The following is a 40,600-nucleotide window of genomic DNA, read 5'->3' on the forward strand; positions in this document are numbered from 1 at the left end:
AACACCTCTGGGAACCTGAGCACTACCAAACGCAACAAACAGAGCAACACCGGGGGGGGGGGGCCCCCCCCCCCCCCCCGCGCGGCCCCCCCACCCCTCACCTTCCTCGGGCCGTCAGCCCTTCTTGAAGACCGCGACCGTGCGGCCCGGGACCGTGAACGTGCCGTCCCGGTACGAGGCCGCCCTGACCACCGCGTCCGCGCCGCCGGCCTGCACCGGGTGCAGGGCGTACGCCCGGCCGGCCAGGTCGGCCACGTGCTGGCGCTGTTCGCCCGGAGTGGCGTTGAAGACCACGACCAGGTCGCCCAGGGACATCGTGATCACGCCCGGGGTCTCGCCCGCGCCGGAGAGCGGGAAGGACAGGGCGGACTGCACCTCGGCGGTCGTGGCCAGGGCGAAGGCCGGCTCCGTGGTGCGGATGCGGAGCAGGTCCCCGTACGCCGCCGCGGCGCCGTCGATCTCGGCGCAGCCGGGCGCCTTCAGCCCGCTCAGCAGGGGCTTGGCGTACGCCCACTTGGCCCGGTTGTCGGCGGCCGGGGGCAGGCCGCGGCCGAAGCCGTTGCCGTCGCGGCAGTCCCAGTGGATCGCGTTGAACCAGTCGCCGCTGTCGAAGGAGTTGCGGTCCAGCGACTTGGAGCGCAGCAGGTCGGTGCCGGCCTGGGAGAGCGCCGGGCCCTGGGAGAGGGCGGCGGTGGCCATGGCCAGGACCTGCATGCGGGCCCGGTCCGGGGCCGCGGTGCCGCCCGGGAGCTTGTAGGCGAGGGCGTCGTACAGCGACTCGTTGTCGTGCGCGTCGACGTACGCGAGGGCGTCGCCGGGGGCGGCGGCGTAGCCGGCCGGGGCGCCGTTGTAGTCCACCTCGGAGCCCTTGACCGCGCGGCCGGTCGAGTCGGTGAAGGCGTACCCGGCCAGGTTGCCGGTGAGGCCGACCTTGATGAGGTCCTGGTCGTGCAGGAGGCGGGCCTTCTGCTGCTCGGGGGTGCCGTTGCCGGGGGCGCCGTTGGGGTCGGTGTACAGGCCGGAGGCGAAGCCCTGGAGGCGCGGGTCCTCGTCGAACGGGCCGCCGCCGCGGACGGCGTCGCGGGCCCGGTCGGAGAAGGTGGCGATGCCGGTGCCGGCCATGTTCTTCTGCGTGGCCTGGACGAAGCGGGCGTCGTCGGCGACCTCACCGAAGTTCCAGCCCTCGCCGTAGAGGATCACCTTCCTGCCGTCGACGCCGTCCTTCGCGACGGTCAGCGCGTCGAGGGCCTTGCGCACCGCCAGGATGTTGGCCTTGGGGTGGTGGCCCATGAGGTCGAAGCGGAAGCCGTCGACCTTGTACTCCTTGGCCCAGGTGACGACCGAGTCGACGACGAGCTTGCCCATCATGGCGTTCTCGGGCGCGGTGTTGGCGCAGCAGGTGGAGGTGGCCACGCTGCCGTCGGCCAGCAGCCGCTGGTAGTAGCCGGGCACGATGCGGTCGAGCACGGACTTGTCGGACTGGCCGGCGGCGACGGTGTGGTTGTAGACCACGTCCATGACCGTGCGCAGCCCGGCCCCGTTCAGGCCCTGCACCATGCGCCGGAACTCGACCGTGCGGGCCGTGCCCTCGGGGTCGCTGGCGTACGAGCCCTCGGGGACGGTGTAGTGCAGCGGGTCGTAGCCCCAGTTGTACGCGTCCTTGGCCGCGGCCCGGGTCGTGCAGGCCTGCTGTTCCTCGGAGTCGGGCGCGTAGACGGACAGGTCGCAGGCGGGCTCGGTGCGGTCGGCCGGCTTCTCGGGGATGGTGCCGATGTCGAAGGCGGGCAGCAGGTGCACGTACGAGGTGCCGTGGGCGGCGAGGTCGCGCAGGTGCTTCATGCCGGCGGAGCCGGTGTCGGTGAAGGCCAGGTACTGGCCGGGGTGGGCGGAGGTGCGGTCGGCGACGGAGAAGTCGCGGACGTGCAGCTCCTCGATCCGGGCGTTCCTGAAGGGCACGGCGGCCGGCTTCTTCAGGGTGGCCCAGCCGGCCGGCTCGAGGGCCGGGGCGGTGAGGTCCGCGGCCAGGCTGCGGGCCGAGTCGGTGGTCAAGGCGGTGGAATAGGGGTCGGTGACGAGGTTGGTGACGACCTGCTGGACGGTGGGGGCCCAGACGGTGACGGCGTACCGGTAGGGCGTGCCCTTCCAGTCGGCCGGGCCGGTGGCGGTCCACGTGCCGGAGGTGTCGTTCCGCTTCATCGGGACGGTGCGGCCGTCCAGTTCGAGGGCCACCGACTGCGCGGTGGGGGCCCACACGGACAGGCGGACGGAGCCGTCGCGGCCGAAGACCGGGCCGAGGGCGGCGCTGCCCGCGGAGGGGGCGTACAGGTCGTCGAGGACGCCGGCGAGCTGCACGCCGGTGGCGGCCAGGACCGCGCCGTTCGCGGCCCGGGCGGCGGCGACGAGCTGGCCGCGCAGGGCGGCGGGTACCCGGTCGCGGTCGCGGGGGTCGACGGAGTAGGCGGCGTAGGAGGCCAGGTGCGGGAAGCGGGCCTTCTGGGCGTCGGTCAGCGTCGTGCGGTTCAGGCGCAGCCACCGGGCGGTGCCGGTGAGGGTTCCGTCCGTCGCCTTGACCGAGCCGTCGCGGGAGGCGAGCAGCTGGGCGGAGGCGGCGGCCTCGGGGGCGTTCCAGGCGAGGGTGTCGCGGTCGATCCAGACGGCCTGGGCCTTGGTGAGGTCCAGGGCGGCGGCGGAGCCGGCGGCCTGCGGCAGCAGGTGCTTCTCCTGGCCGGCGAGGAGCCAGGCCTCGCCGCCGGTGGCCTTGAGGTCGAGGGACTGGTCGGCGGGGAGGTCCTTCTGGTCGCCGTTGTGGAGGATGTAGCTGAGCGAGGTCGCGCCGGGGGCCAGCGGTACCTCGTAGACCGCGCCGTACGCGTCGAAGCGGGCGGGCATCAGGGGCTTGGACCAGTCGGTGGGCTGGGCCGCGCCGGTCCAGGTGTGCAGGCCCCAGCCGTCGTACCGGCCGTCGGCGCGCCGGAGGTGCAGGACGGCCTTGCCGGTGTCGGGGGCCGGGTAGGGCGGCCGGTCGGTGCGGGCGGCGTCCTTGCCCTGCTCCAGCCAGATCTCGCCGGTCCTGGTGACGTCGATGGTGCGGTCGGCGGCGACGTCCTTGGTGCCGTCCTCGTCGATGACGAGGTAGCCGACGGAGGTGGCGCCGGGCTTCAGGCGGACCCAGGCGAAGGCGCCGTAGGCGTCGCGGCCGGTGAAGGCGTGCCCGGCGGGCCACTGGGTGCCCTCGCCGTCGGCGATGTCGCCCCAGGCGTACAGGCGCCAGTCGGTGTAGTCGCCGTCCGGGCGCTTGTAGTGGACGACCGCGTAGTCGCGCTGGGTGGCGGTGGGGACGTCCTTCGGGGGGACCCGGCCGGCGACGGAGTCGGCGAGCGCGCTCGCGGTGCGGCCGTCCGCGGAGACGACCACGGCCTTGTAGCGCAGGGCGGTGCCCTCGGGGGCGGTGACGTACTGGGTGACCTTGTACGGGGCGTGGTCGGCGGAGCCGAGCACCTGCCAGGGGCCGGTGCCGACCTGGGCGGCGAACACGACCCGGTTGCGGCCGCCGCCGGTGACGTCGGCGGAGAGCTCGACGGTGCCGGTGGCGCCGGCCGCGGGGGCCTTGAGGGTGACGGCGGGTGCGGTGGCGGGCGCCGGCAGCGGGGTGTCGGCCTTCAGCACGACGGAGCCGAGGGCGGGGACGGTGACGGTGACCTTGCCGCCGTCGCCGGTGCGGGCCGCGTCCTCGGTGCCGTACAGCGGGGCGAAGTCGGTGCCGGCGGCGCTGTCCACGGGGACCTGGACGGTCCTGGGCGCGGTGGCGTTGTTGGTGGCGACCAGGTACTCGGTGCCCGCGTAGGCGTCGGTGCGGGTGAAGGCGTAGACGGAGTCCTGGGAGAGGCGCTCGGTCTGGGTGCCGCCGGCGAGGCCGGGGTCGGTCCGGCGCAGCTTCGCGAGGGCGGCGATCTCCTTGTACAGCGGGTGCTGCGGGTCGTAGGCGTCGCTCGCGTGGGTGCGGTCGGTGCCGAGCTCGTCGTCGTCGAGGTAGTCGGCGGTCTTCGAGGCGAACATCGACTGGCGGGCGTCCTTGTCGCCGCCGGCGCCGGTGAAGCCCTGCTCGTCGCCGTAGTAGACGACGGGGTTGCCGCGGGAGAGGAACATCAGCTCGTTGGCGAGCCGGTAGCGGTCCAGCAGCTCGCCCTCGGCCTTGCCGGGGTTGTCCTGCTTCAGGAAGGTGCCGAAGCGGCCCATGTCGTGGTTGCCGAGGAAGGTCACCTGCTCGTAGGCGTTGGCCTTGCCGCTGGTGTACCGGTAGTCGTCGGCGAGGACGGAGCCGAGGCGGGCGGCCGGGCCGCCCTGGGAGGCGTACGCGCGGATCGCGTCCTGGAGCGGGAAGTCGAGGGTGGCGTCGAGCCGGCCGCGGGTGACGTACGGGGACGTGATCGCGGTGTCGGCGGAGTAGACCTCGCCGAACATGAAGAAGTCCGGGCGGCCGCGCTGGGCGGCGTACGTGTCGAGGGCGGTGGCCCACCGGGTCCAGAACTCGGTGTTGACGTGCTTGACCGTGTCGATGCGGAAGCCGTCGACGGCGAAGTCGCGGACCCACTTCTCGTAGATCTTCTCCATGCCGGTGACGACCTCGGGGCGCTCGGTCCACAGGTCGTCGAGGCCGGCGAAGTCGCCCTGGTCGGAGGACTCGCCGGCGAAGGTGGAGTCGCCCCGGTTGTGGTACATCGTCGGGTCGTTGAGCCAGGCCGGGACCTTGAGGTCCTTCTTGGCGGCGGGGACGACCGGCGTGCGCGGGAAGGAGTTCGGGCCCACCTTCGGGAAGGGGCGCGTGCCGTCGGCGTAGTCGGAGTCGTCGAAGGGCACGCCGTCCTTGGTGAGGTAGGGGAAGGCGCCCTTGGAGAGGTAGGCGGCGGAGTCCGGCTCGTACTGGACGACGTCGGCGGTGTGGTTGGCGATGACGTCGAAGAAGACCTTCATGCCCTTGCGGTGGGCGCCGTCGATCAGCTTGGCGAGGTCGGCGTTGGTGCCGAAGTGCGGGTCGACCTGGGTGAAGTCGGTGATCCAGTAGCCGTGGTAGCCGGCCGAGGCGTCCTTGCCGGTGCCTTGGACGGGCTGGTTCTTGAAGATCGGCGCCAGCCAGATGGCGGTGGTGCCCAGGCCCTTGATGTAGTCGAGCCGCTCGGTCAGGCCCTTGAGGTCGCCGCCCTGGTAGAAGCCCTTGTCGGTGGGGTCGAGGCCGGTCTCCAGGCGGGTGCCGGTGAGCCCCCCGCGGTCGTTGGCCGGGTCGCCGTTGGCGAACCGGTCGGGCAGCACGAAGTAGAACTGCTCGCGGGTGAGGTCGTGCCGGGCGGGCTCCTTGGCGAGCCGCGCGTCCGAGGGCGGGGCGGGCGGAGCGGCCGCGGCCGCGGGGACGGCGGGCGCGAGCGTCGCCGCCAGGGCGGCGGCGAGGCTGCCGGCCGCCGCGCGCAGGGCTGGGCGTATCAAGGGAGGGTCTCCTTGAGGTGGTGGTGAGGGCCGCCCGGCGGTGGCGGGGATCCTTACGGGTGCCGGGCGGCCCTGGCTCGGGGGGCGCGGGGTCAGTTGCGCCAGGTGTCGTTGAGCGTGACCTTGCCGTTCGCGGGGACGGTGGCGGTGCGGTTGGCGCCGCTCTCCCAGGTGACGTTGCCGGCGGCGTCCTTGCGGACGTACTTGTAGGCGAAGACGGTGCCGGCGGGGAGCGCGAGGTCGAGCTTCCACACGGGGTAGGCCGCCGGGTCGAGCTTGCGGGCGTTCGCCGGGTTCCAGCTGCCCAGCGCGCTCTGGTCGCCGGTCACGTAGACGTCCTGGCCCCAGCTGGTGGTGGCGTTGACCGCGAACGAGGCTCCCGTGTCCGTGACGGGCGGCGGGGTGGTGCAGGTGCGGGCCCCGGTGTGCAGGGCGAGGGCGGTGTCGGCGCCGAGGGTGGCCGTGAACTGGCCGGACCCGTTGACGGTGACGGTCCGGCCGCTCTGCACGTCGCAGTAGTCGCCGGCGGGGAGGGAGGTCTGGAAGGTGCGGGTGAGGGCGGAGGCCTCGTGGTTGATGGCGACGTACGCCTTGTCGCCGCGACCGAACGCGATCTGGTTGCCGCCGTTGTCCCACCAGTTCACGACACCCTGACCGTGGGCCGTGTTCCGGAAGGCGACCATGGAGGCGATCTCGCGCCAGGCGTGCTGGCACTTCCAGCCGTCGGTGTAGCAGGCGTTCACCGTGCCGCCGTTCGGCGGGCCGGCGTCCTTGTCGGTCCACTCGTAGCCGGAGTGGACGTCCGGGGAGCCGTACGGCCAGGCCAGCATGAAGACGGACGCGAGGGTGTAGCGGGCGCCGTCCTTGTAGTTGAGGGTGTCGCCGCCGCGCTCGGTGTCGTGGTTGTCGACGAACACCCCGGCCTGGGCGCTGGGCATGTAGCCCCAGGCCTCGCCGTAGTTCTTCAGGTACGCGAGCTTCTCGGAGCCGAAGACGCGCTTGAGGTCGCGGGCGTAGCGGAACTCCTGGACGTCGCCGGTGCCGAGGTACTCGGACGGCGAGACCGCCTCGCCGGCGCCGTAGATGGCCTCCTGCTTCCAGTAGGCGTTCGGGTTCGTCAGCCGCGACTTGATGTTGGCGAGGTCGGCGGCCGGCATGTGCTTGGCCGCGTCGATGCGCAGGCCGTCGACGCCGAGGGAGAGCAGGTCGTTGAGGTAACCGGCGATCCGGCCGCGGACGTACTCCTCGCCGGTGTCGAGGTCGGCGAGCTGGACGAGCTCGCAGTTCTGGACGTTGGCCTTGTCCTGGTAGTTGGAGATGGTGGCCCGGCAGTCGTCCATGTCGGCGCCCGAGTACAGGCCCGGGTAGTTGTACTTGGAGTACGCCGAGCCGCCGGTGCCGACGCCGGAGCCGTCCTGGCCGGCCATGTGGTTGATGACGGAGTCGGCGACGACCTTGACGCCGGCGGCGTGGCAGGTGTCGACCATCGCCTTGAACGCGGTGCGGTCGCCGAGGCGGCCGGCGATCTTGTAGCTGACGGGCTGGTACGAGGTCCACCACTGGGAGCCCTGGACGTGTTCCTGGGGCGGGGAGACCTGGACGTAGCCGTAGCCGGCGGGGCCGAGGCTGTCGGTGCACGCCTTGGCGACGTCGGCGAAGCGCCACTCGAAGAGGACGGCGGTCACGTCCTTGGCGCCGGGCGGGGTCGCGCCGGCCGGGGCGGCGGCCGGGCCCACGAGGGTGGTGGCCGCGGCCGCGGCGAGCGCGGCGGCGGCCGCCGTTCTCCTGACGCCCTTTCCGGTGGGGCGCCTCGGGGTGCGGTGCATGGGGGTCCTCCTGGCGGGAGAGGCGGGGATTGCCTGGACCGTAGGGGGGCCCCGGGATCATTGCAAGAGTTTGCGCAAGAGATTGCAGAAAAGTTTCGCGCAGGTGTCCCGGCGGGGCGGGAGGCGCATGGAAAACCCCGCCGCGGCCGGGGCGGCAGGCTCCGGCCGGGCGGGGTGGCGTTGACCCCGCGTGGTGTGCGGGTCAGGGCCCGGCCGTCACCACCGGCGCCGGGGCGGTGGAGCCCCGGACCACCAGCTCCGGCTGGAAGACGAACTCCGTGTGCGCGACCGGGTTCCCGCCCACCGCCTCCAGGAGCGCGCCGACCGCCGCGGTCGCCATGGCGCGGACCGGCTGGCGGACCGTGGTCAACGGCGGGTCGGTGAAGGGGATCAGCGGCGAGTCGTCGAAGCCGATGACCGAGACGTCCTCGGGGACGCGCAGCCCCCGCTGCCGCGCGGCCCGGATGGCGCCCAGCGCCATCGGGTCGCTGCCGCACACGATGCCCGTGCAGCCGCGGTCCAGCAGCGCCTGGGCGGCCGCGGCGCCGCCCTCCACCGTGAACAGCGTGCGCTGGATGTACGGTTCGGCGTCCTCGACCCCCAGCACGTCCGCCAGCGCCGCCGTGAAGCCCTCCGCCTTGCGGCGCGAGGGCACGTACCGGGTCGGTCCGACGGCCAGGCCCACCCGGCGGTGGCCCAGCTCGGCGAGGTGGCGCACCGCCATCGTCGCGGCCGCCCGGTCGTCCGGGGACACGAACGGCGCGTTGATGTCCTCGTTGTAGCCGTTGATGAGGACGAACGGCACGCCGCGCGCCGCCAGCCCCTGGTAGCGGGCCGGGTCGGCCGAGGCGTCGGCGTGCAGGCCGGACAGGAAGACGATGCCGGTGACGCCCCGCGCCTCCAGCTGCTCGACCAGTTCGTCCTCGGTGGCCCCGCCCGGGGTCTGCGTGCACAGCACCGGGGTGTACCCGTGCCCGGCCAGGGCCTGCTCGATGACCTGCGCGAAGGCCGGGAAGATGGGGTTGGTCAGCTCCGGGATGAGCAGCCCGACCAGGCCGTTGCTCTTGCGCCGCAGCCGCTGCGGACGCTCGTAGCCGAGGACGTCGAGGGCGGCCAGCACCTTGTGCCGGGTGGCGGCCGCGACGCCCGCGCGGCCGTTGAGCACGCGGCTGACGGTGGCCTCGCTGACGCCCGCCTGGGCGGCGATGTCGGCGAGGCGCAGGGTGCCGGCGGGGCCGGCCGGGCCGCCGTCAGGAGCGGCTCCGGCCGGCCCGCCGAGCGTGTCGGCGTCCCGCGGGACGGGAACGGTCACACCTGCCACCACACCGCGGTGTCGGCCGGCAGCTCGCCGGCCCCCGCGAGCGGGCCGCTGGCCAGCAACGGGGTGCCCGCGACCGGGTACGACACGGCCTCGCCCGTGGTGTTGACGGTGCACACCAGCGAGCCGCGGCGCAGGGCCAGGACGCCCTCGGGCGCCTCCAGCCACTCGACCTCTTCGCCGGCGCCCAGGTCGGGGTGGGAGCGGCGCAGCTTCAGCGCGGCCCGGTACAGCTCCAGGGTGGACTCGGGGTCGCCGGTCTGGGCCTCGACGCTGAGCCCGGCCCAGGAGTCGGGCTGCGGCAGCCAGCTCGGGCCGCCGGCGACCGGGCCGAAGCCGTACGGGGCCTCGGTGCCGGACCACGGGATCGGCACCCGGCAGCCGTCGCGGAAGCCGTCCTGGCCGGCGGCGCGGAAGAACGACGGGTCCTGGCGCACCTCGTCCGGCAGGTCGGTGACGTCGGGCAGGCCGAGCTCCTCGCCCTGGTAGACGTACGCGGAGCCGGGCAGCGACAGCATCAGCAGGGTGGCCGCGCGGGCCCGCCGCAGGCCGAGCTCGCGGTCGCCCTGCTCGCGCAGCTGGGTGCCCAGGCCCGCGGGGTTGGCGAAGCGGGTGGCGTGCCGGGTGACGTCGTGGTTGGACAGCACCCAGGTGGTGGGGGCGCCGACCGGGCGCATCGCGGCCAGCGAGCCGTCGATGACCTCGCGCAGCGCGGCGGCGTCCCAGTCGGTGGTGAGGTACTGGAAGTTGAAGGCCTGGTGCATCTCGTCGGGGCGGACGTACCGGGCGGTGCGCTCGACGGTGGGGGTCCAGGCCTCGGCGACCAGGACGCGGTCGCCCTCGTACTCGTCGAGGATCCGGCGCCAGGAGCGGTAGATCTCGTGGACGCCGTCCTGGTCGAAGAACGGCATGACGTCGTTGCCGAGCAGCTTGAGCTGGTCCTTGCCGCCGATGTCGGGCAGGCCGGGGGCCTTGACCAGGCCGTGCGCGACGTCGACGCGGAAGCCGTCGGCGCCCAGGTCCAGCCAGAAGCGCAGGATGGAGCGGAACTCGTCCTGGACGGCCGGGTGCTCCCAGTTGAAATCGGGCTGCTCGGGCGCGAAGAGGTGCAGGTACCACTCCCCGTCCGCGACGCGGGTCCAGGCCGGGCCGCCGAAGATGGACTCCCAGTCGTTGGGCGGCAGTTCGCCGTTCTCGCCCTTGCCGGGGCGGAAGTGGAAGCGCTCGCGCAGGCGGGAGCCGGGGCCCTCGCGCAGCGCCTGCTTGAACCACTCGTGCTGGTCGGAGCAGTGGTTGGGCACGAGGTCGACGATGATGCGCAGGCCGAGGGCGTGGGCCTCGCGGATCAGGGCGTCGGCGTCGTGCAGGGTGCCGAACATCGGGTCGATGGCCCGGTAGTCGGCGACGTCGTAGCCCGCGTCGGCCTGCGGGGAGGCGTAGAACGGGCTGAGCCAGACGGCGTCGACCCCGAGTTCCTTGAGGTAGGGGAGCCTGGTGCGCACGCCCTCGAGGTCGCCCATGCCGTCGCCGTTGCTGTCGGCGAAGCTGCGCGGGTAGACCTGGTAGATCACCGCGTCTCTCCACCATCCCGTGTGCGTGCCGGTGGTCGGTGCGGCGGGGGCAGCGAGGTGCTGGGTCATGTCATCCCTGAGGTTTCGGGGTGGGGCGGCGCCGCCGTGGTCGGCGGCGGCGCGGCGCTGGAACAGGTGCGTGGGTCGGGGGGTGGGCCGACGGGCCCGGGCCCTGTGCGGGGGCCCGGGCCTTCGGGGTCAGCCCTTGGTGGCGCCGGCGGTCATGCCGGCGACCAGGTGCCGCTGGGCGAAGACGAAGAAGATCGCCGCGGGGACCGCGATGAGGACCGAGGCCGCGGTCATCGGGCCCCAGTTGGCCGTGTACTGGGTGACGAAGGTCTGCAGGCCGCCGGCGAGGGTCAGGTTCTCGTCGCCGACCATGAACGCGGAGGCGTACGCGACCTCGCCCCAGGCGGTGATGAAGGAGTAGAAGGCGGTGACCGCCAGGCCCGGCTTGGCCAGCGGCAGGATGAGCCGCCAAAAGGTGCCGAACGGGTTCAGGCCGTCGACCCGGCCGGACTCGTCGATCTCCACCGGGATGGTGTCGAAGAAGCCCTTCATCATCCAGGCGCAGAACGGCACCGCGATGGTGAGGTACGTGATGATCAGGCCGACGGGCTGGTTCAGCAGGCCCAGGTCGCCCATCAGGTTGTAGAGCGGCACGATCAGGATGGCCATGGGGAACATCTGCGTGACGAGCAGGGTCCACATCAGCGGCCGCATGCCGGGGAACTTGAAGCGGCTGACGGCGTAGCCCGTGGTGGCCGCGATGAGGACGCCGAGCACGGTGGTGACGGCGGCGATCAGCGCGGAGTTGCCGAACCAGGTGAAGAAGGAGGTCTTGTCCACCAGGTAGCGGTAGTTGTCGAGCGTGGGCTCCTTGAAGAAGTCCGTGGTGATGGCGTACTTCGCGGGCTTGAGGGAGGTCAGGAGGACCCACAGGACCGGGAAGACGGCGACCACCGCGGCCACCGCGAGGGTGGCGTGCAGGCCGAAGGAGGCCAGCGGGGAGCGCTCGCCGCGCTGGCGGACCGGCTTGGCCGCCTTGGCGGGGGCCGCGCCCGCGGGGGCGTCCGCGGCGGTGCCGGCGGTGGGGGCGTTCGTCGTGGCCATGGTCACCACACCTCTCCCTGCTTGCGCAGCGAACGCCGGTAGACCAGCGCGAAGATCATGAGCAGCGCGAGGATCAGCACGCCCCAGGTCGCCGAGCCGGCGAAGTCGCGCGGCGTGGAGATGAAGGCCTGGCGGAAGGCCTGGGTCACCAGGATCTCCGTCGAGTCGCCGGGCCCGCCCCGGGTGAGCAGGTAGATCACCGGGAACATGTTGAAGGTCCAGATGGTGGAGAGCAGGACCACCGTCATGCTGACGGTGCGCAGCCCGGGCATCGTGATGTGCCGGAAGCGCTGCCAGGGGCCGGCGCCGTCCATCTCGGCGGCCTCGTAGAGCTCGCCGGGGATGGACTGCAGGCCGCCGAGCAGGGCCACCATCATGAAGGGGACGCCCAGCCAGACGTTGACCGCGATGACCGAGACCTTGGCCCAGGTGGGGTCGTCGAGCCACGGGATCGCGGATATGCCGCCGCCCTCGAGGAGCTTGTTGAGGATGCCGTTGTCCCGGTTGAAGAGGAACCGCCAGGCGAAGACGGACACGAAGCCGGGGACGGCCCACGGCAGGATGAGCGCCATCCGGTAGAAGCCGCGGCCCCGGAAGGTCCGGTTGAGCATGTTGGCGAGGGTCAGGCCGAGCGCGAAGGTGATGGACACGCAGGCCACGGTCCACACCACGGTCCACACCAGGCGCTGCAGGAAGACCGGGTCGCCCAGCACCGCCGCGTAGTTGTCGAGGCCGACGAACTCGTAGGTGGCGTCGATGTGGTTGACGCCGATGGTGCGGGCGACGTTGCGCTCGTTGGCGTCGGTCAGCGACAGGTAGATGCCGCGGACCAGTGGCCAGCCGATGATCACGCCGAGCACGATGACGACCGGGGCCACCATGGCCCAGGCGTACCAGTGCGTGGACAGGGCCCTGCGGATGCCTCCGGGGCGCTGGTCAGTCCTGCGGCTCCGGCCGCGGGCGATGTCATCGCCCGCGGCCTTCGCCACCGACTGGCTGGTGTGCACAGCCATCTCAGTCGGCCTGCCTTCCTCTACCGTCTTCCGTCTGGCCCGTGGGCCTTACTTCCAGCCCTTGAGGATCTTGCGGAACTCGGCGCCGGCCGCCTTGGCCGCGTCCTCGGGGCTCGCCGCACCGGTCACGGCCTTGGTGTACTGCACCTGGAGCGGGGCGAACAGGCTGCCGTTCTCCGGGATCCAGGCGCGCTCGACGGCCTTGTCGACGGCGGGCTTGAAGAACTGGACCATCGTGTTGCCCTTGACGTCCGCGGCCTCGTAGGCGGCGGTGCGGGTGGGCAGCAGGCTGAGGTCCTTGGTCGTCTGCACCTGGACCTCCTGGGAGGTCATGTAGTCGACGAAGGCGTGCGCGGCGTCGCGGTTCTTGGACCCGGCGTAGACGGCCAGGTCGTGGCCGCCCTGCGGGGCGCCCTGGCCGGCGGAGCCGGCCGGGACCGCGGCGATGCCGAGGTTGCCCTTGTCCTTGAACTCGTCACCGGCGTAGGCGTCGGCGACGGCCCAGGGGCCGTTGACCATCATGGCGACCTTGCCCGACTTGAAGGCGGTCTCCATGTTGTTCCAGCCGTCGGTGGCGTTGGTGATCGCGGCACCGGAGGTGACCAGGTCGCGGGCGGCCTTGAAGGCCTTCACGCCGGCCGGGCCGTCGACCGTGACGGTCTTGTTCTTCGCGTCGACCAGGTCGCCGCCCTCGCCGTAGATGAGGGGCAGGAACCAGTAGGAGTCGTCGCCGCGCAGGTACAGGCCGGTCTTGCCGGTCTTGGACTTGATCGTGGCGGCGGCCTTCTTCAGCTCCTCGAGGGACTTCGGCACCTCGACGCCGGCGTCCTTGAGGATCTTCTTGTTGTAGAAGAGGCCCATCGTGTCGATGACCTGCGGGACCGCGTACGTGGTGCCCTCGAACTTGCCGGAGGCGGCGGCCTGCGCGAGGAACTCGCCGTCGACCTTCTTGGCGGCGTCGGCGGGGACCTTGTCCAGGTAGCCGAGCGAGGCGAAGTCGGCGACCCAGCCGACGTCGGCGCGGATGACGTCCGGGGCGTCGGAGCCGCTGCTGAAGGAGTTCTTGATCTTGTTCTGGGCCTCGCCGTACGGCACGTTGACGTACTTGACGGTGACCTTGGGGTGCTTGGCGGTGAAGCCCTCGGCCAGCTTCTGGAAGACGGCCTTCTCCGTGTCGCCGGAGGTGTCCCACCAGGTGACCGTACCGGTGAGCTCGCCGCCCGCCTTCTTGTCGCCGCTGTCGTCGCCCTTGTCGCCGCCGCAAGCCGTTGCCGCGAGCGCCAGGGCCGCGACCAGCGCGGTGGCCGCTATGCCACGCCGCATGTGAACTCCTTCAGTGATGCCCGTCCGCCTCGTCGCGGTCCCGAGTTGCAGGGAACGTAACAAGGCCGAAAGCCATCGGAAAGACCTTGCGGCAAATTTCTGCAAGGAGTGGGGATCGTTACACCCACGTGTCCGGAAGGTTGCTGCGCCTTGCTGTCGCTTTCGGCCGCGCAGCCCCGTAACCCCGGAGCTCATGCGGATGTTGTCCCGTTATGACCTTTACGTCCGACGCAAAGTCTGCAAGGGCTTCCTGCAAGTCGCCAGCACGGCCCGCACCCCCGTCGGCCGCCCCCGCAGTGCCCCCGATTCGGTGGGAAATCTGACATGCGACCGGTACAGTCCACTCCCATGACCGCGAGGCTTGCCGACATCGCAGCCCAGGCGGGGGTCAGCGAAGCCACAGTCAGCCGCGTGCTCAACGGCAAGCCCGGTGTGGCCGCGGCCACCCGCGAGTCCGTGCTTGCCGCGCTCGACGTCCTGGGGTACGAGCGGCCGGTGCGTTTGCGCCAGCGCAGCGCCGGACTCGTCGGCCTGATAACCCCCGAGCTGGACAACCCGATCTTCCCCGCCCTCGCCCAGGTCATCGGCCAGGCCCTCACGCGCCAGGGGTACACCCCGGTGCTGGCCACCCAGACCCCCGGCGGCTCCACCGAGGACGAGCTCACCGAGATGCTCGTCGAGCGCGGCGTCTCCGGCATCATCTTCGTGTCCGGCCTGCACGCGGACACCACCGCGGACACCGGTCGCTACGACCAGCTCCGCGCCCAGGGCGTCCCCTACGTCCTGATCAACGGCTTCTCCGCGAAGGTGCAGGCGCCGTTCGTCTCCCCCGACGACCGGGCCGCGATGCAGCTGGCCGTCACGCACCTCACCGCGCTGGGCCACACCCGCATCGGGCTCGCGGTCGGCCCGAAGCGGTTCGTGCCCGTACTGCGCAAGATCGAGGGCTTCGTCGCGGGCATGAAGGAGCGGCTGGGGCTCACCTCCGAGGAGGCGGAGGAGCTGATCCAGCACTCCCTCTACTCCCTCGAGGGCGGCCAGGCCGCGGCCGGCGCCCTCATCTCCCGCGGCTGCACGGCCGTGGTGTGCGCCAGCGACATGATGGCCCTCGGCGCGATCCGGGCCGCCCGCCAGCAGGGGCTGCGGGTCCCGCAGGACATCTCGGTGGTCGGCTTCGACGACTCCCCCCTCATAGCGTTCACCGATCCGCCGCTGACCACCATCCGGCAGCCCGTGCAGGCGATGGGCCAGGCCGCCGTGCGCACGCTGCTGGAGGAGATCGGGGGCACCCCCGCCCCGCACACCGAGTTCGTCTTCATGCCCGAACTCGTCGTCCGCGGCTCGACCGCGTCCGGACCGGGGCGGGCGTGATCCGGGCCCGTACCCGGGCGTAAGGGACATGCACCCCGCCCCCCAGGGGTCGGGGTAGTCCTCCGGGCTGATCGGGTGCGGCCAAGACCGTCCCGAGGGATGATCGGACGGATAGACCCATCTGGCAGACTCTTTCCCTATGGGTGAAGCGAGCGTGAAGACACTGGAAACCCGGACGGACGTCTCGTCACCCACCGTGAGCGAGCCCCCTCCGGGGCCCAGTCGCACCCTGGTCGAGCGGCTGCGCGCCCCGCGACGTCCCCGCCTCTGGTTCGAGGTCGTGCTGATCGCGATCAGCTACTGGACGTACTCGCTGATCCGCAACGCGGTCCCGGAGCAGAAGGCCGCCGCGCTGCGCAACGCCGACTGGCTGTGGCAGCTGGAGCACACCCTCGGCATCGCCGTCGAGAAGACGATCAACCACGCGGTGGACTCCGTCACCTGGCTGATCGTCGGCATGAACTACTACTACGCCACGCTGCACTTCTTCGTGACCATCGGCGTGCTGGTGTGGCTCTACCGCAGCCATCCCGGCCGGTACGCCGCCACGCGCCTGGTGCTCTTCGCGACCACCGGCGTCGCCCTGGTCGGCTACTACCTGTACCCCCTGGCCCCGCCGCGCCTCATGAGCGGCGAGAACTTCGTCGACACGGTGCTCGTGCACCACACCTGGGGCTCGATGGCCTCCGGCAACTTCAAGCACGTGTCGAACCAGTACGCCGCCATGCCCTCCATGCACATCGGCTGGTCGCTGTGGTGCGGGCTGACCATCTTCGCGCTGGCCTCGGTGCCGTGGGCGCGGGTGCTGGGACTGCTCTACCCGGTCGCCACCCTGGTGGTCATCGTGGCCACCGCCAACCACTTCTGGCTGGACGCCGTCGGCGGCATGCTGTGCCTCGCCTTCGGCTTCGGCGTCTCGCTGGCCTGGTACGGATCGCTGCCCCACCGGCTGCCGCGGCAGCCGCTGGACGCGTCCCCGCCGCCGCTGTCGAACGCGCTGCTGAACCGCATACGCCGCTGAGTCGCCGGGAGCCGGGTCGCCGGGAGCAGCCGGTCGTACGCCGGCCACGCACCACGAAGGGCCCCCGTACGGGTATGCGGGGGCCCTTCTCCGTGCCCGGGCCGTCGTGCCCGGGGCCGTCGACCGTCGACTACTCCGGACCGATCACGACGGCCGTGCCGTACGCGCACACCTCCGTGCCGACGTCGGCCGCCTCGGTGACGTCGAACCGCATCGCCAGGACGGCGTTCGCGCCGCGCACCCGGGCGTGCTCGGCGAGCCGGTCCATGGCCTGGTTGCGGGTCTCCACGAGGGTCTTGGTGAGGCCCTTGAGCTCGCCACCGATCATGGACTTCAGGCCCGCGCCGATCTGGCTGCCGACGTGGCGCGAGCGGACGGTCAGGCCGAAGACCTCCCCGATCACCCGCTGCACGCGGTATCCCGGCACGTCGTTGGTGGTGACGACGAGGATGGTGGACTCGGGCCCTTGGCCGCCGCCGAAGTCATCGATTCCCATGGGGCCAGCCTCGTGGCGCCCCCTCCCCGGCGCACGCCGGGAACGCCCGGACGGGCGTCCCCGGCTTCCACCGGCGTGCGTCGGCATGCGCCCCGGGCAGTGGGGCCGCCTACTGCGGCGGTCGCCCGCCGGAGGCGGCGCCCGGCATCCGGCGCGGCTCCTTGGCGTCCTCCGGCTCGCTGACCGCGAGCCGCCACGGCTGCGGCCGCCGCCGCAGGTCGGCGCCCGTACCCGGACCCTTGCCGCGGGTGGTGCCGGCGCCCGTACCGGCGCCGGCGCGGGAGCCGGGGTGCGCCGCGGGACCGGTACCGGGGCCGGTGCCCTTCGGGTACGTCGTCCAGTGCAGCTGCGCGTCCAGCCCGAGCACCGCCATCGTGGACGCGCCCGAGGCCTCCACCGTGCCCGCCGGCGCACCCGCGAAGAGCACCTCCGACTCGGTCCAGGCCGGCGGGACCGCGCGCGGCGCGACCGCGACGGTGCCGGCCGCCGCGCGTCCGGTGAGGAAGGTGCCGGCCGTGCCCACCGCGCCGTAGCCCGAGCCGGCCCCGAGGTCGCCGACCGGCGAGATCCGCGGCCCGGTGCCGGTCGCGTCCACCCGCACGCCGCGCACCGCCCCCGAGTCCGGCTTGCGGAAGAGGATCCGTACGCCCTTGCCCTCCGGCACCGCCGTCAGCGGCACGGTGGTGGCCGGCAGGCCCGTCCGGTACGGGCCGGTCAGCGGGCCGCCCGGGACGAGCTGGAGCCAGGCCAGCACGGTGCGCGCGGTGGTGCCGAAGACGTACCGGCGGCCGGCGGAGTCCTCGGCCGTCTGCGGGTCGTTCTGCAGGTCGGCCCCGCCCAGCCGCTGCCACGGGCCCCAGTGGCCGTCGGGCCCCTGCTCGCGCACGCGCAGCGTGCGCCGGGCGTCGCGCACGTACACCGCGAGCCGGCCGCTGCCGTCGAGCACGACCGGCGCCGGGCCGCTGATGGCGGAGGTGCCCGCCGCGTCGGAGGCCTCCGGAGTGCCGAGGGACTGCCAGTAGCCGAAGGGGCCGCCCGCGGTCCGCTGCTCGGCGTACACCACGTCGCGGCGGTAGTCCTCGGCCCGCTCGCCGAGGGTCGTCCGGGTGCCGAAGACGCCGATCCGGCCGTCGGGGAGCCGGACGGCCCAGGCGCCCGGGTCGAGGTCACCACCGGGGAGGGCGTGGAACAGGTCGGGGCCGGTCCAGCGGCCCTGCGGGCCGGTGCGGTGCCACAGGGCCATGCGCCCGTCGAGGACGGCGAAGGCGTAGAGCCCGCCGCCGGGCCCCTGCGCCAGCCAGGACGTGCTCTCGCCGCGGGTGTAGCGCAGGGACTGCGCCCAGTTGTAGCCGGTGGGGCGGGCGGCCACCTTGCGGTCGCCGCAGCCGGCCGGGCTGCCGCAGAAGGGGTCGCGGTCGAGCCAGGCGTACGTCTTGAGGAAGCGGACCTTGGCGTTGGCGGTGGCCGGGTCCAGCACGTGGGGCAGGGAGCTGTTGAGGTAGCCCAGGTAGTTCTGAACGGAGAAGTGCGGGCGGTCCTTGAACTGCGCGTACCGGGATATCGCGGCCTGCGCGAAGCGGGCGCCGTACACGTGGTCCTGGTGGTCGGTGACCTTGCCGCTGCGGGCGAACCGGCCCGGGGTGGGGTCCTGCATCCGTATCGTCATGGGCTTGAACCGCTCCAGCACGCCGGCGATGGTGCGTATGAGCTGGTCCTTCGTGTACACGAACGGGCTGGTGACCGGAGTCCCGGAGGCCAGCTGCGACTCCAGGCCGCCGATCCGGCCGTTCCACAGCCCGCGCAGGCTGTCGGGCCGGTCGGCGGATATGGTCCGCGCCTCCCGCAGCTGGAGCCAGACCAGGCTGACCTCGGGCCGGGCCACGAGGGTGTCGACCTCTGCGGTGCCGCCACCGGCGGTGGGGACGGCGGCCCGCCGCCAGGAGCTGGCCCGGTCGCCGGTGGCCATCTGCGCGTACGCGGAGCGGATGCCGTTCTGGCGGGCCTCGGCGTAGCGGGCCCGGTCGGGGGCCGGGCGGGGGTCCTTGAGGTGGGGGCCGCGGGCGGCGTTGACCCCGTCGGACTCGCCGGAGGTGAGGTAGGCGGTGGTCAGGCCGGAGCCGGTGGTGAGGGAGCGGCTGAGGTCCGGGTTCATGAAGAAGAGGTCGTCGTCCGGGTGCGCGACGACCTGGAGCACGGTGCCCCCGACGGTGCGGGTGGGGGCGGCGGCGGGCTCCGGCGAGTCCAGCGCGGTGACCTCGCCTCCGGTCACCACGGCCGCGGCACCGACCGCGCCCGCGAGGAGCACGGTGACGAGGGCCGCGGAGCGAATGCGGCGGGCAGGGGCCATGGGGTACGCCTTGGGGTCGGGACGGCGGGCGGGGGTGGGTCGGGGGTACTGCTGAGTGCCGGGGGCTGGGTGCTGGGAGCTGGGTGCTGGGTGCTGGGTGCTGGGTGCTGGCAGTCAGTCAGAGGGAGATCGGGGGCGGTCGGTTCATCGGGGGGTTCGATTCGTCGGGTTCGGTGGGGTTCAAGGCCTTTGTTCGGTTGTGGGGTTGTCCGGCCGCCGTACGGACGCCGGGGCGCCCGACCCGCGGGCCGGACCCGCCCCCCGATCGGCCCGGACCCGACCCGCTGCCGGCCCGGCTCGACCCGCGATCGGCCCGGCCCGGCCCGCGTCCGGCTAGGCTCGGAACCCGGATTCCGGCAGGGCAGGCCGGAGCGGACGCCAGGGAAGCGGAGGCGGCGGGATGACGGTCCCCGGACGCAGGAGCAGTACCTTCAGCAGGCTGCTCCGGCACGGATTCACCGACCCCTCGGCCGCGGAGCGTCTGTTGGACGCACCGGAGCTGGCTTCGGTTCGCACCGATCCGGTGCTCCTCGACGCACTGGGCGCGGTTGCCGACCCAGATCTTGCCCTACGCGGTCTGACGCGCCTCGCGGAGGCCCAGGATCCGGACGGCCGGACCGCCCTGCTCTCGACCCTGCTGGCGGCCAAACCGCTGCGGGACCGGCTGCTCGGCGTGCTCGGCGCCTCCGAGGCGCTCGGCGACCACCTGGCCCGGCACCCGCACGACTGGCAGGCGCTGGTCACGTACGAGGCGGCCGATCTGCACCCGGGCCTGGCGGAGTTCGAGGCCGGCCTGGCCGAGGCCCACGACCCGGTCGCGCTGCGGGTGGCGTACCGGCGCTGCCTGCTGTCCATCGCGGCCCGGGACGTGTGCGGGACCACGGACGTCGCCCAGACCGCCGCCGAACTGGCCGACCTGGCGACGGCCACGCTGCGCGCGGCGCTGCGGATCGCGACGGCGGCGGCGCCCGGGGACGCGGCGCTGTGCCGGCTCGCGGTCATCGCGATGGGCAAGTGCGGCGGCCACGAGCTCAACTACGTCTCGGACGTGGACGTCATCTTCGTCGCCGAGGCGGCCCCGCACCCGGCGGAGGTGCCGGGCGCCGCGGTCGCGGACGAGGCCAAGGCCCTGCAGGCGGCGACGCGGCTGGCCTCCCACCTGATGCGCATCTGCTCGGAGACCACCGTCGAGGGCACGATCTGGCCGGTGGACGCGAACCTGCGGCCGGAGGGGCGCAACGGGCCGCTGGTGCGCACCCTGTCCTCGCACATGGCGTACTACCAGCGGTGGGCGAAGACCTGGGAGTTCCAGGCACTGCTCAAGGCGCGGCCGGTGGCCGGCGACGCGGAGCTGGGCGACGCGTACGTCTCGGCCATAAGTCCCCTGGTGTGGCAGGCGGCCGAGCGGGAGAACTTCGTCGCCGACGTCCAGCAGATGCGCCGCCGCGTCGTCGACAACATCCCGGCCTCCGAGGTCGAGCGGGAGCTGAAGCTGGGTCCGGGCGGGCTGCGGGACGTGGAGTTCGCCGTCCAGCTGCTCCAGCTCGTGCACGGCCGCGGCGACGCCTCCCTGCGCTCCCCCACCACCCTCGACGCGCTCCAGGCGCTGGCCGCCGGCGGGTACGTGGGCCGGGCCGACGCGGCCCAGCTGAACGACGCGTACCGCTTCCTGCGCGCCATGGAGCACCGCATCCAGCTGTACCGGCTGCGGCGCACGCACCTGGTGCCGGAGGACGAGGCCGACCTGCGGCGGCTGGGGCGCTCGCTGGGGCTGCGCACCGAGCCGGTGGCCGAACTGAACAAGGCCTGGCGGCGGCACGCCTCGGTGGTGCGGCGGCTGCACGAGAAGCTGTTCTACCGGCCGCTGCTGGACGCCGTCGCGCAGCTCGCACCCGGCGAGACCCGGCTGAGCGCGACCGCCGCGACCGAGCGGCTGGTGGCCCTCGGGTACGCCGACCCCGCCTCGGCCCTGCGCCACCTGGAGGCGCTGGCCTCGGGGGTCACCCGCAAGGCCGCCATCCAACGGACGCTGCTGCCGGTGCTGCTGGGCTGGTTCGCCGACTCGGCCGACCCGGACGCGGGCCTGCTGGGCTTCCGGAAGGTCTCCGACGCGCTCGGCAAGACGCCCTGGTACCTGCGGCTGCTGCGGGACGAGGGGGCCGCCGCCGAGAACCTGGCGCGCGTCCTGTCCGCCGGCCGGCTCGCCCCCGACCTGCTGCTGCGGGCCCCCGAGGCGGTGGCACTGCTCGGCGACGCGGAGGGGCTCAGGCCGCGCGGGCGGGAGGGGCTGGAGCAGGAGGTGCTGGCGGCGGTGGGGCGTGCCGACGACGCCGAGTCCGGCGTCACCGCCGTGCGCGGCGTGCGGCGCCGGGAGCTCTTCCGTACCGCCGCGGCCGACATCGTGGACTCGTACGGCACCGAGGAGAACCCGGTCGAGGAGGACCCCGGGCTGCTGGTGGACCGGGTGGGCGCCGCCCTGACCGACATCACCGCCGTCACCGTCGCCGGGGCGCTGCGGGCCGCGGTGCGCGCCCAGTGGGGCGAGGAGCTGCCCACCCGCTTCGCCGTCATCGGCATGGGCCGCTTCGGCGGCCGCGAGCTGGCCTACGGCTCCGACGCGGACGTCCTGTTCGTCCACGAGCCGCGCGAGGGCGTGGACGAGCAGGAGGCGGCCAAGGCCGCCCAGACCGTCATCGCCGAGATGCGCCGGCTGCTCCAGCTCCCCACCGCCGACCCGCCGCTCCTCATCGACGCGGACCTGCGGCCGGAGGGGCGCAGCGGACCGCTGGTGCGCACCCTGGCCTCGTACGCGGCGTACTACCGCCGCTGGTCCCTCGTCTGGGAGAGCCAGGCCCTGCTGCGCGCCGAGCCGATGGCGGGCGACCCTGACCTCGGGGCCCGCTTCGTCGAGCTCGTCGACCCGCTGCGCTACCCGGTGGAGGGCCTGCACGAGGACGACGTCCGCGAGATCCGCCGCCTGAAGGCCCGCATGGAGTCCGAGCGCCTCCCCCGCGGCGCCGACCCGACCCTGCACACCAAGCTCGGCCGCGGCGGTCTGAGCGACGTGGAGTGGACCGTGCAGCTGCTGCAGATGCGGCACGGCTGGGCGGAGCCGGGCCTGCGCACCACGCGCACCCGCGAGGCCCTGGCCGCGGCCCACGCGGCGGACCTGATCCCCACCGAGGAGGCGCAGATCCTCGACGAGGCCTGGGTCCTGGCCACCCGCGTCCGCAACGCCGTCATGCTGGTCCGCGGCCGCGCGGGCGACACCTTCCCCTCCGAACCCCGCGAGCTCGCCGCCGTCGCCCGCTACCTCGGCTACTCCACGGGCCGCGTCGGCGAGATGCTCGACGACTACCGCCGCACCACCCGCCGCGCCCGCGCGGTGGTCGAGGAACACTTCTACGGGGCGTGAGCACACGCTGCCGGCCGCCGACCCGTCACCGGCGGCGGGCGGCCGGCTCCGGCCCAGAGCCCGTTCCCCTGACGGCAACGAGCCCACAACGAGCCCGGGCCGGCGGCTGTGTGCCGCCGGCCCGGGGTGCCGTGTGACTGGGGTGCCGCCTCTGACCTGCGGTTACAGGACCGGCAGGTTCTTCCGCAGCTCGAAGGCGGTGACCTCCGAGCGGTACTCCTCCCACTCCTGCTTCTTGTTGCGCAGGAAGAAGTCGAAGACGTGCTCGCCGAGGGTTTCGGCGACGAGTTCGCTGCGCTCCATCAGGGAGATGGCCTCGCCGAGGTTCTGCGGGAGGGGCTCGATGCCCATGGCGCGGCGCTCGGCGTCGGAGAGGGCCCAGACGTCGTCGTCGGCGCCGGCGGGGAGCTCGTAGCCCTCCTCGATGCCCTTGAGGCCGGCCGCGAGGAGGACGGCGTAGGTCAGGTACGGGTTGGCGCCCGAGTCGATCGAGCGGACCTCGATGCGGGAGGAGCCCATCTTGCCGGGCTTGTACATCGGGACCCGGATCAGCGCCGAGCGGTTGTTGTGCCCCCAGCAGATGTACGAGGGGGCCTCGCCGCCCGAGCCCGCGGTGCGCGAGGAGCCGCCCCAGATGCGCTTGTACGAGTTGACCCACTGGTTCGTGACGGCCGAGGTCTCGCCCGCGTGCCGGAGGAGGCCCGCGATGAAGGAGCGGCCGACCTTCGAGAGCTGGTACTCGGAGCCCGACTCGTAGAACGCGTTGCGGTCGCCCTCGAAGAGGGAGAGGTGGGTGTGCATGCCCGACCCCGGGTACTCCGAGAACGGCTTGGGCATGAAGGTCGCCTGGACGCCCTGTTCGAGGGCGACCTGCTTCATGACCAGGCGGAAGGTCATGATGTTGTCGGCCGTGGAGAGGGCGTCGGCGTAGCGCAGGTCGATCTCCTGCTGGCCGGGCGCGCCCTCGTGGTGGCTGAACTCGACCGAGATGCCCATCGACTCGAGCATGGTGATCGCCTGGCGGCGGAAGTCCATGCCCACGTTCTGCGGGGTGTGGTCGAAGTAGCCGGAGTTGTCCGCGGGCACCGGCCGGGAGCCGTCGAGGGGCTTGTCCTTCAGCAGGAAGAACTCGATCTCCGGGTGGGTGTAGAAGGTGAAGCCCAGGTCGGAGGTCTTGGCCAGGATCCGCTTGAGGACGTAGCGCGGGTCGGCGAAGGAGGGCGAGCCGTCCGGCATGAGGATGTCGCAGAACATCCGGGCGGTCCCCGGGGCCTCCGCGCGCCACGGCAGTATCTGGAAGGTCCCCGGGTCCGGCTTGGCGATCATGTCGGACTCGTAGACGCGCGCGAATCCCTCGATCGCGGAGCCGTCGAAGCCGATGCCCTCGTCGAAGGCCTGCTCCAGCTCGGCGGGGGCGACGGCGACCGACTTGAGGAAGCCGAGCACGTCGGTGAACCACAGGCGCACGAACCGGATGTCGCGCTCCTCCAGCGTCCGGAGGACGAATTCCTGCTGCTTGTCCATGCCTTCATCCTCGCAGTTCAGAGGGCCTGTGCACCACCAGCCCGGCGCGCGCGGGCCGACCCAGTATCCCCAGTCGTGGTTTCCGCCACATTACGGGTACGGGGAGAGGTGCGGCACCCGGGTGCGGCACCCCGCACTGACGGGGAGGCCGCCCCCGGCATTACCATCGGCGGCCATGGGGGACCCGGACCACACGACACGCGCACGGAACACACGTTCCGTCGCTCTGTTGTGCGCCCTCGTGTCCCTGGCCGCGGCCCTCTTCCTCTGCGGGTCGACCGGCCGGACGGGGGCCTCGGGGCATCCGGTGGCCGCGGGCGGGCCGGGGGCGGACGCCGCGCACCGCCTCGCCGCGGCCGCCGGCCCGCACAGCGGCGCCGCGATGCGGGCCGCGTTCCTGTGCCCGTACGACCTGCCCGGCTGCTCCCCCTTCGCGCACGCCACCCCCGGCGTGCTCACCGGCCCCCCGGCGGCGGCCACCGTGCCCGCCGTGCTCCCGCCCGCGGGCGCCGGGGCGCGCCCCGCCGGACGGCCAATGCCGGCCGGCCCGCCCGCGCGGGCCCCCGACCTCCACGTCCTTCAAGTGCTGCGGACCTGAGAGCGGACCTGTTCGTCACGCCCGTCACATCCACCCCCCTTCGAGAAGGACACCGGACCCACCATGGCGACCAAGGCCCCCCAGAACGCGGACAACTCCCGCCAGGCCCGCATAGCCGAGATGCGGCGCGCCGAGCAGGCCCGCGACCGCCGCAACAAGATCGTGGCGATCTCCGTCACCGTGCTGGTCCTCGCCGGCCTCGGCGGCTTCGCCGCGTACTACGTGAACGACAAGGCCGAGGAGAAGGCAGCGGTCAAGGCGGCCGCGGAGAAGATGCGCAAGGCGCCGATCACGGCCGAGAAGAGCTGGGACGCGAAGAAGCTCGGCCGCAACCACGTCACCACCCCGGTGACGTACCCGATGAAGCCCCCGGTCGGCGGCGACCACAACCCCGTCTGGATGAACTGCAACGGCGACGTCTACACCAAGGCGGTGCCGGACGTGAACGCCGTCCACTCCCTCGAGCACGGCGCGGTCTGGATCACGTACAACGACAAGGCGCCGAAGGCCGACGTCGAGAAGCTGGCCGCGAAGGTCAAGAAGACCCCGTACACGTTCATGAGCCCGGACCAGGACCAGGCCGGCGCGATCATGCTGAGCGCCTGGGGCAAGCAGGTCACCGTGGACGGCGCGGGTGACGCGCGCGTGGACGCGTTCCTCACCAAGTACGTGACCGGTCCGCAGACCCCCGAGCCGGGTGCGCCGTGCACGAACGGACTGGCGGGCCAGTGAGGCGCGCACTGTGGCCCGCCCTCGTGGTGGGCCTCGGAGGCCTGCTCTTCGGCGGGGTGGCGGCCGTGGCCGCCGCCACGGACGGCTCGTCCGACGACGCGCACGCCGCCCACGTCCCCGCGGTGACCTCGGCGGACGCGGGCTTCGCCCGGGACATGGCCGTGCACCACCAGCAGGCGGTCGAGATGTCCTTCATCGTGCGCGACCGCACGCAGGACGACGCGGTGCGCCGGCTCGCCTACGACATCGCCAACACCCAGGCCAACCAGCGGGGCATGCTGCTGGGCTGGCTGGACCTGTGGGGGCTGCCGAAGGTGTACCCGGGCGCGGCGCCGATGGCGTGGATGGCGTCCGGGTCCGCCGGTCACGGCGACGCGGGGCACACCGGGCACGCGGGCCACGACGGCGGCTCGGCCGGGCAGTCCGGCCACTCCGGCCACGACATGAGCTCCATGCCCGGCATGGCGGGCATGGACGGGACGAAGGGTACGGCCGGCACGGCCGGCGCCGCCGCGAAGGACGACGGCCGGCTCATGCCCGGCATGGCCACCAACGCCGAGCTGGACCAGCTGCGCAAGGCCTCGGGCAAGCAGGCCGAGGTCCTCTTCCTGCAGCTGATGACCGACCACCACAAGGGCGGCGTCGCGATGGCCCGGGGCTGCGCCGAGCTCTGCTCGACCGAAGTGGAGCGGAACCTGGCCCAGGGCATGGTCGAGGCGCAGCAGTCCGAGCTGACGCTGATGGCCGACATGCTCAAGCAGCGCGGGGCGGCCCCGCGCGGCTAGGGCCTGATCCAAAATACAGGCGTCCCTAAGGGGCGTCGTATGCCGTGAGGACCGCCCGCGCCACCTGGTGCGGGCGGTCTTTCATGATCAGGTGGCCGGCGGGCTCGGCGACCTCGAAGCGGGCGCCGAGGGAGTCGGCGAGGGCGGCCTGCCGGGCGAGCCAGCGCAGGGCCGGTCCGCGGGCGGAGCCGTCGTACGCGGCGAGGACCGTGACCGGGAGGCCGGGCGGGAGCGGCCGCTCGGTGCGCATCCGGAGGATCTCGGCGGCCATGGCGGGGTAGCGGGCGTTCTCGAGGAGGGCCCCGCGCCAGACCCGGCCGGTGCGGTGGACCGCACGGACGAGAGCCTCGTCGGTGCCGTACGCGGTGGCCCCACCGTGGGCGGAGTCGGGGGCGTCCGGCCCACCCGGGCCCGCTGGGCCGGACGGGTCGTACCCGTCCGGCCGGAGGAGGGGCGGCCCGCCCCTCCCGGATACGGGCGACGCGCCCCTCTCGGATCCGGGGGACCCGCCGCCCGCGTCGACCGGGCGGACCGCCGTCCGGCGGATCAGGGGGCCGAGGGCGGCGGGCAGGCCGACGGCGGTGACGGCGGCCCCGAGGGCCCGGGCCGCGGCGGTGCGCAGGGCCGGCAGCGCGGCGGGCGGACGCTCCTCGACGCTGCCGTCGACCAGGACCAGGGCCGCGGTGCGGTCCGGGTGGCGGCGGGCGAAGGCCTCGGCGTGGAACCCGGCGATCGAGTGACCGACCACGGTGACCGGGCCCGGCGGCAGGCCGTACCCGCCGAGCGCGTCGAGCAGCGCGGCGATGCGGTCGGCCTCGCCGGCGGCCGTGGGCGGGGTGACGGCCGGGCCGCTGAGGCCGTGCCCGGGCCGGTCGAAGCGGACCACCGTGCGGTGCGGGGCGAGCAGGGGGACGACCGGGTCCCAGTCGTACCAGCCGAGGGCGAGACCGGCGCTGAGCACGGCCACCGGGCCGGTGCCGTCGACCCGGACGTGGACGGGTACGCCGGCCACCGCGATGCGGGTACGGACCCTCATGTGCGGCGCTCCTTGAAGACGGAGTACGCCAGGACGCCGAGCCAGACGGCGACGAGCAGCACCTGCAGGCGCTGGCCGGCGCCGAGCGACCAGGTGCCGCGGCCCGCCGTGAAGGCGCCGACGGCGGCCAGGGTCCAGGCGGTGGCGGCGAGTTCGAGGGCCACGAGGAACGGGCCGGTGCGGGCCAGCGGCGCCCACCGGCCGTACCGGCGCGCGGCCACGGTCAGCGCGACGACGCCGGTGAGCGCCCCGGTCATGGCCAGGGTGCTGCTGATGGCGTGTGCCCGGTGGGTGGCGGGCACCAGGCCCGCGGTCTCCCGCGCCGCGCACACGGGGTCGACGGTGGGGGCGCAGCTGAGCGGCAGCCAGGCGTCGGCCGCGGTGGCGGCACCGAAGAGGAGGAGGCCCACCCACCCGGCCAGCACCCACGGGCGGCGCCCGCCCTCCTCCGTCGCCCCGGCCTTCCCCGGCGCCCCGGCCTTCCCCCGCGCTCCGGCCTCCTGCGGCGCCCGGGGCGCGTCCGACTCCCGGAGCCCCTGCGCCCAGCGGACGAGCGCGAGCAGCGCGCCGGCGAAGACGAGCAGGCCCGCGGTGAAGTCGGTGGCGCGGAACAGGCCGCCCAGCGGCTGGTCCTCGGCGGCGAGTTCGCTGACGTACGTCCGTATCGGGTCCAGGCCCGTGGCGAGGACGACCTCCAGCACCCACGCGGTGTAGGCGGCGGCGCCGAGGCCGAGGAGGGCGGCGACCGGCCGCGTGCCGAACGAGGACATAGTGGGGCCAATCCTAGGGGGGGCGGTCGCAGCCCGGCCCTTCCGGGCGCACTGGATACCCATGGGGGGTAAGCTGCGCGTCATGCCGCCCCGCACCCTCACCCGCCTGCTGCTGCTCGCGGGCGTCCTGCTGGGGCTCACGACGATGCACACGCTCGGCCATCCGAGTGCCGCCGGCCACTCCGCGACCGCGATCGACCCGGCCCACGCGCCCTCCTCGGCCGCGCTGGCGCACACCCCCTCCCCGGCGGCCGTGACGCACGCACTCCCCCGCACCAGCACGACCCACGCCGCCCCCCGGACCGTCACGACCCACACCCTCCCCCGGACCGTCACGGCCCACCCCCTTCGCGGGGCGGCCTCGGTGCACGCCCGTGCCGCGACCGATCCGGCGGGCGGCGGCGGCCACCCGCGGGCCGACGGGGTCGGGAGCGGCGGCATGGATCCCATGGCGGTCTGCCTGGCCGTGCTGACGGCCCTCACCGCGCTGTGGCTCGGTCGGGCCCTCGGCGGCGTACGCGCGGCGGCCCGCCCCCGCGCCCACGGTGCGCCGGGCCGCACGGCGACGGGACGGTCCCCGCCCGACCGGCTGCGGCTGATGGTGATGCGCGTATAGGGCGGACCCGGTTCCAGACGGCGTCCTTCCCTTACCTCCGCACGCCCTGCGCCCGGCGCAGCGGCTGCGCATGACCACACGAGGTGCACACCCATGCGCTCTCTCCACAGCCGTACCACCGACACCACCCACAGCACCGACAGCACGCACAGCACCGACTCCACCGGCGTCGACCAGAGCCCCGGCACCGACCGGCACCCCGGCGCCCGCCCCCGCACCCGCCGTGCCGTGCTCGGCGGCAGCCTCGCCGTCGCCGCGGGCGGCCTGCTGGCCGCCTGCTCCGACGCGGGCTCCGGCGGCATGGCCGGCATGGACCACGGCGCGATGGACCACGACACGACGGGCCACGGCACCGGCACCGGAGCCCCCGCCGCCCCGGCCGGCTACGTACGCCCCGACGGCCCCGAGGTCGCCGCCGCCGAGGCCGCCCGACCGGGCGGCGGCCGCGTCCGCGAGGTCCGGCTCACGGCCACCCCCACGCCGCTCGACCTCGGCGCCGGCACCACGGTCCGCTCCTGGGCGTACGGCGACCGGCTGCCCGGCCGCGAGGTCCGCGTGACCGCCGGGGACACCCTCGCGCTCACCCTCGCCAACCACCTCACCCAGCCCACCTCCCTCCACTGGCACGGCCTCGCCCTGCGCAACGACATGGACGGGGTCCCGGGGCTGACCCAGGCGGACGTGCGGCCGGGGGCCGAGTTCACGTACCGCTTCAAGGTCCCGCACCCCGGGACGTACTGGTTCCACCCGCACTCCGGCGTCCAGCAGGACCGCGGGCTGTACGCGCCCCTGGTCGTGGAGGACCCGAAGGAGCCGCTCCGGTACGACGGGGAGTGGGTCGTCGTACTGGACGACTGGCTGGACGGAGTGGCGGGCTCCACCCCCGACGCCGTCCTCGCCGAGCTCCGCAAGGGGATGTCCGGCGCCGCCCACTCCGGCCACTCCGGACACGACATGAGCGGCATGGGCGACACGGGCGCCACGAACGGCACGACCGCCCCCTCCCGCGTCCTCATGGGCGCCCGCAGCGACGCGCTCGGCGGCGACGCGGGCGACGTGGCGTACCCGCACTACCTGGTCAACGGCCGGGTCCCGGCCGACCCCGAGACCTTCCGGGCCCGTCCCGGCGACCGCATCCGGCTGCGCATCGTCAACGCGGGCGGCGACACCGCGTTCCGCCTCGCCCTCGGCGGCCACGAGCTGACGGTCACCCACACCGACGGCTTCCCGGTCCAGCCCGCCACCACCGACTCGCTGCTGGTCGGCATGGGCGAGCGGTACGACGTCCTCGTCACCGCCCGCGCCGGGGTCTTCCCCCTGACCGCCGTCGCCGAGGGGAAGGGCGGCGCCGCGCTCGCGGTGCTGCGCACGGGCGCCGGGGCGACGCCCCCCGCCGCGGTCCGCCCGGCCGAGCTCGGCCGGCGCCTGCTCACCGCGGGCGCGCTGCGGGCCGCGCCCTCGGCCGCCCTGCCGGACCCGGGCCGCGCTCCGGACCGCACGGTCCGGATCCGCCTCACCGGCGGCATGGCGCGCTACGACTGGGCGTTCGACGGGGCCCCGTACCGCACGGACCAGCGCCGGCCGGTGCGGGCCGGCGAACGGGTCCGGCTGGTCCTCACCAACGGCACCGCCATGTGGCACCCGCTCCACCTGCACGGCCACACGTTCGCGCTCGGGGGCACGACCGGCGGCGCACCCGGCCCCCGCAAGGACACGGCGGTGGTGCTCCCGGGCCGGACCCTGACCGTCGACTTCGACGCCGACAACCCCGGCCTGTGGATGCTGCACTGCCACAACGTCTACCACTCCGAGGCGGGGATGATGACGGTCCTCGGCTACCGGAAGTAGGGCGCGCGAAGGCCGTGAGCAAGCGATGAGCGGGCCGCGAGCCGGTCATGATCAGGCGGCCACGAGCGGGCCGTGAGCAGACCGTGAACGGGCCCGCAAAGGGCCCGCGAGCGGCCCCCGGGGTGCGGGTGGACCGTCGCGTCCCCCACACCCCGGGACATCGCGTCAGAAAGACGATAAACTGCGGCCGTGCCTCAACTACGCCTCGCGCTGAATCAGATCGACTCGCACGTCGGCGACATCGCCGCCAACGCCGACTCGATCGTCCACTGGACCCGGCACTCCGCCGAGCAGGGCGCCCACCTGGTGGCGTTCCCCGAGATGGTGCTGACCGGCTATCCCGTCGAGGACCTCGCGCTGCGCGAGTCCTTCGTCGACGCCTCCCGGACCGCGCTCGTCGGACTCGCCGCGCGGCTGGCGGCGGAGGGGCTCGGCGAGCTGCCCGTCGTCGTCGGCTACCTCGACCGCTCCGAGAAGGCGGCCCGATACGGCCAGCCCGCCGGCGCCCCGCTCAACGCCGCCGCCGTGCTGCACCGCGGCGGGGTGGTGCTGCGGTTCGCCAAGCACCACCTGCCCAACTACGGCGTGTTCGACGAGTTCCGGTACTTCGTGCCCGGCGACACGCTGCCCGTGGTCCGCGTGCACGGCGTGGACGTGGCCCTCGCCATCTGCGAGGACCTCTGGCAGGACGGCGGGCGCGTGCCGGCCACCCGGTCGGCCGGGGCCGGGCTGCTGGTCTCGATCAACGCCTCCCCGTACGAGCGCAACAAGGACGACGTCCGCCTCGAACTGGTCCGCAAGCGGGCCCAGGAGGCCGGCTGCACCCTCGCCTACCTCGCCATGACCGGCGGCCAGGACGAGCTGGTCTTCGACGGCGACTCCATCGTCGTCGACCGGGACGGCGAGGTCGTGGCCCGCGCCCCGCAGTTCACCGAGGGCTGCGTGCTGGTGGACCTCGACCTGCCCGCCGCGGCGGCGCGGCCCGTCGAGGGCGTGGTGGACGACGGGCTGCGCATCGACCGTGCCGTGCTCTCCGAGGAGCCGGTGCCCGCGTACGAGCCCGAGGTCACGGGCGGGTACGCGGACCGCCTGGACGACGACGAGGAGGTCTACACGGCGCTGGTCGTGGGCCTGCGCGCGTACGTCAGGAAGAACGGTTTCCGCTCGGTCCTCGTCGGCCTGTCCGGCGGCATCGACTCGGCACTGGTCGCGGCGATCGCCTGCGACGCGGTGGGCGCCCGGAACGTGTACGGCATCTCCATGCCGTCGAAGTACTCGTCGGACCACTCCAGGGGCGACGCGGCGGAACTGGCCCGCCGCACCGGGCTGGACCTCCGTACCGTGCCGATCGTCCCGATGTTCGACGCCTACATGGGCTCGCTGGGCCTGACGGGCCTGGCGGAGGAGAACCTCCAGTCCCGGCTGCGCGGCACGATGTTGATGGCCGTGTCCAACCAGGAGGGCCACCTCGTCCTCGCGCCGGGCAACAAGTCCGAGCTGGCGGTGGGCTATTCGACGCTGTACGGCGATTCGGTCGGCGCCTACGGGCCCATCAAGGACGTCTACAAGTCGGACGTCTTCCGGCTCGCGAAGTGGCGCAACGAGGCCGCCGAGGAGCGCGGGCAGGTGCCGCCGATCCCGGAGAACTCCATCTCGAAGCCGCCGAGCGCCGAACTGCGCCCCGACCAGGTCGACACCGACTCGCTGCCGGACTACGACGTGCTCGACGCCGTGCTCGCGCGGTACGTCGACCGCGACCAGGGGCTGGAGCAGATCGTGGCGGTGGGCTTCGAGCGGCAGCTGGTGGCCCGCACCCTGCGGATGGTGGACACCGCGGAGTACAAGCGCCGCCAGTACCCGCCGGGCACCAAGATCTCCGCGAAGGGCTTCGGCAAGGACCGGCGCCTGCCGATCACGAACGGCTGGCGCGAGCGGGCGTAGCCCGCGCCCCCGGCAGGGGGCGGGGCGGGGCGGCCCGTACGCGCGGCCCGGGCGGGCACCGGGACGCGCATCCGTGCGGGCACCCCCGCACGGACCCCGCGGGCACCCGTACGGGCTACCGCTGCGGCACCGTCACCCGGGCCGCGACCGGCAGGTGGTCGCTGCCCGTGGCGGGCAGCGTCCAGGACGCCTCCGGCTTGACGCCGCGCACCATGATCTGGTCGATCCGGGCCATGGGGAACCCGGCCGGCCAGCTGAAGCCGAAGCCGTCGCCCGCCGCACCCTGCGTGGAGCGCATCTGGGAGGTGACGGGCGACAGGGCGCGGTCGTTCATGGTGCCGTTGAGGTCGCCGAGCAGGATGACCTTCTTGATGGGCTCGGCGGCCAGCGCGCGGCCGAGGGCCTCGGCGCTGTTGTCGCGCTGGTTGGCGGTGAAGCCGGCGTTCAGCTTGACCCGTACCGAGGGCAGGTGGGCGACGTACACGGCGACCGGGCCGTGGTCGGTGTCGACGGTGGTGCGCATGGCCCGGGTCCAGCCCAGCCTTATGTCGACCGGCGCGGGGTCGCTGAGCGGGTACTTGCTCCACACCCCGACCGTGCCCTCGACCTGGTGGTACTTGTACGTCTTCGCCAGCACGCCCTCGTAGACGGGCACCGCGCTGGCCTTGAGCTCGGTGAGGGCGAGGACGTCGGCGCCGGAGTCGGCGATCTTCTCGGCGGTGCCGTGCTGGTCGGGGTTGTCGGCGTCGACGTTGTGGGTGGCGACCATGAGGTTGCCGCCGCCGCCGGACTTGTCGGTGACCAGGCCGCCGAAGAAGTTGAGCCAGACCGCCGCGGCCAGGGCCGTCGCCAGCAGCGCCGTGGCGGAGGTGCGCCAGACCGCGAGCGCCACCAGCACGGGGACGAGCAGGCCCAGCCAGGGCAGGAACGTCTCGATCAGGCTGCCGGTGTTGCCGACGGAGTTGGGCAGCTCCGCGTGGAAGACCATGACCAGCGTGAGGAGGAGGGCGACGCCGGCGGTGACCAGGCCGCGGCGCCAGATGCCCGGGTCGCGGCGCAGTTCGTGGAGGCGGCGCCGGAGTCGGGATCCGGTGCCCTCGGGCTCCGAGCCGCCGCTTCCCCTGTACGCCTGTGCCATGCCACGTCCTCACTGCCTTGCTCGCGCACCGAACCGCCTCTTGACCCTAGGCGATGATCGGCTGCTTCCGTGCCGTCCGGGACGGCCGTACGGCCACAAGGACGGCCCGGAACGAGCAGAGCGTTCCGCTTGTAACGAAACGCGCATATTCCCACCGTCCGGACGGACGGCCGGACGCCGGCGTGATCTGGGCCGCGCTCGCGCCCACTTCCGGCTTCGGCCGCACGGATGCCACCATGGGGGGTGAGTCCGGGGACACCGTGAGGGTGCCTCGAGATGACACAAGGAGCAGTTGCAATGACGCACGCCGTTTCGCCTGCCCGCGAGACCTCCCTGTACGGAGGCAAGGGCAACCGGCGCATCACCGTCCGCGACCTCACCGCCGCCAAGGAGCGCGGCGAGAAGTGGCCCATGCTCACCGCCTACGACGCGATGACCGCCTCCGTCTTCGACGAGTCCGGCATCCCCGTCATCCTGGTCGGCGACTCCATGGGCAACTGTCACCTCGGCTACGACACGACCGTGCCGGTGACGATGGACGAGATGACCCTGCTGTCCGCGGCCGTCGTCCGGGGCACCAAGCGCGCCCTCGTCGTCGGCGACCTGCCGTTCGGTTCCTACCAGGAAGGCGCCGTGCAGGCGCTGCGCAGCGCGACCCGCCTCGTGAAGGAGGCCGGCGTGCACGCGGTGAAGCTGGAGGGCGGCGAGCGCTCCCTGCCCCAGACCGAGCTCATCGTGCAGTCCGGCATCCCGGTCATGTCCCACCTGGGCCTGACCCCGCAGTCCGTCAACGCCATGGGCTACCGCGTGCAGGGCCGCAGCGACGAGGCCGCGCACCAGCTGCTCCGGGACGCGAAGGCGGCCCAGGACGCGGGCGCCTTCGCGGTGGTGCTGGAGCTGGTCCCGGCCGAGCTGGCGGCCGAGGTCACCCGCTCGCTGCACATCCCGACCGTGGGCATCGGCGCGGGCGGCGCCTGCGACGCGCAGGTGCTGGTCTGGACGGACATGATGGGGCTGACCGGCGGGAAGCTGCCGCGCTTCGTCAAGCAGTACGCGAACCTGCGCCAGACCATGGGCGACGCGGCGAAGGCCTTCGCCGAGGACGTGGTCGGCGGCGCGTTCCCGCAGGAGGAGCACGCCTTCCACTGATCCGCGACCGTGGACCGGCGGCCCGTCGACCCCGTGTCGGCGGGCCGCCGGCGTCTTCCGGGCGTCGGGTCGGCCCTCGCCGGTGGCCTGTCGGCGTCATGTCGGTGACCTGTCGGTGGCCCGCGAGGACGCCCGCCGGGCCCGTCGGAGCGGTGTCGGGAAGCTGTCGGGGCGCTGTCGGTGGCGGCTGGTCCCATAGGGGGCATGACGCGAATCGACAAGAATCCCGGTAGCGGCGCCAACGCCGTGGAGGTGCGGGGGCTGGTCAAGCACTTCGGCGAGACCAAGGCCCTGGACGGGGTCGACCTGGACGTGCGCGAGGGCACCGTGCTCGGCGTGCTCGGCCCCAACGGCGCCGGCAAGACCACCCTGGTGCGCTGCCTGTCCACCCTGCTCGTCCCGGACGCCGGCACCGCCGTCGTGGCCGGCTACGACGTGGTCCGCCAGCCCCGGCAGCTGCGCCGCACGATCGGCCTGACCGGCCAGTACGCCTCGGTCGACGAGAAGCTCTCCGGCTGGGAGAACCTCTACATGATCGGCCGCCTGCTCGACCTCTCCCGCAAGGACGCCCGCACCCGGGCGGACGAGATGCTGGAGCGGTTCTCCCTCACCGACGCCGGCAAGCGGGTGGCCGGCACGTACTCCGGCGGCATGCGCCGGCGCCTCGACCTGGCCGCCTCCATGATCGGCCGCCCGGCGGTGCTCTACCTGGACGAGCCCACCACCGGCCTCGACCCGCGCACCCGCAACGAGGTGTGGGACGAGGTGCAGCGGATGGTCGCGGAGGGCGCCACCGTGCTGCTCACCACCCAGTACATGGAGGAGGCCGAGCAGCTCGCGAACGAGCTGACGGTCATCGACCGCGGCAAGGTCATCGCCAAGGGCGGCATCGACGAACTGAAGGCCCGGGTCGGCGGCCGCACCCTGAAGATCCGCCCGGCCGACCCGGCGGACCTGCCGGCCATGGCCCGGGCGCTGTCCGAGACCGGCCTGGACGGCGTCGCCGGCTCGCAGGCCGTGCCCGACGAGGGCGTCCTGCTGGTGCCGATCCTCAGCGACGAACAGCTGACCGCCGTGGTCGGGCTGCTGGCGGCCCGCGGGTACGCGATCGCGGACCTCGGCACGTACCTGCCGAGCCTGGACGAGGTGTTCCTCGCCATCACCGGCCACAAGTCCTCGGCCGCCGACCTGCCCCAGGACTCCGTACCCGCCACCGAGAAGAACCAGGAGGTCGCGGCATGAGCACGACGACCACCGCGCACAGCGCGCCGGCCCGCGACGCGGCCCCCGGCTCCCCGGCCCCCAAGGCGCCGGTCCCCTCCGAGGGGCGCATCGGCCTGCGGGGCAACCTGCGGCACATCGCCGCCCTGGCCCGCCGCAACGCCCTGGCGATCAAGGCGGACCCGGAGTCGATGTTCGACGCCGTGCTGATGCCGATCATCTTCATCCTGCTGTTCGTGTACGTCTTCGGCGGCGCGATCGCGGGCAAGGGCAACAACGGCGACTACGTCCAGTACCTCGTGCCCGGCATGATGGCCATGATGGGCATGAACATCGCGATGGCGGTCGGCACGGGCGTCAACGACGACTTCAAGAAGGGCGTGATGGACCGCTTCCGGTCCATGCCGATCGCCCGCTCCTCGGTGCTCATCGCGAAGATCGTGGTCGAGGTCGGCCGCATGCTGGTGGCCACCGGCATCCTGCTCGGGATGGGCTTCCTGCTGGGCCTGACCATCAAGACCTCGGTGCTGCACCTGTTCGCGGCCATCGGCCTGTCGATGGTCTTCGGCGCCTCGCTGATGTGGATCTTCATCCTGCTGGGTCTGACCATGAAGACGGCGCAGGCCGTCCAGGGGGTCGCGATGCTCGTCCTGATGCCGCTCCAGTTCGGCAGCTCCATCTTCGCCCCGCCGACCACGATGCCCGGCTGGCTGCAGTCCTTCACGGACTACAACCCGCTGTCCAACCTGGCCGACGCGGCCCGGGTCCTCATCAACGGGCACGGCCCGCTGGCCCACTCGGTGTGGATGACCCTGGCCTGGTCCGTGGCCATCACGGCCGTCACGGCGCCGCTCGCGGTGGCGAAGTTCCGCAAGAAGACCTGATCCGGCGCCGGACCCCTGCCACGGCGTGGCGGGGGGACGGACCGGCCCCGGCGGGGGAGGGCCTGGTCCGGCATCCGGATCGCGTCCCGAAGGCCGGATCAGAAGAGGGCGGTGGCCTCCTCCAGGGTGAGGCCGCCGCCTTCGTCGTACGCCGCCTCGTACGCGGCGTCGCCGAGCGCCTCCCGCGCGGCCGCCGTGGCCGCGTCCCGGCCCTCGCGCTCCAGGCCCGCCGCGAAGTGCCCGGGCGGCAGGAGCGCCGCGTACGCGCCGAGCAGCCGGGCGGCCCGGCCCGCGTTCTCGGGGCCCCCCTTGCGGGCGAGGGCCCCGGCGGCGGTCATCAGGTGCACGGCCGCCATCTGCGGAATCACCATCCGGGCCAGTGGGTCCGCGGACAGGACCAGGGCCCGGTGGGTCAGCGCCAGGCAGGAGTCGTAGCGGCCGTCGAGCGTGTCGAGCCAGCCCAGCAGACCCAGCACCATGCCCTCGAAGACGGCGTAGGCGCCGTAGGCGAACTCCTCGCGCAGCGCGTCGAGTTCCACCCGGGCCTCGGCCCGGCGGCCGGTACGGCCCAGCCATATCGCGTAGTACATCCGGGCGGCCGGCATGGCCTCGTTGCCGGCGAGCCTGCCCTTGGCGACGATCTCGCGGAGGATCCTCTCGGCCTCCTCGCCCTCGGGCCCGTCGGGGCTCTCGCACAGCACCCCGGCCAGCCGCACCCGCAGCAGCGTGACCTGCTCCTCGGCCCCGAGTCGGCGGGCGTGGTCGATCGCCGCCCGGAAGTCCACGGCGGCCTCGGCGAACTCCCCGCACCGCTCGCGGGCCTCGCCCCGGGCGGACAGGGCCTCGGCCGCGCCCCAGTCGTCGCCGAGCCGGGTGTAGATCGCCAGGCTCTCGTCGGCGTCCCGGGTGGCGTTCCCGGCCCAGTCGGTGCGGTTGGCCAGCACGTTGGCGCGCAGTTGGAGGGCCGAGGCCAGCTCCCAGGGGAGGCCGAGGCGGCGGCAGGTCGCGACCGTCTCGTCGATCGCCTCGCGCAGCAGCACGGGGTCCCCGGAGAGCATCACCCCGTAGATCCACAGGGCGCCCGGGCCGCGGCAGGCCTGCGGGAGGCCCGCGTGGTAGGCGGTGACCACGGCCTCGACGAGTGCCCGGGCCGTCACGGTCTGCCAGTGCTCGTACGTCTGGTCGCGGGTCGCCATCTGGATCAGCCGCACCCCGCGCCGCGCCTCGGTGAGCAACTCGCCCGTCAGGGGCGGCTCGACGTCCGTGACCCGCTCGTGGACGGGGGGCGCCGGATGGACGGGCGCCGCGAACACCTCGGGGCCGAGGGCGATCGCGGCCTCGGCCCAGTGGCGTGCCTCGGTGCGCAGGTCGCGCATGTGCCAGTACCAGTGCAGGGCGTGGATGAGGACGAGCATCTCGTGCTCGTCCCGGGCGGCGGCGGCCCGGCGCAGGGCGGTGCGCAGGTTCTCGTACTCGGTGCCCAGCCGCTCCAGCGCGGCGCGCTGGCCGGCGCCGCGGAGCAGCGGGTCGGTGGCACGGGCGAGTTCGCGGTAGTGGACGAGGTGGCGGCGCTCGGCGGCGGCGCGGTCCCCGGCGACCTCGCCGAAGCGCTCGGCGGCGTACTCGGCGACGGTCTCCAGCAGCCGGTAGCGCATCTCGCCGGGGCCCCCGACGGAGGCGACGACGAGGGACTTGTCGACGAGGGAACCGAGGACGTCCGGAACGTCGAGGGGGTCGACGGAGGTCCGCGACGGCTGCCCGGCGGCGGCCGGGGCGGCCGCCGCGTGGTCGGCGCAGACGGCCTCGGCCGCGGCGAGGTCACAGCCGCCCGCGAACACCGACAGCCGGCGCAGCACCGCGCGCTCGGGCCCGTCGAGCAGTTCCCAGGACCAGTCCACCACCGCGCGCAGCGTCTGTTGGCGGGGCAGCACGGTCCGGGCACCACTGGTGAGGAGCCGGAACCGGTCGTCGAGCCGGTCCGCGATCTGGCGGGGGGTCAGCAGCCGCAGCCGGGCGGCGGCCAGCTCGATGGCGAGCGGCAGGCCGTCGAGCCGGCGGCAGATCTCGGCGGCCGCGTCGGGGTCCTCGGCCAGCGCGAACCCGGGGCGCGCGGCGGCACCACGGTCGGCGAACAGCCGCAGCGCCATGGGGTCGGGCAGCGGTTCGACGGGGCGCAGCGACTCGCCGGGGACGCCGAGGGGCTCGCGACTGGTGGCGAGGATCTGCAGGCCGGGGCAGCGCGCGAGGAGTTCCTCGGCGAGCCGGGCGGCCGCGCCGATGACGTGCTCGCAGTTGTCGAGGAGCAGCAGCATCCGGCGGCGGCCGCAGTGCTCGACGAGGCGCAGGACCGGGTCGTCGCCCGTCCGGTCCGTCATGGCGCGCAGTTCCTCGGCGGCGGCGCCGCGGAGCTTGGTCTCGCGGGCGCCGAGGGCGGAGACCACGGCCTCGGGTACGTCGTCGGGGTCGTCGACGGGGGCCAGTTCGGCGAGCCAGACCCCGTCGGGCCAGCGGTCGCCGATGCCGGAGGTCTCGGCGGCCTCCTGCGACAGCCGGGTCTTGCCGGCCCCGCCGGGACCGAGCAGGGTCACCAGCCGGGCCCGGGCGAGGTCCTCGCCGATGACCCGGATGTCGTCGCCGCGCCCCACGAACGTCGTCAGCCGCGCCCGCAGGTTCCCGACCACCCGGATCCGCCCCGGCCCGCCCTCCGTTCCGGGCCCGGCCGGGGCCCGGAGCGACGTCTCCGCACCGGCCCGTGCGGGCCCCTCGGCCGCGAACGCGTGGGCACCGAACCCACCGGGAGGTTGGACGTACGCACTGGGACCGCCCGCGGTGCGGGGACGCGCCGCGGACCCGCCGGGGGCTGCGGCGGCGGGCGCGAGCCCGTCGGCGCCACGGCCGACCGGCCCGCCTCCGCCCGCCCACAGCGACGGACCGCCGGCGGCCCAGCCGATTCCGGAGGAGGCCGTTCCGCCCTCGACGGGGGCGGAACCAGCGCGGTCACGGTCGTGCCCGTCGTCCTCGCGGAGGTGGCCGGCCGGGGCAGGTCCGTCGTACCCGGAGCCGGCCGGAGCAGGGCGGGAAGCCGCGGCGGGCGGGGCCGGGTTGAGGAGCTCGGCGTGCAGGGCGCGCAGGGCGGGGCCCGGATCGGCGCCGAGGCGTTCGGAGAGGTCGAGGCGTACGGACTCGTACGCGGCCAGCGCCTCGGCGGGCCGCCCCGCGTCCCGCAGGGCACGGATGCGCAGGGCCTGGAGGAGCTCGTCCAGCGGGTGGTCGGCGCACAGGGCGGCCAGGTCGGGGAGCGACTGCACGGCCCGGCCCAGCGCGAGGGCCGCCGCGAAGGCGCCGCGCCGGGCGTCGAGGCGCAGGGCCTCCCAGCGGGCCGCCTGCGCCGAGGGCAGGTCCGCCAGGGCCGGGCCGCGCCAGAGCGCGAGGGCCTCGTCGTACAGGTCGGCGGCGCGGGCCGGGGCGTCGGCCGTGGCGGCCTCCCCGACCAGGCGCTCGAAGCGGAAGAGGTCCACGTCCTCGCGGTCGGCCGCCAGTCGGTAGCCGCCGGCCGCGGACTCGACCGCCGCGTGGCCCAGGGCCCGGCGCAACCGTCCGACCAGGGCCTGGAGGGCGCCGAGGGCGTCGGCGGGCGGGTCGCCGTCCCACACCTCGTCGATCAGCGTCGCCGCCGCGACGGCACGGCCGGCGCGGAGCGCGAGGGCCGACAGGAGCGCGCGCAGGCGTGCGCCACCCACGGCGACGGCCGTGCCGTCTTTGCGGAGTACCTGTGTGGTGCCGAGAATCCCGTAGCGCACCCGCCCATTCTCACTGCTCGCCCGCCCCGAGTCAGACGGATATCCGCCCGACCCCTCGAAGCCCCGCCCCTTCGAGGCCCCGGCTCCCGACGACCCCGCTCCCCGACGCCCCGGCTCCACGACTCGAGGGAGTGCCGTCCCGTGGTGTGTGGGGGAGGCGCTTGACAGGGGTGGCAGGCTGGTCCGGAGGCAGGCCCGGGCCGAGGGGGGCCGCAGGCCCGGGCGAAGCCCCGAAGCCCTCGGGGTGGGCCTGCCGCAGGGCCTGC

Annotated in this window: 26 protein-coding genes; 12 read left to right on the forward strand and 14 right to left on the reverse strand. The window is 73.8% G+C overall.

Annotation, left to right across the window (positions count from 1 at the left end):
- Positions 1-114: 114 nt before the first annotated feature.
- The 7 genes from pulA to ACIQCH_RS21190 form a co-directional block, all read right to left on the reverse strand.
- Entirely contained in the window at positions 115-5,478 is a 5,364-nt protein-coding gene (gene pulA, locus ACIQCH_RS21160) for a pullulanase-type alpha-1,6-glucosidase (RefSeq protein ID WP_402582955.1), read from the reverse strand.
- A 92-nt stretch (positions 5,479-5,570) separates the two neighbouring features.
- The gene (locus ACIQCH_RS21165) at positions 5,571-7,304 is read right to left on the reverse strand and encodes a carbohydrate-binding module family 20 domain-containing protein (protein WP_402582957.1); all 1,734 of its coding nucleotides are present in this window, start codon (positions 7,302-7,304) and stop codon (positions 5,571-5,573) included.
- Positions 7,305-7,506: 202 nt separating this feature from the next.
- The gene (locus ACIQCH_RS21170; RefSeq protein ID WP_402582959.1) at positions 7,507-8,628 is read right to left on the reverse strand and encodes a LacI family DNA-binding transcriptional regulator; all 1,122 of its coding nucleotides are present in this window, start codon (positions 8,626-8,628) and stop codon (positions 7,507-7,509) included.
- A complete protein-coding gene (locus ACIQCH_RS21175) occupies positions 8,613-10,262 on the reverse strand; it encodes a glycoside hydrolase family 13 protein (protein WP_402582963.1) in 1,650 nt (549 codons plus the stop codon). The genes ACIQCH_RS21170 and ACIQCH_RS21175 overlap by 16 nt, the downstream gene beginning before the upstream one ends.
- A 129-nt stretch (positions 10,263-10,391) precedes the next feature.
- The gene (locus ACIQCH_RS21180) at positions 10,392-11,306 is read right to left on the reverse strand and encodes a sugar ABC transporter permease (protein ID WP_402582965.1); all 915 of its coding nucleotides are present in this window, start codon (positions 11,304-11,306) and stop codon (positions 10,392-10,394) included.
- Positions 11,307-11,308: 2 nt separating this feature from the next.
- A complete protein-coding gene (locus ACIQCH_RS21185) occupies positions 11,309-12,319 on the reverse strand; it encodes a carbohydrate ABC transporter permease (protein ID WP_402582967.1) in 1,011 nt (336 codons plus the stop codon).
- 48 nt (positions 12,320-12,367) lie between these two features.
- Positions 12,368-13,642, reverse strand: a complete 1,275-nt coding sequence (locus ACIQCH_RS21190; RefSeq protein WP_402582969.1) for an extracellular solute-binding protein — start codon at positions 13,640-13,642, stop codon at positions 12,368-12,370.
- A gap of 348 nt (positions 13,643-13,990) precedes the next feature.
- On the opposite strand from ACIQCH_RS21190, the gene ACIQCH_RS21195 reads away from it, so the two are divergent.
- Both ACIQCH_RS21195 and ACIQCH_RS21200 read left to right on the forward strand, forming a co-directional pair.
- A complete protein-coding gene (locus ACIQCH_RS21195) occupies positions 13,991-15,013 on the forward strand; it encodes a LacI family DNA-binding transcriptional regulator (RefSeq protein ID WP_402582971.1) in 1,023 nt (340 codons plus the stop codon).
- Between the two features lie 139 nt (positions 15,014-15,152).
- Positions 15,153-16,034 carry a phosphatase PAP2 family protein gene (locus ACIQCH_RS21200; protein WP_402582973.1) on the forward strand — a complete coding sequence of 294 codons (882 nt, stop codon included), beginning with the start codon at positions 15,153-15,155 and terminating at the stop codon, positions 16,032-16,034.
- A gap of 130 nt (positions 16,035-16,164) precedes the next feature.
- Here ACIQCH_RS21200 and ACIQCH_RS21205 read toward each other — a convergent pair whose 3' ends face one another.
- Together ACIQCH_RS21205 and ACIQCH_RS21210 are read right to left on the reverse strand one after the other, a co-directional pair.
- Entirely contained in the window at positions 16,165-16,530 is a 366-nt protein-coding gene (locus ACIQCH_RS21205; protein ID WP_402582975.1) for a YbjQ family protein, read from the reverse strand.
- Positions 16,531-16,639: 109 nt separating this feature from the next.
- Positions 16,640-18,877: a PIG-L family deacetylase gene (locus ACIQCH_RS21210; protein ID WP_402582977.1), complete on the reverse strand. Its 2,238-nt coding sequence runs from the start codon at positions 18,875-18,877 to the stop codon at positions 16,640-16,642.
- 400 nt (positions 18,878-19,277) lie between these two features.
- Between ACIQCH_RS21210 and ACIQCH_RS21215 the strand changes: the two genes are divergently transcribed.
- Positions 19,278-22,292, forward strand: a complete 3,015-nt coding sequence (locus ACIQCH_RS21215) for a bifunctional [glutamine synthetase] adenylyltransferase/[glutamine synthetase]-adenylyl-L-tyrosine phosphorylase (RefSeq protein WP_402582979.1) — start codon at positions 19,278-19,280, stop codon at positions 22,290-22,292.
- Positions 22,293-22,454: 162 nt separating this feature from the next.
- On the opposite strand, the gene ACIQCH_RS21220 is transcribed toward ACIQCH_RS21215, so the two are convergent.
- Positions 22,455-23,816: a glutamine synthetase family protein gene (locus ACIQCH_RS21220; protein ID WP_402582981.1), complete on the reverse strand. Its 1,362-nt coding sequence runs from the start codon at positions 23,814-23,816 to the stop codon at positions 22,455-22,457.
- Between the two features lie 229 nt (positions 23,817-24,045).
- Between ACIQCH_RS21220 and ACIQCH_RS21225 the strand changes: the two genes are divergently transcribed.
- The 3 genes from ACIQCH_RS21225 to ACIQCH_RS21235 all read left to right on the forward strand — a co-directional run bounded on the left by ACIQCH_RS21225 (position 24,046) and on the right by ACIQCH_RS21235 (position 25,931).
- On the forward strand, positions 24,046-24,414 hold the full coding sequence (locus ACIQCH_RS21225; protein ID WP_402582983.1) for a hypothetical protein: 369 nt from the start codon (positions 24,046-24,048) through the stop codon (positions 24,412-24,414).
- A gap of 63 nt (positions 24,415-24,477) precedes the next feature.
- Entirely contained in the window at positions 24,478-25,146 is a 669-nt protein-coding gene (locus tag ACIQCH_RS21230; RefSeq protein WP_402582985.1) for a DUF3105 domain-containing protein, read from the forward strand.
- The gene (locus tag ACIQCH_RS21235) at positions 25,143-25,931 is read left to right on the forward strand and encodes a DUF305 domain-containing protein (protein ID WP_402582987.1); all 789 of its coding nucleotides are present in this window, start codon (positions 25,143-25,145) and stop codon (positions 25,929-25,931) included. The genes ACIQCH_RS21230 and ACIQCH_RS21235 overlap by 4 nt, the downstream gene beginning before the upstream one ends.
- A 25-nt stretch (positions 25,932-25,956) precedes the next feature.
- Here ACIQCH_RS21235 and ACIQCH_RS21240 read toward each other — a convergent pair whose 3' ends face one another.
- On the reverse strand, positions 25,957-26,967 hold the full coding sequence (locus tag ACIQCH_RS21240) for an alpha/beta fold hydrolase (RefSeq protein WP_402582989.1): 1,011 nt from the start codon (positions 26,965-26,967) through the stop codon (positions 25,957-25,959).
- Complete coding sequence (locus ACIQCH_RS21245) at positions 26,964-27,737, reverse strand: DUF998 domain-containing protein (RefSeq protein ID WP_402582991.1); 774 nt, start codon at positions 27,735-27,737, stop codon at positions 26,964-26,966. Before ACIQCH_RS21245 ends, ACIQCH_RS21240 begins: the two co-directional genes overlap by 4 nt.
- An 82-nt stretch (positions 27,738-27,819) precedes the next feature.
- Here ACIQCH_RS21245 and ACIQCH_RS21250 point away from each other — a divergent pair, with 82 nt between their 5' ends.
- The 3 genes from ACIQCH_RS21250 to ACIQCH_RS21260 all read left to right on the forward strand — a co-directional run bounded on the left by ACIQCH_RS21250 (position 27,820) and on the right by ACIQCH_RS21260 (position 32,142).
- A complete protein-coding gene (locus ACIQCH_RS21250; protein ID WP_402582993.1) occupies positions 27,820-28,353 on the forward strand; it encodes a hypothetical protein in 534 nt (177 codons plus the stop codon).
- 93 nt (positions 28,354-28,446) lie between these two features.
- Entirely contained in the window at positions 28,447-30,201 is a 1,755-nt protein-coding gene (locus tag ACIQCH_RS21255) for a multicopper oxidase family protein (RefSeq protein WP_402582995.1), read from the forward strand.
- Between the two features lie 189 nt (positions 30,202-30,390).
- On the forward strand, positions 30,391-32,142 hold the full coding sequence (locus ACIQCH_RS21260) for an NAD+ synthase (RefSeq protein ID WP_402582997.1): 1,752 nt from the start codon (positions 30,391-30,393) through the stop codon (positions 32,140-32,142).
- 115 nt (positions 32,143-32,257) lie between these two features.
- Here ACIQCH_RS21260 and ACIQCH_RS21265 read toward each other — a convergent pair whose 3' ends face one another.
- Positions 32,258-33,280 carry an endonuclease/exonuclease/phosphatase family protein gene (locus tag ACIQCH_RS21265; protein ID WP_402582999.1) on the reverse strand — a complete coding sequence of 341 codons (1,023 nt, stop codon included), beginning with the start codon at positions 33,278-33,280 and terminating at the stop codon, positions 32,258-32,260.
- A gap of 297 nt (positions 33,281-33,577) precedes the next feature.
- Here ACIQCH_RS21265 and panB point away from each other — a divergent pair, with 297 nt between their 5' ends.
- From panB to ACIQCH_RS21280, 3 genes are all read left to right on the forward strand, one after another.
- Positions 33,578-34,429, forward strand: coding sequence for a 3-methyl-2-oxobutanoate hydroxymethyltransferase (gene panB, locus ACIQCH_RS21270; RefSeq protein WP_402583001.1), 852 nt, complete (start codon positions 33,578-33,580; stop codon positions 34,427-34,429).
- A gap of 204 nt (positions 34,430-34,633) precedes the next feature.
- Entirely contained in the window at positions 34,634-35,671 is a 1,038-nt protein-coding gene (locus ACIQCH_RS21275; RefSeq protein ID WP_402583003.1) for an ATP-binding cassette domain-containing protein, read from the forward strand.
- Complete coding sequence (locus tag ACIQCH_RS21280) at positions 35,668-36,534, forward strand: ABC transporter permease (protein WP_402583004.1); 867 nt, start codon at positions 35,668-35,670, stop codon at positions 36,532-36,534. The genes ACIQCH_RS21275 and ACIQCH_RS21280 overlap by 4 nt, the downstream gene beginning before the upstream one ends.
- Before the next feature lie 98 nt (positions 36,535-36,632).
- On the opposite strand, the gene ACIQCH_RS21285 is transcribed toward ACIQCH_RS21280, so the two are convergent.
- Positions 36,633-40,334 (reverse strand): AfsR/SARP family transcriptional regulator, encoded by a 3,702-nt coding sequence (locus ACIQCH_RS21285; protein WP_402583006.1) that lies wholly within the window; start codon positions 40,332-40,334, stop codon positions 36,633-36,635.
- Between the last annotated feature and the right edge of the window lie 266 nt (positions 40,335-40,600).

It is taken from the genome of Streptomyces sp. NPDC093225 (assembly GCF_044753805.1).
Taxonomy (GTDB): Bacteria; Actinomycetota; Actinomycetes; order Streptomycetales; family Streptomycetaceae; genus Streptomyces.

Bases quoted from the DNA above. Each gene is read 5' to 3' on its own strand.
- ACIQCH_RS21165 (WP_402582957.1), bottom strand. From the start codon at position 7,304: ATGCACCGCACCCCGAGGCGCCCCACCGGAAAGGGCGTCAGGAGAACG.
- ACIQCH_RS21175 (WP_402582963.1), bottom strand. From the start codon at position 10,262: ATGACCCAGCACCTCGCTGCCCCCGCCGCACCGACCACCGGCACGCAC.
- ACIQCH_RS21180 (WP_402582965.1), bottom strand. From the start codon at position 11,306: ATGGCCACGACGAACGCCCCCACCGCCGGCACCGCCGCGGACGCCCCC.
- ACIQCH_RS21185 (WP_402582967.1), bottom strand. From the start codon at position 12,319: ATGGCTGTGCACACCAGCCAGTCGGTGGCGAAGGCCGCGGGCGATGAC.
- ACIQCH_RS21190 (WP_402582969.1), bottom strand. From the start codon at position 13,642: ATGCGGCGTGGCATAGCGGCCACCGCGCTGGTCGCGGCCCTGGCGCTC.
- ACIQCH_RS21195 (WP_402582971.1), top strand. From the start codon at position 13,991: ATGACCGCGAGGCTTGCCGACATCGCAGCCCAGGCGGGGGTCAGCGAA.
- ACIQCH_RS21200 (WP_402582973.1), top strand. From the start codon at position 15,153: ATGGGTGAAGCGAGCGTGAAGACACTGGAAACCCGGACGGACGTCTCG.
- ACIQCH_RS21205 (WP_402582975.1), bottom strand. From the start codon at position 16,530: ATGGGAATCGATGACTTCGGCGGCGGCCAAGGGCCCGAGTCCACCATC.
- ACIQCH_RS21210 (WP_402582977.1), bottom strand. From the start codon at position 18,877: ATGGCCCCTGCCCGCCGCATTCGCTCCGCGGCCCTCGTCACCGTGCTC.
- ACIQCH_RS21215 (WP_402582979.1), top strand. From the start codon at position 19,278: ATGACGGTCCCCGGACGCAGGAGCAGTACCTTCAGCAGGCTGCTCCGG.
- ACIQCH_RS21220 (WP_402582981.1), bottom strand. From the start codon at position 23,816: ATGGACAAGCAGCAGGAATTCGTCCTCCGGACGCTGGAGGAGCGCGAC.
- ACIQCH_RS21230 (WP_402582985.1), top strand. From the start codon at position 24,478: ATGGCGACCAAGGCCCCCCAGAACGCGGACAACTCCCGCCAGGCCCGC.
- ACIQCH_RS21240 (WP_402582989.1), bottom strand. From the start codon at position 26,967: ATGAGGGTCCGTACCCGCATCGCGGTGGCCGGCGTACCCGTCCACGTC.
- ACIQCH_RS21245 (WP_402582991.1), bottom strand. From the start codon at position 27,737: ATGTCCTCGTTCGGCACGCGGCCGGTCGCCGCCCTCCTCGGCCTCGGC.
- ACIQCH_RS21250 (WP_402582993.1), top strand. From the start codon at position 27,820: ATGCCGCCCCGCACCCTCACCCGCCTGCTGCTGCTCGCGGGCGTCCTG.
- ACIQCH_RS21255 (WP_402582995.1), top strand. From the start codon at position 28,447: ATGCGCTCTCTCCACAGCCGTACCACCGACACCACCCACAGCACCGAC.
- ACIQCH_RS21265 (WP_402582999.1), bottom strand. From the start codon at position 33,280: ATGGCACAGGCGTACAGGGGAAGCGGCGGCTCGGAGCCCGAGGGCACC.
- panB (WP_402583001.1), top strand. From the start codon at position 33,578: ATGACGCACGCCGTTTCGCCTGCCCGCGAGACCTCCCTGTACGGAGGC.
- ACIQCH_RS21275 (WP_402583003.1), top strand. From the start codon at position 34,634: ATGACGCGAATCGACAAGAATCCCGGTAGCGGCGCCAACGCCGTGGAG.
- ACIQCH_RS21280 (WP_402583004.1), top strand. From the start codon at position 35,668: ATGAGCACGACGACCACCGCGCACAGCGCGCCGGCCCGCGACGCGGCC.